Genomic DNA, 57,671 nt, shown 5'->3' with positions numbered 1-57,671 from the left:
TTTAGTTTTAGCTTCGTCTCTGTAATATACTGCAGCTTCACCTTTTGTTGAAACCTCTTCCTTCATATCAATAACATGAGGAAGTTCTTTAATTTCCTTAGCCGTTTTATCCGTTAAACCCTGAAACCCATAAAGGAAACCTCCACTATTTTGTTGAACCTCCTGAACCGGTAAAAATCCATACGCTTTATATAAAGTAGGGATATCTAATTGAGCATCTGTAGTGACAATATATCTGTGCTGTACTTCCTGATCACCTAAAACAGTTTCCGGTTTTCCATTTACAAAAAGTCTTCCGGCTCTCATTTCAAAAGTGTCACCTGCTGCAGCCACACATCTTTTTACATAAGGATCTTTTCTATCAATTGCAGTATGTACAGAATCCTGAGGATAGTTGAAAACTACTACATCATTTTTCTGTGGTTTGTTGAATTGTAAAATTCTTGTGTAAGGAAGTTTTACTCCATCTACATAAGATTTGGGATCATCTTTCGGATTGCCTTTCTGTCCTGTATCCATAATTGTTCCCTGAAGGAAAGGTATAGCTACCGGACGCATCGGAAGTCTGTATCCGTAGCTCCATTTGTTAACAAAAAGGAAGTCACCCACCAGTAATGTTCTTTCCATAGATCCTGTAGGGATTCCGAATGGCTGTGTTACAAAAACGTGGATGATGGTTGCAAAAACTACTGCAAAGGTAATTGAACCAATGAATGTATCTTTCTTTTTATCATTTTTCTCTTCATCTGTAAGAAATAGCTCGTTGGCATTTTCATCTTCTAACTCTACATCTTTAGAATAGTTAATCACTGCCATATAAATAAATGGAAGGATTACGGTAAGAATCTGATCTTTGAAAAGTGTTTTCCCGAATTTTTTCACTAGATAAAGGTGAAAAACAGACATCATAATGGGCCCTACTATCGGAAGGTAAGAAAGAATTGCCCACCATTTCGGGTGTTTTGTTTCTTTCAGAATGATGAAATAGTTGTAAAAAGGGATAAAAGCAAATAAAGGGCTATAGCCCATTTTCTTGAACAGTTTCCAAGATGAAATCCCCATCAATACGGATAGTATGAGGACATATACTGTATAAGTTAAAAAATAATTCATAAATTTTTGTGCCTATTCTTAAGATATAAATGATAAAATGATGAGCAATAAATGATAAAAGCAGTCCGCTGTTTACAATTCACTATTCATCATTTTCTGTTTTATTGGTCTGCAATTTACAGAATTTGTTACAAATTAAAGTCCCAAAACATCTTTCATTGCGAAGTTTCCTTTTTTATCTTTAATCCATTCAGCAGCGACTACAGCTCCCAATGCAAAACCGTTTCTGTTGAAAGCAGTATGTTTGATTTCGATTTCGTCTACTTCGCTTCTGTAATACACGCTGTGAGTTCCCGGTACTTCATCTTCACGTACTGCGAAAATCCCAAGCTGTTTACCTTCTGTTTCTTCCAGTTTCCATGCATCAAATTTCGGGTTGTTTTGGATGATCCCTTCAGCAATAGAAATAGCCGTTCCACTTGGAGCATCTTTTTTATGGATATGGTGAATTTCCTCTAACTGACAAGAGTATTCATCTACATTTTTCATCAGATCGGCAAGCTTTTCGTTTAAGGCAAAAAATAAATTCACTCCTAAACTGAAGTTGGAACCATATAAGAAAGCTGTACCGTTATCTACAGCTAATTTTTCTATTTCATCTTTTTGATCCAGCCATCCTGTAGTTCCGCAAATCACCGGAATTTTATTTTCAAGACAAGCTTTAATGTTTTCAAATGCTACTTCCGGTAATGAGAATTCAATCACAACATCCGGATTATTAAGATTCTCAGCAGTTGGGGTTTCCTTCAGGCGGGCAACAACTTCATGACCTCTCTTCTGTGCGATCTCATCAATGATCTTACCCATTTTACCATAACCCACTAATGCTATTTTCATATGATCTTTTTATTTTTTTACTCCTGCATTCAATCTTCAGATCTTTCTGCAGGTATGTTATATTTTAAAATCTGTAACTTAAACTGAATCCTGTTTTTGGAGCACTATATCCATACTGATCCTGGATTACTGATGGTTTAAAAACCAAATCCGGGTCATGACGGCTTTCGTAAAGGTGAGCATCAACTACGGCATCTACAATATTCAGAATATAGATCAACCCTGTAATGGCGATGGCATAATCCCTTTGTCTTTTGGCTCTGTCCTGAGCATTTCCCAAAGCTTTTTTGTCCAGCCACGGGTGACTGTCTACAAATTCATTAGGCGTACCATTCAGTTTTGCTACGTAATATTCACGATATTTTTTGTATTGGTTATCATTCCATACAGCAATACCGACTCCTGCTCCTACCGCTCCCCATACAATGGGAATTTTCCAGTACTTTTTATTATAAAACTGTCCTAACCCGGGTAAAACTGCAGAATACAATCCTGCTCTGGTAGGATTAAGTTTTATCGTTTTCACCGTGGGGCCATTTGCTTTTTCAAGATCTTCAATAATCTTTGCCTCCGTCTTACTCGGCTTCACTAAACGTGATTCCTCTTTCGGAGGAGTCTGCATCCGAACGGTATCAATAGGTTTTACTTGTGAAGAGGCCAGTGCAGCAATACACAAGAAAAATGTGAAAAATATTTTCTTCATTTATTTAATATGGGATAAAATATATTCCAGCTCTTCTTCGTTTTTGAAGTCCAGAACAATTTTACCTTTTTTACCATTTCCAGAAGCTTTGATTTCCACTTTTACCTCTAAGATATCAGCGATGGTCTTCTGGGCTTTTTTATAGTTATTGGAAAGTTCCACTTTTGCTTTTTTTGCAGCGGGAGACTTTGGGTTCTTCAATGCAGCAGCAGCCTGCTCTGCCTGACGAACGTTTAATTTTTCTTTGATAATCAGATCAAACAGAATCTGCTGATCTTCTTCACTTTCAAGACTGATAATAGCTCTTCCGTGTCCTGCAGAAATTTCACCACTTCTGATGGCATTCTGAATATCCGGGTTCAGCCTTAATAATCTGATGGAATTGGTGATGGTACTTCTGTCCTTCCCTACTCTCTGGCTCAGTGTTTCCTGAGTAAGACCGATCTCTTCTAAAAGCCTATGATAAGTCAAAGCAATTTCGATAGCATCAAGATCTTCTCTCTGGATATTTTCAACAAGAGCCATCTCAAGAAGCTCCTGATCATTGACTAAACGGATATAGGCAGGAATTGTAGTTAACCCTGCAATTTTCGTTGCTCTGTAACGTCTTTCCCCGGAAATAATTTCAAACCTTTCACCGTCTTTTCTCAGAGTAATCGGCTGGATTACACCCAGATTTTTGATCGACTGTGCAAGTTCGTTTAATGCTTTTTCATCAAAATAAGTTCTCGGCTGCGTCGGGTTCGGATAGATATCTTCAAGCGCAACTTCTACAATATTTCCCACAAACTTATCTGCTCCCTCATCAGTAGCGGAGTTGATCGTTGCTTTGGATTCTGCACTTAAAATGGCGCCCAAGCCGCGTCCCATAGCTCTTTTTTTATCCTTCATAGATATAATTGATAAATGATGTTTGATAAGTGATGCCTAGCATTCACCTATTGGCCATTTATTATTAATTTAATTCTTTATTAAGTTTTCATTCTTTAAAAGAACTTCTTCAGCTAACTGAATATACTGAATTGCTCCTTTACTTTCTGCATCATAATTCAGGATACTTTCTCCAAAACTTGGTGCTTCACTCAATCTTACATTTCTGCTGATAATGGTTTCAAAAACCATTTCCGGGAAGTGTAGATTCACTTCTTCCACAACCTGATTGGATAATCTCAATCGGCTGTCATACATTGTTAAAAGAAGACCTTCAATTCCAAGATCTTTATTGTGGATCTTCTGAACATTTTTAACAGTATTCAAAAGTTTCCCCAGTCCTTCTAATGCAAAATATTCACATTGAATCGGAATGATTACAGAATCTGCTGCCGTAAGCGCATTGACTGTAATAAGACCTAAACTCGGTGCACAATCGATGATAATATAGTCATAATCATCTCTTACTGTAGCTAATGCTTTCTTCAGCATATATTCACGGTCTTCCTTGTCTACCAATTCGATTTCCGCAGCTACCAGATCGATATGTGACGGAATAATATCAAGGTTTGGAGTTGCCGTTCTTTTGATACAAACTCTTGTATCTGCACTGTGCTCCAGTAGATTATATGTAGAATACTGAACATCTTCCACACCCAGGCCGGAAGTTGCATTCGCCTGAGGGTCAGCGTCAATGATTAATATTCTTTTTTCCAATACTCCTAATGCTGCTGCTAAATTTACAGCGGTGGTAGTTTTACCCACCCCTCCTTTTTGATTAGCAATACCTATGATTTTTGCCATTATTAGAACTTTAAGTTTCAAAAATACACTTTTTTCTTTGCTCTCGGTAAGTGGGGAAAATCAAAATTGAGTTAAAATATTGTTAATAAGCAATTTAACAATAAAAAAAATTATCCACAAAAAAAATTCTTTGTGGATAACTATTTGAAATTTACTTTTCCGTATTAATTATCAAATTTCATGGAGATGGGAAATTTGAAATAACTTCTTACGTATTCTCCTTTTTTGTTTTTGGCGGGAATCCATTTTCCTTTATTGGAAATCATTTTAATTGTTCTCATTGCCTCATTATTAAAATCGGCGTTGGTTCCGTTAGCTTTTACCCCTGAGATGGTTCCGTCCATTTCTACAATAAAGGTAACTGTCGTTTTTACAACATCTTCTGATTCGACTCCTGAGCCGTCGAAGCTGTTCATTACTTTATTTCTGAAGGAGTCTATTCCTCCTGCAAAGCTAGCTTCTACGCTAGGATCTCTATCAATTACTGAAGGGTCTGTTTTTTCAACTACAGGATCAGCCTTTACTGTAGGCGGCCCATCACCTCCGATAACTCTTGGAACAATCGGAATATAGGCAGTATTTGGAGTTTCCTTACCTTCTGATGTCTGTGTACTTGCTACCGCGTTTATTTTATCCTCTACTTGTTTTTCATTGGTAACTGTTGCTTTAGGTTCCGGCAATGTGTTATCATATGTCTTTACAGCAGGAGCTGGCGGAATGGGTTTTACAATTTGTACAGGTGGATCTTTCGGTCTTTCTACATCCTGAATATCAATCACATGCGGAAGATTATAAATGGTTCCTGTAGGAGTTTCTACAGGTTTGAATGCAGAGATCACAAATGGTGTAATGGATACTGCTGCCATTAAACTTGCTCCTATGAAAAGTGCTTTAGTTAATATTCTATCTGATTCGTTTCTTAATGCATAGGCACCATAGTCCTTATTGCGGTGCTCGAACAGGACTTCGTTAAAACGAAATTCCTGATTTTGGTTATGTTGTTTCATCACTACTACTATTTAAACTGTTAAAAATTGTGATTATTAGTTTTGTTAGCTCTTATCGATAAGCACTGTTGTAATATCAAAACATTTGCCAAAATTTTACCAAAACAACATAATATTAGAAAGTTTTATGACAATGTTTAAATTTTAACATTTATAAATAGAAAATTTATAGAGATAAACCCTACAGTTTTCATAAAAATAAATAAGAACAGAAAAACAGAAATAACAGATTAATAGCCTAGTAAAGAAATCATATAAGCATTAAAAGAAGAGCAAGCGGTATCAGTAATCCAAGCGTATTAATAATAATCAAAATGATAGAGCTGATCTTTGTTTTCGAATAGCTTTTAGCGGCAAAATAGATTGCTCCTATGCTAAAAAGCAAACTGCAGACAATAAAAAAGATCAGCAAAAAATCTGAACTCACATTGAATGGTAATCCTAAATAAACAATAATTAAAACAGAATATACCATTGTAAGATATAAACTGATCACTATATTGTTCAGAAAACGCTGGGGTATTTTATTCTCTTCCATTATTTTTCTTATTTATATTTTTCTACTAAAACAAAAGTATACAAAAATTCAAAACTGGAATCCTCTCTTAATTGATCAGCTCCCTAACATCCTTGTCAAGGTTTAAAACCTTGACAAGGATTGATTAACAAACCGGTAAAGTAAACTTTAAACAAAAAAAGAGACTATCCAATGATAGTCTCTTTGTTATTTTTAGTCTAAAAATATTAGAATAATTCTTTTCTGATGATGTTCTGACTTCTTTCAGGACCTACAGAAACTAAGTATACATTGATTCCTAAATATTTCTCAATAAACTCGATGTATTTCTGAGCAGTATCAGGAAGTTCATCATAGCTTCTTGCTTTTGTAATATCTTCGTTCCAACCTGGTAAATCCTGGTAGATTGGCTCGTAATTGTATAGCTTTTCTGTTGAAGAAGTGAAATAATCAATAATTTTCCCGTCTTCAGTTTTGTAGTGTGTTACCACTTTCAGGTTTTCAATTCCTGTAAGAACGTCAAGCTTAGTGATTACAAGGTTGTTGATACCATTGATCATACAAGCATGCTTTAAAGAAACAAGGTCTAACCAACCTGTTCTTCTTGGTCTACCTGTAGTCGCTCCGAATTCACCACCGATCTGTCTGATTTTTTCACCCAGTTCGTTATCCAATTCAGAAGGGAAAGGTCCGTTTCCTACTCTTGTACAGTATGCTTTTGCCACACCAATTAAGTTCTGAAGTGCAGTTGGCGGAACACCAGCTCCTGAACAAACACCTCCTGTAGATGGAGAAGATGAAGTTACGTATGGATACGTTCCGAAGTCGATATCAAGCATTAATGCCTGTGCTCCTTCGAATAAAACGTTTTTACCATCTCTGATTGCTTCGTTCAGCTCTAATTCAGTATCAACGATTCTATCCTGAAGTTGTTTTCCGATTTCTAAATATTCATTATAGATTTCTTCAACGTCTAAAGTTGGTTTTCCGTAATATTTTTCAAAAAGAGAATTTTTAACTTTTAAGTTTTTCTCGATTTTATCTCTTAAAATTTCAGGATTTAACAGGTCTACCATTCTAATCCCGACTCTTGCAATTTTATCTTCATAACAAGGTCCGATTCCTTTTTTGGTAGTTCCGATTTGTGTTCCTCCGTGTTCCTCTTCACGGTAAGTATCCAAAAGGATGTGGTAAGGCATGATTACATGCGCTCTTCTGCTGATAAAGATATGATCTGTTCTCAAGCCTTTGCTCTCGATCTGACCAACTTCTCTAATAAAAGATTTAGGGTTTACCACTACTCCGTTCGCAATGATACATTTCCCTTTGCATTGAAGAACTCCTGAAGGAAGAAGGTGCAAAACGAATTTTTCTTCACCCACATAAACCGTGTGACCAGCGTTGTCTCCACCCTGGAAACGTACTACATAGTCCGATTTTGCTGATAAAACATCCGTGATCTTTCCTTTGCCTTCATCTCCGTACTGAAGACCTACAACTACATAAGTTGACATATTTTACTTTTGTTTTTAGATTCGTGCAAAATTACTTTTAAAAAATTGGGTGAGCAAATTCTAGGTGGATTTTATTTTGGGGGAGGGTGGAAATCATTATGGTTTCCCATAATTAAATAATAGATTTTTTATATATATTTGATTATTGACAAAAATTAAAAATGATAACCAAATACACTTTTAAAACAATTCTTATCTTATTATTTTTTTCCATAAATAATATTTATTCGCAAGCTAATAATAACTTTCAAAAAGAAATAAATGAAATAAAAAAGGAAAATACTGCTCAAAAAATAGAATATGAAATATTAAAAAAAGATTTTAACAATTTAACTATTCAATATCAGCAAACAAATGACAGGCTAAATAATTATCTCACTTTTACTGGTATAATAGCTTCTATTTTTGGTGTACTTATTGCCTTATCGGGAATTTATATTGGTTTTGAAAGCTTAAAGTCACAAAGAAAAACCAAAGAAGCTATCAAAACTTTAGAAGAAGCAAAAAAATATGTAAATAACAAAAAGACAGATTTTGATTCTGTTATTGAAGACAAGAAAAATTTACTACAAACTGAATATGATAAAATCATACAACTTTTCAAAGACAAACTATTAAATGACATTGAATTAGAAACTTCAAAAGTTAAAGATATTGTATCAAAAAAATCTGAAGAAATACAAAATATTTCAATTGAAGAACAAAATAATAAAACAATTGAAATATTAGAAAAAAGACTTGAGTTCTTTGAAAATGTAAGTATTCCCGATGATCCAGAGATTTTGTTTTCTAAAGCGAAAATATTAGCTGAAAAGAAAATGCATCGGGAAGCAATTCAAATGTTTGAAAAAGTAATTGAGAAAGCTCCTAATCATAACAACGCTTATTGGTATTTAGGTTTTCAATACAATTTAATAAATGACATTGAAAAATCAATTTCAAATTATGAAAAACATCTTGAATTATTCCCTAAAAATTCTTCAGCATTAAATAATGTTGCTCTAAGATATCAAGATAAAGAAAATTATCTAAAAGCTTTAGATTATTTTGATAGAGCAATAGAGATTGATGATAAAAGTGTTCTCTATTTAAACAATAGGATTAAATTACTAATTAAATTGAATAGTATTGAGAAAGTAATTGAAGATTACAAGAAATTAATTTCAATTGATAGTAAAAAAGCATCATATTACACAGAATTAATTAATTTTTTAAAGAACGAAAACAGAGAAGGTGAGGTTCTATTATATTACGATAAAGCAATAAATGAATTTAAAGAAAATAATCCTGAAATTTCAAATTACTTTAACTTATCTAAGGCATATTATCTTGAACATATAAATAGAGAACAAGATTCCATTGATATTTTACAAAAGTTAATTGATGAAAATTACAAAATTGAAGAATGTTATATAAAAACAGCTGAGTTAAAAGATAAAATTGGAAAGACAGAAGAAGCATTAGAAATTTTAGGAAATGGTATTAATACTAATCCTTTATCTTCTTCTCTTTATATTTATAAAGCATTTATTGAGAAACGTTCAAATAAAGGAAATCCTATACAAACTTTGCAAAGCGGATTTTTAAAAATAAATTCAGAAAACTTTTTCTTTTCAAGTGGTCAATTTTTTAATATACGAGAATTTTATGATTTAGCAAAATATTGTTACGAACAATGCTTTGAAATAACAGGTAAAAAAATCACTGAAAATCCGGAAAATGAAGCTGATTTGCTTAATCACTTTGAATCTTTAATTATTTTGCGAAAATCTATTGATGAGTTTAACAATACATATTCTAATAGAATAATCTCTGAAAGAAGTCAATTAATTTATAAACTATTATCTATTATAAATGAAATTCTTAACAATTTAAATGAGTATAATATAGATAATGTAAAAGATAAATTATTGGCTTTAAACATCGAAGCCAAAGATGAAAAATTAAATTGGGATTTTAAGGATATATTAAATGCCATAAAATATTTAAATAATAACAATCTTAATAATTTCATTAAGAACATCATAGATTATGTTGAAGGAAAAGTAAAAATTGACCAACTTTGATTATCTTGTATCTTTGATTAGCATCTAAACAAGTTCTTATGCCAATATCTAAAACATCAGCATACTTACCATCGAAAATAAACAACAACTCCCAGCTTTTCCACACCCTGTTCTCCCCGGAAACAGCAAAAGCCACCTTACTGATCGTTCACGGCATGCAGGAACACAGTGGAAGATACACAGAGATTGCAGAATATTTTGCAGCTCATGGGATTGCTGTATTGACGTATGACCATTTGGGACACGGAAAATCTGTCAATGAGAAAAAAGAGATTGGCTTCTTCCAGCTTGAAAAACCGGATGAAAGGCTTGTTGCAGATGCAGAAATGATGGCAGATCATCTAGCAGAGCAGTTTCCGGAGGTTCCTCATTTTATTATGGGACATTCTATGGGATCTTTTATCACCCGTTGTCTCCTTCAAAAGGCTAGCAATAAGTTTGCAGGAGCTGTCATTATGGGAACCGGCGGGCCTTTACCAGGAATAGATCTATTGAGAGCTTATTTATCATTAACCAATGCCATCGCCCCACGTCACCATACTTTTTTGAATTCTGTTTTTACAAGTGTCAATAACAAGCATTTTAAAAACGATAAAGATTTCAGTGATACCAGCTGGCTCAGTATAAATCCTAACAACAGAAAAGCTTTTGAACAGGATGAGCTTTGCGGGATTCCGTTTACTCATAATGCTTTTTATACTTTATTTACTATTTATAAAAAGGCTACAGCGAGAAACTGGGCATCTTCTATTTCAAAGTCATTTCCTTTTTTATTTGTAAGTGGACAGAATGATCCGATTGGTGATTTTGGAAAAGGGGTAATGCATACCGTCAACAACTTAAAGGCTGACGGTTTTCAGCATGTGGATATGAAGATCTATCCAGAAATGCGTCATGAAATTTTGAATGAGGAAATACGTGAGCAGGTGTTGGATGAAATTGATCATTGGATTTCAAAACATTAAAAATTCCCGCAGATTTTATAAAATTAAAAACCATGAGAATACATATTTTCGGAGCTTCCGGTTCCGGAGTTACAACATTAGGGAAGGCATTGTCTGAGGAACTCCATATTGAATACTTAGACAGTGATGATTTTTTCTGGCTTACCACATCAAGTCCCTTTACAGAAAGACAAGATCCTGAAATAAGAAACGCGGCTGTTTCAGATAAACTTCACTCCACAGACAGCTGGATTTTTGGAGGTTCAATCATTCATTGGGGCGACAATGTATTTCCGGCATTCGATCTGATTATATTTCTCTATCTGCCTTCTGAACTCAGAATGGAAAGACTGAGAGAAAGGGAATACGAAAGATATGGTGATGAAATCATTACCAGTCCGAAAAGAGCCCAAAAATTCCAGGAGTTTATGGATTGGGCTAAAGACTACGATCACAATACCGGTATTGCGAACAGAACTTTAAAATCCCATTTGGAATGGCTGTCCGGGATGAACACTCCTCTGATTGAGCTTTCAGGTGATTATGAACTGCAACAGAAGATGGATATTATTTTGGATAAAATAAAACAGCCTATATAGAGATTGCTTCGCTTTACTCGCAATGACTGGGACTTGAAAAGGAATTGTTAATTTAGGACACTGAAAAAAATCAATACCTGTGACTATAGAAGAACTTATAAAAGAAAAGATTTATCTGGATGCGATTAAGAAAACGAAGAAATAATTCATAAAAATAAAAACCTGGAAATTAATTTCCAGGTTTTTATTTTTATGATAGGTTTTGGCTAAAGCCAATGGATTCTTATTCTATATTTAAAGACGGGCTAAAGCCCGCCCCTATTGAATACCAACTACATTATTCATTCGCAGAAAACAAATAATTAGCCTTTCGCAGAAACCTCATAATATTTAGATTCCTACGGAATGACAAAGTATGAATACAGTTCTTAATCCAACAAAACCTCACTATTCACACCAATCTCTTTCAGGAAAACTTCATCATGCGAAATCACTAGCAGAGTTCCGCGATAATCTTTGATAGAATTAGTGAGAATTTCTACATTTTGCAGATCCAGGTTATTGGTAGGTTCATCAAGAATAATCATATCTGGTGCTTTATTGCTGATGGAAAGTCCGCAAAGAAGTAACCGCAAACGTTCACCTCCACTCAGCATTCCACATTTCTTGTCCCAGGTATCTTTCCAAAACAAAAATCTTGACAATAATGTTTTCACTTCAGATTCCTGTAATGCACTGTCATTGAAGGTCTGAACAAAGTCATAAAGTGTTGAATCATGATCAATCAGAGAATATTCCTGATCGATATAAATACTGTTGAATTCTGCCCTTGTTATTTTCCCTTCCGAAGGCTTACTATTTCCCAGCAGAAGTTTGATCAGCGTAGTTTTTCCGGAGCCATTGGAACCTTTAACTGAGATTCTATCGCCGCTTCGCAACTCAAGGCTGATATTTTCTTTCCAGAGTTTTTCCTTTCCATAATTGAAGTTAATAGCTTCAGCAGCCACAAGTATTTTTCCTGAATGCAGATTGGAATCATTAAAATTCACTTTCATCTGATCCGAATTTTTTAAAGAGTAACGCAGGTCTCTCAAATCATCAGAAATACCACTGATTTTCTCAGCGTGTACACTTTTCAGTTTTGAACTGTTTTTTTCAGCATTATTACGAAGCGTATTCATCATAATCCTCGCTACTCCTGATTTTTCCTGCTTTCCTTTACCTCTTGCATCCAGCTTTTGTTTTCGTTCCAGGGTTTCCCTTTCCTTTTCTTTTGCTTTTTTCAGAGCTCTTTCTTTCGAATGAATATCATTATGCAAAGCTTCCTCCTCCACTTCTTTTTGCTGAGCATAGAAATCGTAGTTCCCTCCATAAGATGCAATTCCCTGATTACTTAACTCAAATATGCCATCTACGAGGTTGAGCAATGTGCGATCGTGGCTTACAATAACAACTGTTGCATCTGTTTTGTCAATAAGATCATACAGGAGCTTCCTTCCCTCAAGATCCAGATGGTTGGTAGGTTCATCCAATATGATACTATCAGGTTGGCTGATCTCAATTCCGGCAAGAAAGACCTTGGTTTTCTGACCGCCACTCAAGCCTTCCAGCTTTTGAGTTAATTCAAAATTATCGAGGTTCCAATGTTCCAATGCCTGCTGGCAACGCTCTTCAATATCCCAATCGTCATTGAGAATTTCAAAATAAATTTCATCCACCTCTCCTTCGGTGATTTTTTGGAGAGCGTGAAGTTTCTGATCAATTTTCAGACATTCAGCAATGCTAAGATGATTAAAGTTCCCGAACATCTGAGGAACATAAAAAATATCACCATGGATATTGATATTCCCGTTTAAAGGCTGTATTTCGCCAGCAATCATTTTCAACAGGGTTGATTTCCCCATGCCGTTGCTTCCCACCAAAGCTGATTTGGTGTGAGACTGTATTGTTAAATTGATATGATTAAATAGAAGATTTCCTCCCGGAAACCCAAAGGATATATTTTGCAGTAAAATCATGATTTCTTTCTTAATAATGGTTGAACACCAGCAACATCTTTGTTACCGTCTTATTGAATCTGAAAGAAATGATATCCTACATGTCTGTATTTTGGGTTTTGAAAGAACAAAGATAGTAATTTTTGAGAACATTCAATTTTCGTCAATAATCAGGACATTTATCATCCCTTCTTACACTCCTTTTTTAAACACTTATTTTTCTGAATCATTTTCAAAATCCTTTTTTTGAAGCTATACCTTTCTATCTCATCAAAAAGCTCACCCTTATTATGATTTAAACAGACTTCATCTCATTATTCAATTCTACAGTCCTGAAACCACCAAACTTTTCAAACTGATAAAAACAGGAAAGTATTTTAATCAAAAATCCGTAACTTTGCCTCCTACTAAAAATTTTATGGAAAGCATTAAAGTTCACGACAAAACTTTCGTTCCTTATTTAAAGGATGCCGAAATTCAGGAAATTGTAAAAGAGACAGCGTTAAGAATTTATGAAGATTACAAAGATGAAGTACCTGTTTTCATTGGTGTTTTAAATGGGGTGGTAATGTTCTTCTCAGATCTTTTAAAATATTACCCGGGGGAATGCGAAATTGCCTTCATTCAAATGAGTTCTTATGTTGGAACTGAATCTACAGGGATTGTTTATCAGAAAATGGAGCTGACTAAAGATGTAAGAGACCGTCACATTATTCTTGTAGAAGACATCGTAGATACAGGAAATACGGTTGAAAGTCTTTTCAAATATTTTAAGGAAACACAACGTCCTAAATCTGTAAAGCTGGCTAGTTTCTTACTGAAACCTGAGATTTACAAAAAGGATTTCAAGCTGGATTATATCGGAATGGAAATTCCAAACAAATTTGTACTTGGATACGGCCTTGATTATGATGAATTGGGAAGAAACCTACCTAATTTATATCAATTGGAAGACGGACAAATCAACCATTAATTATTGTCATTAGCTACTGGCTATTGGCTGTTAGCTTTAAACTTAATCGAAATAAAAGTAAAATATTAACTTAAAAAAGCTAAAAGCCAACAGTGTATCACTAACGGCTGGAAGCGTATCAACATTATGATAAACATTGTTCTGTTCGGCCCTCCAGGAAGTGGAAAAGGAACACAAGCTCAGAATCTAATCGAAAAATTCAATTTAAAACAGGTTTCAACAGGTGATCTTTTCAGATACAATATGAAAAATGACACTGAACTTGGAAAACTGGCTAAGTCATACATCGATAAGGGAGAATTGGTTCCGGATCAGGTAACAACAGATATGCTGATCGACGAGATCAAAAAACCTACTGATACCAATGGTTTTATTTTTGACGGATATCCAAGAACAACTGCTCAGACAGAAGCTTTGGAAACCATCGTTAAAGATGTATTGAATGACGATATTGACATCTGTCTTTCATTGGTAGTAGAGGATAAAATTTTGGTTGAAAGACTTCTTAAAAGAGGAGAAACCAGCGGAAGATCAGACGACAGCAATGTAGAGATCATCGAAAACAGAATTAAAGAATATTATACTAAAACAGCAGAAGTTGCCGAGCTTTATAAGCAGCAGGGTAAATATGTAGAGGTAAACGGTGTTGGAGAAATTGATGAGATTTCCCAAAAACTTTTCGCTGAGGTAGAGAAAATTAAATAATCGGGATACGGGTGCGGGATAGAAAATTTCGTCCCGTAGCCTGCAACTCGCAACACAAACTATATGTCTAACTTTGTAGATTACGTAAAGATCCATTGTAAAAGCGGACACGGAGGTGCTGGTTCTGCCCACCTTCGCCGTGAAAAGTATATTCCTAAAGGTGGTCCTGACGGTGGCGACGGAGGTCGTGGCGGACACGTCATCATGAGAGGAAATGCTAATGAATGGACTTTGCTTCCACTTCGATACACCCGTCACATAAAAGCAGAACGAGGTGAAAACGGAGCAAAAAACCAGCTGACAGGAGCTGACGGTTCTGATATTTATATCGATGTTCCCATTGGGACTATCGCTAAAAATGAAGAAGGTGAAATTATCGGAGAAATCCTTGATGACAAGCAGGAAATAATTCTGATGCAAGGAGGTAAAGGTGGAAGAGGAAATGAATTTTTCAAATCTTCTACCAATCAGACTCCAAGATATGCTCAACCCGGAATGGATGGTGAAGAAGGCTATGTGGTCTTCGAGCTTAAAATTTTGGCCGATGTAGGACTTGTTGGATTTCCAAACGCTGGAAAATCTACACTTTTAGCATCTGTTTCTGCAGCAAAACCAAAAATTGCCAATTACGCCTTTACCACTCTGACTCCTAATCTTGGAATTGTAGATTACAGAAATTACAAATCTTTTGTAATGGCTGATATTCCGGGGATTATTGAAGGAGCAGCAGAAGGAAAAGGATTAGGACACAGATTTCTGAGACATATTGAAAGAAACTCTATCTTGCTATTTTTAATTCCTTCTGATTCTGAAAATCATTTCCAGGAGTTTAAAATTCTGGAGAATGAATTGAAAGAATACAATCCTGAACTTTTGGATAAAGACTTTATTGTTTCTGTTTCAAAATCTGATCTTTTGGATGATGAGCTGAAGAAAGAAATTGCAGCAGAGTTTCCTGAAAACAAGCAGCCTTTGTTCTTCTCAGGAGTTACCGGAGAAGGCCTTATGGAGCTTAAAGATGCTATCTGGAAGCAATTGCACGGATAGAAAAAACATTGATTCATCAGTTTTATTTTACAATGGAACTGCAACATACAAAACAGCCTTAGAAAAATCTGAGGCTGTTTTTTTATACAATTAACTCTATTTCTTTTAGATAATATTTTAAACCATTAAGAAGGATTTAAGAAATAAAGTATAGTTAAGTAAATCATTCTGATTTTTAAGCGTACAGCGAAGCTTATCTTCATATTCTTAACATCTTCATCGTATCTTAATGGTTCAAATAAAAGGTTAGCAGGTTTTCCATTTTATATTTAACATAAAAACAAAAGAAGAGTTTCTCTTTTTGGAACAATTATTGAAACATCCTCTGAAATTGAAAAAAACTATGAAATATTTACTAGCCTTTTGTGCATCTATATTATTATTTTCCTGCACTTCTCAAAAAATAAACTCCAAATATTCTACCATTGAATATGAGGCTACTCCATGTTTTGGATTCTGTCCTGTCTTTAAAATGACCATCAGTGCCGACAGAACAGCCGTTTTTGAAGCGGAACATTTTAATTTCAATGACAAACCTTCAAAAGACGAATTTTCAAAGCCACGTGAGGGAACTTTTAAAGGAACCATCAAGGAAGAAGATTACAATAAACTCATCAGTTTACTGGATGGATTGAATGTAAAAAGCTTAAACGACAAATATGGTGAACGAAATATTACCGATCTTCCAACCTCTTATTTAGGAATCAAATTCGCAGACGGAACTTCAAAAAACATTGAAGACTATGGAAAACACGGAAGTGAAAAGCTTTCAGAAGTCTATCAGTTTTTTGAAAACTTAAGAAAGAACCAACAATGGAATAAAGTGAAATAGTTTCACTAAAAAATATTTAAATTATCTTTGTAACAGTAATTCCTTCATTTGGAGGAATTATTTTTTTGTAAAATTAGTAACCATTTAAAATAAACATGAAGAAAAACATTTTTTTTCTTGCAGCAATGGCTTTCTCAGCACTATTTAATGCCCAAGAAAACACAAAAGACCAGGCATCTATGAGCTTTGGTGTAAAAGGAGGATATTCCTTATCCAACATGAAGTTTTTTGGAACTGGACTGGATTCAAAATCCTATTTCTATGCAGGTATCGTAGCAGAACAACCTTTATCCTCTAAATTTGGTTTGCAGGCTGAATTACTGTATACTCAATTGGGTGGTAAAGATGCTTATCCCTGGTATGAGTTGGTGGGAAATGAAGTGGTAAACATGGGTAATATGAACTTTGATTACAAGTTCAATCAGATACAGGTTCCTATTTCAGTAAAATACTATATTGTTCCGCAACTTTCTGCATCTGCAGGAATCAACTTAGGGTTTAACATATCATCCAAAGTAAAAATGGATAATCTTTTTGATGAGTCAGAAACCCACAATTACGAATCTTTAAAAACTTTGAATTTATTTCCTTTCCTGAGTGCAGAATATAAAATTAATGAAAAGTTTTTTGTGGACGCCAGATACAATTTCAATTTTATAGAAATGAATAAAAGCAATGCAGTTCCTATTAAAATTGGATTTCTGCAGGCTGGTGTAGGATATAAATTTAAATAAACTTCAGATTTTCATATCAATAAAATGGCTTCTCATATTGGGTGGCCATTTCTGTTTTCGCATAGTAAATAAGTCTAAAAAAGTGGAATAAGATACTTAAAAATATTTAGACTACCTTTGCAAAATGTAATTCTTTCAGACTGAAGGAATTTTTATTTAAATTTTAAAATAATTCATTTGAATTTTACAGACTTAAACTTAATAGAACCTATTGCAAAAGCAATCCAGGAACAGGGATACACGACTCCTACTCCTATCCAGGAAAGATCTATTCCTGATATCTTAGAAGGCAGAGACTTTCTAGGTTGTGCGCAGACAGGAACAGGAAAGACAGCTGCTTTTTCCATCCCTATTCTACAGAATTTATCCAAAAATAAAATTCCCAATAAACATATAAAAGCATTAATCCTTACTCCAACCAGAGAACTGGCCATTCAGATTGAGGAAAATATTAATGCTTACGGTAAATATCTTCCATTAAAACAACTTGTTATTTTTGGAGGGGTAAAACAAGGAAACCAGGAAGCTGCTTTGAGAAAAGGAATTGATATTCTGGTAGCAACACCGGGAAGACTTCTTGACTTTATTGCTCAGGGCATCATAAGCTTAAAAAATCTTGAGATCTTTGTTCTTGATGAAGCAGACAGAATGCTGGATATGGGATTTGTACATGATGTAAAAAGAATCATCAAACTTTTACCTCAGAGAAGACAGACTTTATTCTTTTCAGCAACAATGCCGGCTGAAATCCAGAAACTAGCTAATTCTATCTTAAATAATCCTATAAAAGTAGAAGTAACTCCCGTTTCTTCTACAGCGGATACCATTAAACAATCTGTGTATTTTGTAGAAAAAGATAACAAACTGAATTTGCTTTCTCACATTCTGCAAAATGATATTTCAGATTCTGTATTGGTATTTGCAAGAACAAAACATGGTGCAGATAAGATTTCCAGAAAACTTCAGAAAGACGATATTTCTGCTGAAGCCATTCATGGTAATAAATCTCAGAATGCGAGACAAAATGCTTTGAACAACTTCAAATCCGGGAAAACAAGAGTTCTTGTTGCCACGGATATTGCAGCAAGAGGAATTGATATTGATGAATTGAAATTCGTGATCAATTTTGAGCTTTCCGATGTTTCTGAAACCTATGTACACAGAATCGGAAGAACAGGTAGAGCCGGAGCTGAAGGTAATTCTATATCTTTTGTAGACGGACTCGATCTTTTGAACTTAAAGAATACCGAAAAACTGATTGGAAAGAAAATCCCTGTCATCAAAGACCATCCGTTCCATACTGATGATCTGGTTGCCCAGAAAAGAGATTCTAACAACAAACCTTTTAATGCAGGTGGTGAGAAACCTAAAACAGGCAATAGTAATAATTCAAGGCCGAATAATAACCGTAAAAAGCCTTCTGCGGGAGCTTCGGTTGGGTTTAAAAAGCCAAAGAATAAGAATTTCACCAGAAAGAAATAAAAAACAAACCCCTTTTCAACATTGGAAAGGGGTTTTTATTTATCTTAAAACTTAATGTTTTTATTATCTGAAAAGATTTTTTGCATTCTCTGTAGTCATGCGGTCTATTTCAGAAAAATCCTTTCCGTAGACATCTACCAGCTTTCCTGCTACCAAGTCAAGATAGGAACTTTCGTTTCTTTTTCCTCTATGGGGAACCGGAGCCAGATAAGGAGAATCTGTTTCCAGAACAATTTTATCCAGAGGAATTTCGTTCAGAAACTGATCTATTTTCCCATTTTTAAAAGTTACTACTCCACCGATTCCTAAAATGAAATTAAGGTCAACAGCGTGCTGTGCCTGTTCAAGATTTCCTGAGAAACAATGGAAAATCCCTCTTAATTTAGGATGTTTCTTGCTTTCCAGTACTTCAAATGTCTCATCGAAGCTTTCTCTTGTATGAATAACAATGGGAAGGTCTTTTTCTATAGCCCAGTCAATCTGCTGTTCAAAAGCTTTTACCTGGATATCTAACGTTGTTTTATCCCAATACAGATCAATCCCGATCTCTCCTATTGCCGGAAAATGTCTCTGATCAAGGTAATTTTTTACGATTTCAAGTTCTTTTTCCCACGATTCCGGCTTTACATAACAAGGATGTAACCCCATCATTGAAAAGATCTGTCCCGGATATTCTGTTTCCAGTTGCAGCATTTTCTCGTGAGATTCAGAATCGATGGCAGGAAGGTAAAATTCTGTAATTCCTTTATCTAAAGCTCTTTGAATAGCTTCTTTTCTGTCTTCATCAAACTCTTCTGCGTATAGATGTGTATGTGTATCAATCATTTTATTTAAAATTTCAATAGATCTTCATAGGGATTTTCAAGTCCCAGCAATATTCCGAAAGCGGGTTCTGTCTTTATTCCCTGGTTTTTAAGTTCTATTATTTTTTGTTTAAATTCTTCTCCTTTTTCCTGTAATATGTTGTATTCAGCCATCATATGAAGATAAGCGTTTTGCTGTATTGTAAGTTTATTTTGTCCGAAAATTTCGATGGGAAACCCTTCCAGCATAAAATTCAAGGTAATGCATTTTTCACCGTTTATAATCGGATATTCAACGTCTGTGTCTTGAGGAATAAGCTGACAAAATAGTAAATCATCCAGAAAATCTTGTTCATATTGTAAATCCACTTCGAAAATAAGATCAAGATCACTTCCTTTGATGTCAATTTCTATAGGAACAGTTCCCGCTAAAATGGGAGAATAGTCCTTCATTTTCTCAAAAACGTGATACTTTATCAGAATTTCGTAAGCTTTTTTCTGTCTTTCGTTTCCGTCTTTCAGATAATCAATTTTGGTAAAATCACGCATTTAAAATATTTTATGTTTTACCTTTTTACGTTGAATTTCGATTCTTTGATCCAGCTTTTCTCTGAATTCAATAAACTTTGGATCTTTCTTGTCACTCGTCTTATGTTCCAGCGCTTTGATAATCTTAAAATTTTCTTTGATAAAATTCTGAGTTTCTCCTGAAAAATAAGCATTCCCGAATTTTTCAAAAATATAATTAACCGCCTGTGTGCTGGGATGAATCATATCTTCTTTATAAAAACGGTAATCCCTGAGGTCATCCATTAAAATTTCGTAGACAGGCAGGTAATGACAGTCTTCTAGCATCGAAATAGATTCATGGATCGCAGTAATCAGTTTAGACTTACTTAACTGGTTTTCCACCATTCCATCTTTTGTATGCCTTACAGGTGAAACAGTGAACAAAATCTGTACACCTTCTTTACAAATATCTTTAAGATCAAGAATTGTTTGATAAATGGAATTTGTAAGCTCCTGATGGGAAAGCAGTCTTTTTTCAAAAAACTTTTGAGGAATTTTGTGACAATTGGCCACCAGTTTTTTCTTGGGAAGAAATTCATAAATAAATGAAGATCCGTAGGTAATAATAATCCAGTCGGCTTCCTGAAGAAAGGCATTTCCCGCTTCAATGGCTCCATTAATCTTATCTAAGGTCTGATGAATATAACGGGTATCAAAACTGGTGTGATGATCTAGAGAAATATATTCTTCATTATAGGTAATCAACTCCTCTTCTTCATAAAATGCGGAATCATGTAATCTATTGACCGCATAATTGATGGAAAAAGGGTTAAAAATGGTCCCAAAAGGGTTATTTAAAGTCTGAAGTTGCCCGTCTTGCAGTAAATCCGTCATTTCAGAGGCAAAGCACGAACCTATTGAAAATATTTTATCTTCAATTTCAATTTTCTTTTCTGATGCAGGAATATCAACTTCTGTTCTGAATTTCATTGTGTAGGGGTTAGGTTGCAGGAAATAGGTTGCAGGTAAATTGCTGCTACCTGCGACCTACCCTCTACTACCTATATTAACTTTCTCTTCTCAACAAATAATTTGCCAGTTCGATAAAAGGTTTTTTCTTTTCTTCCGGAACATCTATTTTCTGAAGATAGCTTTGTCCAATTTCATTATGTTTTTCAATCAGACGTAACGCTTTTTCATCTACTTTGGTTCTTCTGAAAATCTTTTCTACTCCATACACCTTATCCACATTTTCAGTCTTCTTAGAGTACCAGTAATCCAGTTCTTTTCTTTCTTCATCCGTAGCATGTTCTCTTGCTAATAGATATAGAACAGTTTTCTTATTTTCATAAATATCTCCGGCATGCTTTTTCCCAAACTGAGCCTGATCTCCGAATACATCAAGATAATCATCCATAATCTGGAATGCAATTCCGATATGCTTTCCGAAGTTGAAAATAGCTTTGGCATCTTTAAAATCTGCTCTTGCAATCAGAGCTCCGATCTCAAATGAAGATGCACTTAGAACTCCTGTTTTGTAAGTAATCATTCTGATATAATCATCAAAAGTAACATCCTTCTGAGTTTCAAAATTGATATCATACTGCTGTCCTTCACATAAAAGAAGTCCGGTGTGGGTAAATATTCTGATACATGCTTTGAAAATTTCTGGTTCAAGATCTTCAAAAAACTTATACGCTTTCAGCATCAGTCCGTCTCCGGAAAGAATTCCTACGTTAAGACCATGTAAAGTATGAATGGTAGGTTTATTTCTTCTTAAAGGAGCTTCATCCATAATATCATCATGGATTAAGGTGAAGTTATGGAAGAATTCAATAGCCAATGCCGGTTTGATTGCCTGCTTTAGATCTCCACCGAACATATCACATGCCATTAGCACCATAATGGGACGAAGACGCTTTCCACCATGGGAAATAATATAATTCATCGGATCATAGAGCTCCGAAGGTTTATCTTTAAAAGTATATTTAGTGATGGCATCTGCAACAATCTGCTGGTATCTGTCTAAAAATTCCATAAAATCTTATAATTTGAACAAAAATACGATTTTTCGGGGCTTTATAAAACAAAAATCCTCATCGTTTTGATGAGGATTTTTATCATTATCTACTCTTCTAAAAAATTATTAAACTTATTCTTATTTTCATTAATCCTTTTTCTATATGCAGGAGTATTAATTTTACCTTGAGAAGGATCATTACTATATTCTTTACGTTTTGCCAAGTATTGATCTTTGGTAATTAATAGTCCTTTTTTATAGGATATAGGTAAATTTATTTTAGTTATAGAAAGAAGTTCAAAATTAAAGTATTGACTTTCATCATTGACCTTCAAAATTAATCCTGGAAGACCTTTAAATTTGTAAGGACCATCATTTATGGGTACATCATAAGTAAACCATGCAATATATGTTCTCCTACCCACTTTTGCCACAGCTTTTGTACATTTATATCCTTGAATAATTTTATTTGTCAAGTTATCAATCTTCCAATGAATACCTTCTATATAGATTGTATAAAAATCTCTACCCAAATAATTTGATATATAAAGAGAATCATTATCCTTATAAACAGAATGTCTTACTTTTGATTGTAATAATTTGCCAGGCTCCACAATACTTCCTGTCTTTATTGCAGCATCTAATTGTTTTTTAAAACCATCTGAAAAGGCTTTATCATTTTCACTGTAGTAAAGAGACTTCTTACCATTAGTAAGCAGTATCATGGGCTCTGAAATAAGGTTCTTGGCGTTTAAAGTATCTTCTAAATAGGAGAAGTTATATTTGACTTCTAAGATAGAGAGGTTTTTCTCTTGCTTTGGAGTCTGACTTTTAATAAGAATTAAAAGAAAACAAAAAAATATATTGAAACTTCTTTTCATAAATAATAAGTGTAAAAAGATCTCCTAAACTACTTTAGTTTAGATCATATTAAACAGGTGGATTTTCATAACTAGTATGTCCACAATCCTGCTGATTATACATTTCCCATTCATTATTTACACAATCATATGTATCAAAATCAGTGTCAAGAATAGTTTGATAAGTAGTTCCACAAATAGTCTTTAACGTTATTAAATAACGGGTAAAAGCCTTCACGTTTTCAATATGTTCTTCTACTTTTTTAATTTCTAAGCTTTTGGCATTTACCCATCCAGTAATTCCAAATGCAGCTAATAAAATAATTTTTTTCATTTTGTTTTTTAAGTTTTTAAATTAGTAATATTGTTTAATGTCAAAAAAATTCACAAAACTTTTGTTGAATTTATAAAATAATCAAAACATAAAGCAATGAAAATCATAACAATACGAAATTTATACTAAACAAAATATAAACACATTCATCATAACAATAAATATCTTGTTTTTTAATTAATGATTTAAGTTTCAATAGGATAAAAACAAAAAACTTTGCCCAAACGGACAAAGTTTATATAATTATATGATTTGTTTTTTTAGAACAGGAAGGTTACCGTAAGATAGGTAATTGCTGCTACTATTGCAGAGATTGGAATGGTTAGAACCCAAGCCCAAAGCAGGCTTACTGTAATCCCCCATCTTACTGCTGAAATTCTTTTCGTTAATCCTACCCCGATAATAGAACCTGTGATCGTATGGGTAGTAGATACAGGAATACCGAAGTGGTCTGTGATGAATAAGGTAATAGCACCTGCAGTTTCTGCACTTACTCCTTCTAATGAAGTTACTTTCGTGATCTTCGTACCCATAGTTTTGATGATCTTCCAGCCACCACTCATTGTTCCTAACGCAATGGCAATAAATGATACTAAAGGAACCCAGATATAATGCTGTGCAAAATAATCAAAACGTTCCGCAGAAGGAATATTCAAATATTGTGTATCCTGAAGCATATTAACATGGTAATAAATTACCGCTGCTCCAATGATTCCCATTACTTTCTGAGCATCGTTCAAACCGTGTCCTAAACTAAACAGTGCTGATGAAGCCAGCTGTAGTCTTTTGAAAGATTTGTCTGCTTTGTGAGGGTTTGATCTTTTATAAAGGTGTACAATAATCAATGTGATAATGATGGAGATAATCATCCCTATAATGGGTGCCATGAAAATGAACAGGAAGATAGGAATTACTTTATCAAACTTTACCACACCCTGTTGTGTTACCTGGCTGAAAGCTTCTTTAATGGTTTCCCACATTCCAAGCTCCGGTTGTGCTGCAGCTACATCATGATAATCCATCATGAAAGCGTGCATAAGAGCAGCTCCTAAGAAACCTCCGATCAGCGTATGTGATGATGATGAAGGAATTCCAAACCACCATGTTAAAAGGTTCCAGGCAATAGCAGCTATCAAACCGGAAAATATAACCTCAAGAGTGATAAAATTCTCATTAACTGTTTTGGCAATTGTATTACCAATTTTGAATTCTCCAATGATGTAAGCAGCAATAAAGAACGCTGCAAAGTTCCAAAGTGCCGCCCAAAGTACAGCCTGGAATGGAGTTAAAACTTTTGTAGAAACTATAGTTGCAATTGAGTTGGCAGCATCATGGAAACCATTGATATAATCGAAGATCAGAGCCAGCGCAATAATAACTATAAGTAAAATCGGAAATTCCATTTTTGCTATGTATTAGGCGTATTTAATCATGATGTTCTCGATTGTATTGGCAACATCTTCTGCTTTGTCCGTTACAATTTCAAGGTAGTTCAATACTGATGAAACTTTAATAATGTTGATGGCATCATTGGTTTCAAATAATTCTACCATTGAATTGGAAAGCAAATCGTCAGCAATATTCTCAATAGAGTTCACTTTAATACAAGCTTCTTTCACCTGTTCCATGTTTTTGAACCCTTTAAGGTTTTTCATCGCATTCTGAATTTCCAGACATGCTTTGTGGATCAATAAAGAGAAGTCAGAATATGCCTTCATCTCAGGTGATTTGTACAGGAAAATATATTTTGTGGATGCGTAGATATAATCAGCAATATCATCCAGTCCTGTTGCTAGTGTGTGGATATCCTCACGGTCAAAAGGTGTAATGAAGTTTTTGCCTAGTTCTACGAAGATTTCGTGAGTAAGTTCATCATTCTTGTGTTCGAAGTCGCTCATTTTCTTCAACATTGAATCGTCGTTAAGATCGAAATCCTTGATTCCTGTGTTGAATTCTTCTGACATTGCAACTAGATTTTCAGTTACTTTTTCGAAAAGTACAAAGAAGATTTTATCTTTTGGTTGAAAAGCGTGGAAAATATTACCAATTCCCATTTTTTAGTATTTATAATTCGTGTGCAAATTTCTTAAAAAAGGATTGCACGTGAAACTATATAACATTAAGTTTTGTTAACATTCGCTTACCCGTTGATTATCAAATAAAAAAACCGGCCTTGAGGCCGGTTTTGTATGGTATAAGGAGAGATTAGTTTGCTACTTCAGCTCTCATATCTTTTCCTTTGAACTTCATGGATTGAATATTGCTCAAAACATTGTCTTTGAACGATTTTTCAACTTCGAAGAAAGAGAACTTCTCCAGGATTTCAATATCACCGATTTCAGCTCTTTTCTTGCTTTTTCCGCCAGCAGTTGCTTTATTGATAATATCTAAAACATCAAGCTTCTTCAAATGGTCTTTTTTACCAAGGTTGAAGAAGAATCTTACCATGTTTTCATCTCTTCTTCTTGGCTTTCCACTACGCTCTCTGTCTCTTCCGCGTTCTCCTCTGTCTCTATCACGACCTCTGTCTCTATCTCTGTCTCTATCACGTCCACGGTCTCTTCTTGAGAAATCATCATCTCTGCTGCTTAATTTCTGCTCAGCAAGATCATGCTTATCTTTGTAGTATAAAGCAAGGTCTTTCAACTGGAACTGTAGCAACTGGTGCACCAATTCTTCTTTTGTAAAGTTGCTTAGATCCGGGATTAAGCTATCGTCAAATTCGAAAAGATCTTCGTGCTCTGTCAATAATTTTTCGAATACACCCCCTACCTGAGCTTTGATAATATCTTCACCTGTAGGAATGAATTTTTCGTTAATTTCGATTTTAGTCGCAGATTTGATCTGTTTCAGTTTTCTGCTTTCTTCAGGCTTGATTAACGCCATAGAAATACCATCTTTTCCAGCTCTACCTGTTCTTCCGCTTCTGTGAACGAATACTTCAGGATCATCTGGTAAAGAGAAGTGGATAACGTGAGTAAGGGAGTTTACATCTAATCCTCTTGCTGCCACATCTGTAGCTACAAGAATATCAATGTTTTTCAGTCTGAATTTCTTCATTACCGTATCTCTCTGCGCCTGAGAAAGATCACCATGAAGAGCATCAGCTGCATACCCGTTCTGCATTAAGAAATCTGCCACCTCCTGAGTTTCCATTCTCGTTCTACAGAAGATAATGGAGTACTGATTAGGGTTAGCATCAATTAATCTTTTTAATGCTTCTTTTTTCTGACGGTATCCTACCACATAATATTCGTGAGTAATGTTCTTCTTCACTTCGTTGATAGAACCTACTGAAATACGGTGTGGTTTTGTAAGATAATTTTTGGAAATTCTTTCCACCTCTTTATTCATCGTTGCAGAGAATAAGAAAGTTTGTTTCGTTTCCGGAGTTTCGCTTAGAATGGTTTCCAATTCATCCTTGAATCCCATAGAAAGCATTTCATCAGCTTCGTCTAATACTAACCAATGAATGGCAGAAAAGTCTAATGCCTTTCTGTTAATAAGATCAATTACTCTACCTGGAGTTCCCACAATGATTTGTGGTTTATCCTTTAAAGATCTCATTTGCTCCACGATACTACTTCCACCATAAACCGCAGTAGTTTTGATGTCTTTCATATACTTAGAGTAATTCTTTATGTCCTTCGAAATCTGAAGACATAATTCCCGTGTCGGACAAAGCACCAATAATTGGATTTTGCGACTCGTATCGTCAATCATATCCAAAATCGGAAGCGAAAACGCTGCTGTTTTGCCTGTCCCTGTCTGCGCAAGTGCGATCAAGTCGCGAATATCTGAAAGAATAAAAGGGATAGTCTGTTTTTGGATTTCTGTTGGGCTTTCGTAGCCCAGTTCGCCAATTGCCTTAAGGATATCAGGACTTAAATTGGTTTCCGTAAATAAATTCATTAACTATTTTAAAATTTTTGCAAAGATACAATAAATATTTGATTTGTTTTTGAACAAATTTTTAAATATCCAAACTTAAATTCACAATCCTTTAATATATTTTTAATTTTTGGAAAATTTAATCTAAAAAAACAAGCCTTAGGTTAAAAAGTTGTTAAACATTATTTTTTTTTATTAAATTGGATTAATTTTTTCTGTGTTATTTATGAATTTTCAAAAATAAAACCATGAAAAGCAAATTTTTCTTTTTGATATTCTCATGCATAGTCATTGAAATATTTGCCCAAACGCCCAATTATCCCAATACTTGGACTCTGGAAAATTGCATTGCATATGCAAAGGAGAATAATATTTCTATTCATTCTCTCAGACTTTCAAAAAATTCTACCTACCAGGATCTCCTTCAGGCAAAAGAAGCAAAATACCCCAGCTTAAACGGAACTGTTTCACAAGGACTTTTTGCTCTCAACGGAAGTGACGGCCTTCACATGACGGGAGCACCCTCTCAAAGCATCGGAGCCAATTCTTCTATGACCCTTTATCATGCTGACTACATTAAAAATAACGAAACTTCAAAGAATCTCCTGGTACAGATGGCCGATCTGTCTGTACAGGAATCCGAAAACAATATCACCCTGAATATCACTCAGGCCTATCTGAATATTCTGATGAATCAGGAAAATATCATTTCTCTTGAAAATGTTTTGAAAACAACCCAAACACAATTAAAGCAAGGAGATCAGCTCTACAAAGCAGGAAGCCTTTCCAAATTAAATTATCTTCAGATTCAGTCTCAGGTAGCCCAGGATCAATACAATCTGACAGCAGCTCAAAATAGCCTGCGGACCAATACGGTGAATTTAAAACAAATCCTGCAGCTGCCTTCAAATTATGATTTCCAGATTGTAAAACCCGACAGTATTATCGTAGACAATCAATTGAAAACCCTTGAAGATGTCCAGAATCTGGCACAAAATCAGCGTCCGGAAATAAAATACAGCGAACTGAATGTTGAAAATTCCAATACCAATCTGAAAATGGCTAAGGCATCCATCCAGCCTACTTTAAGCCTGTCAGGAAATATTTCCACCAATTATTCCAACGGAAACGGAAATTATTTTAACCAGCTGGGAAACAATTTTTACATGCCTATTGGTTTAAGCCTTGGAATTCCGATTTACAATAACAGAATCTATAAAACACAGATTGAGAAATCAAAAATTGCTATAGAACAGGCCAATCTTGATTTACAAAATACCAAAACAATTCTTAATCAACAGATAGAACAATCTTATATCAATCTTCAGAATGCCCTTTCACAGTATGACTCTGCTAAAACACAAATGGACATCAGCCAACAGAGTTATGATATTGTAAATGCCCAGATGAAAATCGGAAGCATTGATTATGTGCAGCTTCAGCAACAACGACTGCTTTATATTCAGTCTGTTCAGAATTTTCTTCAGGCGAAATACACCGCAGTTCTCAATAAACAGATCTACGAATTTTACGCAGGTAACCCTATAAATCTAAAGTAAGCTATGAAAACAAAGAATAAAAAATGGTTGTACTGGGTTGTGGGTGGTATTATTACCCTTGGAGCAGTCTGGTTTTTCTTCATCAGAGAAAAAGAAGTAAAAATTCAGCTGGAAACAGTAAACCCTGAAATGGGAGAAATCTCAAATTCAATTACGGCTACCGGAACCATTCAGCCTGTAGATACAGTGGCAGTGGGTACTCAGGTATCGGGAATCATTAAAAATATTTATGTGGATTTCAATTCTACTGTGAAAAAAGGGGAATTACTGGCTACTTTAGATCCGGATTTACTTCAGTACCAGTCACAGCAGATCAAAGCCAATCTGCAAAACGCAAAAAGTAATCTGGCTTATAACGAAATCAATATCAACAGACAGTCACAACTGTACAAAGTGGGTGCAATCAGCAAAGCGGATTATGACGTTGCCACCAATCAATACAATGCTGCAAAGGCGCAGGTAGGTTCCGTAACAGCTCAGCTTTCCACAGCCAACAAAAACCTTTCTCTTACCAATATTTATTCTCCCATTGACGGAACTGTACTCAACCGGAATGTGAGTGAAGGGCAAACAGTAGCTTCAAGCTTCAGTACTCCTACCCTCTTCAGTATTGCCAAGGATCTTACCAAAATGAGGGTGCGTGCCTCAGTAGATGAGGCTGATATCGGAAATGTAAAAGTAGGCCAGAAAGCCACATTTACAGTGGATGCTTTTCCGGATGAGACTTTTGATGGTGAGGTTTCAGAAGTCCGCCTTCATCCTACCGTTTCATCGAATGTTGTGAATTACACCACCATTATCAACGCTGACAACTCCAGTTTAAAGCTAAAGCCGGGAATGACCGCCAATATTACTATTTACACTGAGGTTTTAAATAATGCCATGAAGATTCCTGTAGCTGCTACCAGTTTCAGACCGGACAGCCTGGTCATCAAAAAGTATAAAGTAAATTCTCCGTTTGCCAATGGTAAAAAACATGAAAAAGGACAAGGGAAGAAACAAAATAAAGAAAGTGAGAACAAGAACGAAGCGGCAGTTTGGATCATTGCGAAAGACAGCACAATCTCCCGTAAAAAGATAAAAACAGGAATGGATAATGACACCGAAATACAGGTTGTTTCAGGGTTAAATAAAAATGACAATATCATCACCGGCTACAAAGTTTTGTCCAAAAAATCTTCCGGAGGACAAACCAAAAGCCCATTCATGCCTCAAAGAAGAGGTAGTGGAAACAACAGAAACAGCGGCGGTGGCGGCGGACCGAGATAATTCAAATCAAGCCTAAACAACCAGCAACTAGCAACTAGCAAACCTAAAAACAAAAGTCATGACGGAGAAAATTCTGGAGATTACAGATCTGAAAAGAGAATTCAGGATGGGCGAAGAAATTGTTCATGCTCTGAAAGGTGTAACATTTACGGTAGAGAGAGGAGAATTTGTGACGATTATGGGAAGCAGCGGCTCCGGAAAATCTACGTTACTTAATATCATTGGCTGCCTGGATAAACCTTCTGGCGGAGATTATATTCTGGATGGGGTTAATATTAAAAACCTTGACCGTGATGAACTTGCTGTTCTCAGAAATCAAAAAATAGGTTTTGTGTTTCAGTCTTATAATCTTCTTCCCAGAACTACAGCCAAAGAAAATGTAGAACTGCCGCTTCTCTACAATTCAAAAATATCTACAGAAGAGCGCCACAAAAGAGCAATACAGGCTTTGACATCTGTAAAACTTGAGAGCAGGATTGATCACCTTCCCAATCAGATGTCCGGAGGGCAGCAGCAAAGAGTCGCTATTGCCAGAGCTTTGGTAAATGAACCTGTAATGATTCTGGCTGATGAAGCTACAGGAAATCTGGATACCAGAACTTCTTATGAAATTATGGCTCTGATGCAGGATCTGCACCATCAGGGACGAACGATCGTTTTTGTAACCCACGAACCTGACATTGCCACTTTCAGCAGCAGAACAGTAACCCTTCGGGATGGAAAAGTCATTAAAGATGTTAAAAATGACAATATAAAGTCTGCCAAAGAAGCTCTGGAAAACCTTCCCGTAAATGATGATTATAATTAGTTAACTAAAAACGCAGTACAATGAACCTCTCCAACCTCTTCAGAATTGCCTGGAAAGCCCTTTTACGGAATAAGCTTCGTGCATTTTTAACCATGCTCGGTATTATTATCGGGGTGGCTTCTGTGATTGCAATGACCGCTATTGGAGAAGGTTCAAAAAAAAGTATCAGTGATCAGCTTTCTTCTATGGGCTCAAATATGATCACCATACGTCCGTCCAGTAATATAAATGTTTCCGGTGGAGCAAGAATTGGTGCATCGGGATTACAGACCCTGAGACCTCAGGATGCAGATGCCATTTCAAAAGGAGCTCCGGATGTTTCCTACGTCTCCCCTGCAGTACAAACCAACGGACAGTCTATCAACGGAGCAAACAACTGGCCGACTCAATTACAGGGAGTGAACGAAGAATATTTCAGCATCAGAGACTGGAGCATTGCAGAAGGTAATCTTTTCACCAAAAAGGATGTAACATCTTCCAACAAAGTCTGTCTTTTAGGGCAAACCGTTTATAATAATTTATTTCCCAACGGGGAAGATGCCGTAGGAAGTATCATCAGATTTAATAAAGTTCCTATGAAAGTGATTGGAATTCTGGCTTCAAAAGGTTCCAATGCATTCGGGCAGGATCAGGATGATGTGATCATCGCTCCGTTCAATACCGTTCAGAGAAGATTTTTAGGAATCACGTATGTTCAAACTATTTATGCCGCTTCTTCGAATGAAAACACGTCACAACAGGCTACAGACCAGGTTTCTGAGATTTTAAGAAAACAGCATAAACTTCCTGCTGACGGAAGCAATGATGATTTCAGTGTGAGAACCCAGGCTGAACTTATCTCTACCATGAGTTCTACCAGCCAGCTACTGACCGTACTTTTATCGGCAATCGCAGGCATTTCCCTTATTGTAGGAGGCATCGGAATCATGAATATCATGTATGTCTCAGTAACGGAACGAACCAAAGAAATAGGGCTGAGAATGTCTATTGGCGCAAGAGGAAAAGATATTTTATACCAGTTTCTTATTGAAGCGGTACTCATCAGTATCACTGGAGGAATCCTTGGAGTACTTTTAGGGATATTATCTTCAGAACTGGTCACTTTTTTCCTCTCATGGCCAACTTTTATTACAGAATCTTCAATTATAGTTTCCTTCATTGTCTGTGCGGTGACCGGTGTATTTTTCGGATATAATCCTGCGTTGAAAGCATCAAAACTTGATCCTATTGAAGCATTGAGATATGAATAGTTTTTGTACATTTGATTTGTGAGATACGGGTTGCGAAGTTTCGGGATCCGGGGTTGAGAAGCCTTTATCAATCTCACTTAACAACCAAAAACACCTCACACCATATGTCTGCAAGCATTTCTTCAAAAACATTTGATTTTTTAAAAAAATTAACTGAAAACAATAACCGCGAATGGTTTACTGAAAACAAAAACCTGTACACAGAATCTCAGCAAAATGTGATTTCATTTTTAGATGAACTGATTAAAGAGATGTCCGGTTTTGATGAAGAACTTGCAAAAATAGACAGTAAAAAAGCCCTGTTCAGAATTTATAGAGACACCCGTTTTTCAAAAGACAAATCTCCTTATAAAACCAATTTCGGAGCTTCTCTGGGAATGGGAAAAGGCAATCAGAAAGGAGGCTATTATCTTCACATGGAACCCGGGAAATCCTTTTTAGCAGGAGGAATTTACATGCCCGAATCTTCTGTTCTGAAAGAAGTGCGTAAAGAGATTTCGTTATACGGAGATGATTTTCTTAAAATTCTCAACCATAAAGATTTTAAAAAACATTTTCCTGAGCTTGATCAGGACGATAAGCTGAAGAAAATTCCTCAAGGTTTTGAAAAGGAGGATCCTATGGGAGAATATCTTAAGCTTAAAAATTTCATTGTGGTATATTCATTGAAAGATGAGGAAATACTGGACAAAAATGCAGTGAAAAATATGAGCAAAGTTTTCAAACTCATGAAACCTTTAAATGACTTCCTGAATACTCCTTTTCTTTAATGCACAGGATCAATTTCCCCCACAGATAACATAGATTTTCACAGATGATCTATAATATTCTTTGTGCTCTGCATCTTTATTGGATATTTTAAGATGGCATTCAGCCTGTACAGATGTCTATATGACAAATTTAAAATAATTAAAAATCAACCGGTTACAAAAACAGAAACGAAGGATATTTGTTGAAAATCAGCGCATTATAATTAACATTTTTTTAAGAAAAGTTTTACATTTTTACGTATCTTTGCTGTTCGCCAAAAAGCTTACAATGTCTTTATACCAAAAAATTGCAGAGAAACTACAATACATAAGCCCGAATTTTTACAAAAAAAGATATTTTAAAACTTTAAATAATCTTAATAAAAATAATTTTTCGGAACGTAATGTAGAACCGGAACTGGTATGGATTAAACAATACCTTTCTAAAAATGCTGTAATTCTGGATATTGGTGCGAATGTAGGAACTTTCCTTTATCAGCTGGAAAATACATTGAACCACGATCATATTTATGGTTTTGAACCTAATAAAAAGCTTTACCGACGATTGAAAAGGCTGTTTCCGGCAATGCACATCTTTCCTCTGGCTCTTTCTGATGAAAACAGAATAGCAGAATTCAAAGTACCGATTATTAATGGAAAAACAATTGCTTCCCGCGGTACATTAAACACTTCTTACAAAGAAAAAGGAGAAGAGAAAAGTTATACAGAGAAAGTAAAAGTGATAAAACTGGATGAATGGGCTGCACTGGAACACTTCAACAGATTAGACTTTATCAAAATAGACGTTGAAGGAAACGAAATAAAAACCCTTGTCGGGGCGAGAGAAACCATCAGACAATTTAAGCCTACTTTAATGGTCGAAATGGAACAAAGACACCACCAAACCCCTATATGGAATGAGATTTCTGAAGTGATGAGCTGGGGATATGATCCCAAATATCTGAACAGAAACAGCTTTACCCTGGAAAATCTTACAGAAGATATCATTACACAAAATACAAACGACGAAAAAAATAAAACTCAGTACATCAACAATATTATTTTTATACCTAAAAACAATTAAAACGACTTTATGAGTGTAGTAGCGAGACAAGGCTTCAAATATTCCATTATCGGTTATATTGGTTTTTTGCTGGGCACCGTTTCCGCAATATTCATATTTCCGAATGATTTTGAATTTTACGGAAAGCTGCGCTACATTCTTCCGACGGCTGAGATGCTGGTTCCCTTTGTTGTATTGGGTATTTCCTATTCGAATGTAAAGTTTTTTCACACCGTGGAAAAGGATGGTAAAAAACAGAATATGCTGTCATTGTCACTGCTGACGGTTTTTATCAACTTTCTTATTTTCACCGTTGTATTTTTCATACTTCCTTATTTTTATCCAAAGTTCAGGCATTCTGAGGCATGGAAGATCAAAGAAATGATTCTTCCACTGATTTTAATTCTTTCATTTTGTGCCATTTTCAATAAATATACATCCAATTATAAAAGAATTGTGGTTTCCAATATTTTCGATAATCTGTTTCCGAAAATAGCCAATCTGGGAGCATTTTGTCTCTTTTTCTTTGCTTTATCGCAGAATATTACAGCTGCTACATCACAGACCATTGCATATGCTTTCTTTTTTGGAATCTTCTTTTTAATGCTTTTGGGGTATATCTATTACACGAACAAACTGGAAAAGATTCAGCTGGATTTCAATACAGATTACTTCAAAAAAAATAACTTCTGGAAAGATTTTTTCAATTACAGTTTCTTTGGATTTCTGGGAACTTTTGGAAATTATCTGGCGATCAACAGCTTTATGATTGGAGAATTTATGGGAATGGAAGAAGTAGGAATTTATTCTGTTCTGTATGCTTTGATCTCATTGATTTCTATTCCACAACTTGGATTATTTAATATTTCGGCACCTATCATCAACAAAACGCTGGCAGACGGAGATATGGTAGAGCTGGACAGATTCCACAAAAAAACATCTTTAACCCTGTATTTCCTTGGAGCCGTTTTATTCTCCTGTATCATGGTAGGATTCCCTTACCTGACGCAATTCATGCCAAAGAACGGAATCATGCTGAGAGAATATGAGCCTGTAGTCTGGATCTGGGGTTCTGCAGTATTGATAGACCTTGCAACAGGATTTAACGGGAATATTATTTCGCTTTCAAAATATTACAGATTCAATATTCTGGTCATGCTTTTACTGGCCGGACTTACTATCGGACTTAACTATTACTTCATTAAGAATACAGATCTTAAATTGATTGGAATTGCTTTATCTACAGCGATTTCCCTTACCATTTACAATGTTGTAAAAATCATTTTCAATTATATTGTATTTAAAGTTTCTCCTTTAAGTATTGAAATGATTTTTGTCTCTATTATCTGCACGCTGGCCATTACAGTAGCTATTGTCCTTCCGAACTTCGACAGTAATCTGCTGAATCTCGTTTACAAACCAGCTGTTGTCCTGATACTCATTTATGTAGGAAATTATTTCACAAAAATATTCCCGATTGAAGACTATCTGAATATGAGGTTTATTAAGAGTGTATTTAAGATTAAATAGGGCATTTTAAGGCAAAGAAGATCAGATTAGCCCCTGTAAGAATTGTTCCATTTTCTGTTGAACTTCTTTCTTGCTATAGGTTGTATAAAAATCAAACGGAGTGTCTGAAAGTGTCTTTAACTGCTCAAGAATATTTTCTTTTTCAGGAATAATAAAGTCAGTTTTTGAAGGGTAATTTTTTGGGAAAACAGCCAGTTTTCCATACGCTATGGCATCACCCAGGTTTCCCGTCATTTTAGTCTGCCCATAAGCTTCTTTCATGCTGAAAAACTCTGTATCCTGCTGAATCGGGCACCACAAAACATCTGCTTTCTGCATCCATTTCTCAAAGTCTTCAGAAGAAACTCTTTCAGAAAAATAGGTAATATCAATATTTTCAGGGCATTTTTTAGACAGATTTTCAAGTTGTTTTAATTCATGTCCGCTGGCTTTTCCCAGGAATATAAATTTACAAGATTGATCTGTATGCAGATTCTGAATTGTTTCAAAAATATAAGCATAATCTCTTCTTTTCTGTGAAACGCCACCAGGAATTACCACGACAAGATTTTCATTTTTTGTCTTGTCAAAATCTCTGGTATAGAACAGAGGTAAAAACTGATATCTCTCTGAAATCAGAGCAGCATCCAGTACGAAAAGAGATCTTGATGCCTGATAAACTTTGGTTTTGTAGAATAGTCCTTCTTTCAGCCATAATTTCAGTCTGAAAATAACATCTCCTTTGAAAACACTTTTCATCAGATCCAGCTTTGAAGCTTTTATAAAATTAAGATTATGAGCAATGACTGCCGTGTTGTACTTTCTGGTTATGGCTAAAAATGTATTGAAATAGCGATGAACTGTACCTATTACCACCAGATCATATCCCTTCCCTTTCAGCTGATCAAGAATCATAGAACTGTCTGATAAAAACACCGCTTCATCATTATGACTGATCTGATCTTTGATTCTTTTTGAAAAATAATAGTCTACCGCAAAATCCTGAGCCCCTTTCATAATATTCATGAAAGCCTGAGCAATTTCTGCGTGCGTGTCTATTTCTATGTAAGCTATTTTTTTCACAGGTTGGTGAGAGTTATATCTTAGGTTTTGGCTAAAGCCAATGGAATCTTTATTTTTTTGTTAAACGAGTTAAAAACCGTTTCTATTGATGAGCATTTACAACGTATAAAAAATCATCTTCTACATCTTCAGCCATTTCTTTTTCAACATTTTCCAACGTTGATCATTAACCGCTTTTTGTTCTTCTTTAGTAATTTTAAGCTCCAGCTTCTTTGATCTGCAACTCTCATAAGATTTGATAATATCGAAGAAAAATGAAGCAGATTTGCTTTTCATGGCTTCTTTGGAAGAGGCAATATAAGCCAGAAACCTGTTCAGTCCCAGGAAATAAAAATACCTTCCATAATAATCTGCCGGACGTATGGTGTAATCAGCTCCTTTTACTTTAATCAGTTTCACATGAAGCTCCGGAAGCACCACTTCTTTCCATCCCAGATTATCAAGTAATATGGAATCAATATTATCCCAGCCCAACGTTTCCCTTAAACCACCGATCTGAACAAAACATTCTTTTCGGTAAGCTTTCATAGGACCTCTTACGTGATGTTTATTGGAATTCCCTTCGTACACCCAGTTTCCGTCTTTTTCAATATACAGAAGTCCTCCTACCAGCCCATATTCAGGGTTCTTGGCGAAAGCAGTTTCTACTGCTGTCAGATAATTTTCCGGAAGGATGATATCGGCATCAAATTTACAGATGATATCAAACTCAGCCATAGATTGGGTCTGAAGTCCGTTTTTAAAAGCATGAACCACTTTAGATCCCGGCTGATGTTCAGATTTCTGAAGGTTAACGGTTTCAAAACGGGAATCAGTTTCGGTATATTTCCGGATGATTTCAGGTGTTTTGTCTGTAGAACCATCGTTTACCACCACTACTTTAAAATCTTTACAGCTTTGCTGTTGTAAAGAATCAAGAGTACACGGGAGGTTGTCTTCTTCGTTATGGGCAGGAATTATAATTAAAAACCTCACGGAATTATAAATGATTAATGATGAGTGATCAATGATAAGAAGCTTTTTAGGATATCCGTTATCATTGATCATTCATCGTTGATAGGATTTATTTGTTATGCGGTTTCAGCATGTTTTTCGGATCAAGGATTTCATCCAGTTTTTCCTGAGAAAGAATTCCTTTTTCAAGAACAAGGTTGTAAACGCTTTTTCCGGTTTCCAGTGCTTCTTTTGCAATCTGTGTAGACTGTTTGTACCCGATATAAGGGTTCAATGCTGTTACAATACCGATGCTGTGTTTCACCATATTCAGGCAAATTTCTTTATTGGCAGTAATTCCTACTACACACTTGTCACGAAGGGTATCTAAGGCATTGCAAAGGAAGTTGATATTTTCCATGATGGCATGAGAAAGTACCGGTTCCATTACATTCAGCTGTAATTGTCCTGCTTCTGCAGCGAAAGTTACGGTAAGATCATTTCCGAATACTTTGAAACAAACCTGGTTTACCACTTCCGGAATCACCGGATTTACTTTACCTGGCATGATAGAAGATCCAGGCTGCATTGGTGGAAGATTGATTTCAAAAAGACCTGCTCTTGGACCTGATGAAAGTAATCTTAAATCGTTGCATATTTTTGATAATTTCACGGCAAGACGTTTTGTTGCTGAAGAGTAGATAACATAAGATCCTGTATCAGGAGTAGCTTCTACTAAATCCGGAGCTGAAACAATCGGGAATCCTGTAATCTGAGCTAAGTTTTTAGCACAAAGAGTGGCATATCCTACCGGAGCGTTTAATCCTGTTCCGATAGCCGTTGCTCCCATATTCACTTCTACAAAAAGGTTTGCATTGTTATTGAGCTTGGAAATATCCTCTTCCAAAGTAGCAGCATAGGCTTCAAACTCCTGTCCCAAAGTCATTGGAACGGCATCCTGAAGCTGCGTACGTCCCATTTTGATAACATCATGAAACTCCTGTCCCTTGGCGCGGAAAGCGGTAATAATCCTTTCTAGTTTTTCTACCAGTCCGATATTCATCTGAAGCAATCCCATTTTGATTGCTGTAGGGTAAGCATCATTGGTAGACTGAGAAAGATTGATATGATCATTAGGTGAACAGAATTCGTATTCTCCTTTATTTTTTCCTAATTTTTCCAATACGATATTGGCAATCACTTCATTGGCATTCATGTTGATGGAAGTTCCTGCTCCACCCTGAATCATATCTACCGGAAACTGCTCATGATATTTCCCTTCTACAATTTCATCACATGCTTCTGCTATTTTAAAATACAGGTTTTCGTCTAGAAGCCCTAGTTCATAATTGGTTTTAGCAGCTGCTTTTTTTACAAACGCCAATCCTTTTATGAAATCCGGATAAGAAGACAAAAGCTGTCCTGAAATTTTAAAATTGTTGATAGCTCTTTGTGTCTGAACCCCATAATAAGCATCTAAAGGCACATTCAGTTCGCCTAATAAATCACTTTCTTTTCTGAAATTTTCCATTACAGATATTTTACTGTTTTTGATCGTTTAAAGATAGCAAAAACGCATCTAACCGATGCGCTTTAATTTGAATTATTTTACGGGATATTTTTGATTTAAAGCTTGCAGTGTTGCCCATGTTTCCGCATCCATGATTCCGTCATAATTTTGTGGACGGAAGTGGTACTGGAATGCTTCAATGGTTTTCTTAGTCGCATCATCCCAGGTTCCGTTAGGCTCCAATCCGTATCCAAATTTCTGCAATGAAGTCTGAATAAGGAAAATAAAGCTGGATTCATTATATCTTGCCGTGATGTCTGCCTGTGCTGCCTCAAGATAAGTTTGCTTGGCTGCTTCATCATACCACATCCCAATCTGGTATTCGTCATATAACTTTTTCCATGGGAACATAGGTCCCGGATCCTGTTTTCTTGTAGGAGCAATATCTGAATGAGCAAGTACATAATTAGGCTGAATCTGATATCTCGTTACAATATCTTTAACCAGTGCTGCCACTTTTCTTATCTGTTCATCACTAAAAGGAGCAAAAGTTCTTTTTCCTGTAGCATCTGTAGTATAGCCGGCATTTACAATTTCAATCCCAATAGAAGTATCATTAAGATTTTTGTCATTTCTCCATGAACTTACTCCTGCATGGTATGCTCTTTTGTTTTCATCTACCAACTGATAGATTTCATTATCTCCTGTATTATTTACGAGATAATGAGCGCTCACCGCCTGCTGGGTAAGAACGGTAATAGATTTATCATCCGGAATTGCGGTATAATGTAATATCAGATAACGTTGCCTGAAATTTTGAGCAACCGCAGGAAAATAAGTCTTTACCACTTTATAGCCACCTGGTTTTGCAGATACAATAGAACCATAACTTATCGTATTATCATTTTTTGTTGGGTCTGCTATATTAGTAGTAAAAAAATCTACTCCATGATCAGAAACTACTTTTGGTTTTGGAGCCACCGGAGGGGTTACCTTAACCGTTGGTTTCGCCTGTGTTATTGGGGTTTTCGGTTTGTATGTATTTTTTTTTACATTTTGTTGAGAAGTACAAGAAAAAACGAATGTGCTTAATCCGATGATATATAATGTCTTACGCATCAGTTTGGTTTTTGAATGATTTATTACTTCAAAAATACACAAAATTTTCTTGAATTTTATTTGGTAAATAAAGAAATCTGTTCTATATTTGCACTCGCAATAACGGAACAACGATCATTAAAAAATAAACAAAAAGGAGGGTTGCCAGAGTGGTTAATGGAGCAGTTTGCTAAACTGTCGACGCGAAAGTGTCGCAAGGGTTCGAATCCCTTACCCTCCGCTGTTTTTTATATATTCGGGGCGTAGCGTAGTCCGGTCATCGCGCCTGGTTTGGGACCAGGAGGTCGCAGGTTCGAATCCTGCCGCCCCGACTGTTTTAGTAGTTTTCTCAAAACTACTCAATGGGTGCGTAGCTCAGCTGGATAGAGCATCTGCCTTCTAAGCAGACGGTCAAAGGTTCGAATCCTTTCGCGCTCACTTAAAGACTTACTGGAAACAGTGAGTCTTTTTTTGTGTTTACTCTTAATCAAAAATCTTTTTATAGCTCACAAAATAGAGCATCCCGATTTTTAATCGGGACGGCAAAGGTTCGAATCCTTTCGCGCTCACAAAAAAACCTCACAATTTTTATTGTGAGGTTTTTTGTTTATTGGAGCTATCATAAAATTTATAATTCGAAATATTGCCCCAACCATTCATCAAAATGTTCTTTATGCTTATCCTGAGCAGCTTTAATCAATAAGTCAGGTTCTACAATCTGGCTTAGCCCATAATCTCCTTTCATCCAGGCTAAATATTCACTTAATCCTTCACTCTCTTCATAATCATCTTCCTCTTTATAAAAATAAGCTTCATCAAGCCCTACTGAAATTTCATTGTCAAAAGTGAGCAGATGCAAAAACTGCAGTATATTTTCAGCCACAATGTGAACACCGCCTTCATCCCCAAAAACTACCACAGGCATTTTATTTAAAGGCTGCTCTACTCCGTTATTCCAAATGGCATAGAAGGAACCGGAACCATTCGCCTGTGCAAAAGGCAGTAAATTATTCAGAAAATTTTCGTCCTCACTCCAGCTTTTCAATCCGGATTTATCATCAATTAAAACACCAAAACCTTGTGAATAATTTTCATACGAGGAAATAGTATTCTGAAAGTAGATCAGTTTTTCCAGTTCTACCGGAATTTCCTGCAGATTCAAGTTTTGTTTAAATTTTGTAATTTCTACCATGGTCAATTATATTCGGTTAATAAGATTTGTAAAATAAAAATAAAACAGCAAATTTATTAACTATCTTTAATTTTATGGTCATGTTTTATATTAATTTAACAACACAAACAAGCTGTTCTACTCCCAAAACACAGATTACAACTAAAACATTTTCAATACATTAAATTAAAAAAACTATTGATTACATAAAATATCTTTTTCGTTATTATAAAATACTTATATTTACCACCAAGGAGTTCTTAAAACCTTCTTTATCAACCGAAACTGGTTACACTTAGCTGTGTATTAAAAGGGAATCGTGTGTAAATCACGAACTGTCGCGCAACTGTAAGTAACATACAAAAAGTTTTTATCAATTGATATCCACTGTATATTTTTTATATGGGAAGGATGATAAAAACAGTTACAAGTCAGGAGACCTGCCTATTTCGTATTGACGATGCTTTCGCGATTTGAAGCTTACAGTCAGGTATGATGCGATATGGATATAGTACGATAATTTTTTTATCAAACTGTGTTATTTTTTGAGATGAATATGAGCGTACGTTGTGTACTTCTCATGATTCTGTAGCTCATTCGTATCCCCTTTCCGTAATTTTTCTTTCTTAATAAAGCACCGCGAAGTTTACAGAGAACTTTTTATAGGATTTTAATCAATGTAAAAAGGGATAAGGTGTACCAAAGCAATTTTAATTATTCGTGGAGTTCCAACAGGTTTATTTTACAAACCTGTACAATCAGAGGTTCTCAAAATTCCCGACATCTGCACAATGGGAAGATTCCCCAACTCCTTTCCTACTTTTTACTTTTTACTCAAAAGCGATGTCTTTACAGCTCTTCCGCTTCTTTAATGACAAACAAATTTCAACTCAACAATAAATATTATAATGATCAAAAATGAAAATTGGAAGTCGCCCGGCTTAAAATTCCGGGAGGCTATGGAAAAAGAAAATCCCCTTCAGATTGTTGGAGCCATCAATGCAAACCATGCATTATTGGCACAGCAGGCTGGTTTTAATGCCATCTATCTTTCAGGAGGAGGTGTTGCTGCAGGGTCTTTAGGAATTCCTGATTTAGGAATTACAACTCTGGATGATATACTCATAGATGTTCAGCGTATTACTAATATTTGTGATTTACCACTTTTGGTAGATATTGATACAGGATTTGGACCTTCCGCTTTTAATGTTGCCCGAACGATAAAATCATTAATCAAAGCCGGAGCTGCTGCCATTCACATTGAAGATCAGGTGGGAGCAAAACGTTGCGGACACCGCCCCGGAAAAGAAATCGTAAGCAAAGAGGAAATGGTGGACCGGCTTAAAGCCGCAGCAGATGCCCGTACCGATGAAAATTTTGTGATCGGAGCCAGAACAGATGCTTTTGCCAGTGAAGGACTGGAAAAAACGCTAGAAAGAGCCATCGCTTATAAAGAAGCCGGGGCAGATTTCATTTTTGCTGAAGCAGTTCCTGATTTAAGCTTTTATCAAAAATTTGTTGATGCTACTGGGATTCCTGTACTAGCCAATATCACGGAATTTGGAATGATCAAAATGTACACTGTAGAAGAACTGAAAAATGCAGGTGTAGGACTCGTCCTCTACCCTCTTTCTGCCTTCAGAGCTGCCAATAAAGCTGCACAGAATGTATACCAACATATCCGTAAAGACGGAACACAAGCCAATGTGCTAGATACAATGCAGACAAGAGAAGAACTCTATCAAAGTATTGGCTACCACGATTATGAACAAAAATTAGATAACCTTTTTAAACAAAATACTCATGTCAACGAATAGCGAACCAACATTTAAGCCTAAAAAAAGCGTAGCACTTTCCGGAGTGACAGCAGGTAATACCGCTCTTTGCAGTGTAGGAAAAAGTGGAAATGATCTCCATTACAGAGGTTATGATATATTGGATCTTGCAGAGAGAGCACAATTTGAAGAAGTTGCTTACCTGCTTATTTATGGTCAGCTGCCCACTGAAGCTCAACTCAAAAACTATAAAGCAAAATTAAAATCATTGAGAGGTCTTCCTCATTCTGTTAGAAATATTTTAAAAAGTATTCCGGCAGCTGCACACCCAATGGATGTCATGCGTTCAATGGTTTCAGCAATTGGAAGCATTCAGCCGGAAAAAGATGATCACAATGTAGCCGGAGCAAGAGATATTGCAGATAAATTATTAGCATCATTCAGTTCAGGGCTTTTATACTGGTATCACTATACCCACAATGGTAAAGAAATCAATGTAGAGACTGATGATGATACTATTGGCGGACATTTCCTTCACCTTTTACATGGTAAAAAAGCTCCTGATTCATGGGTGAAAGCAATGGAAATTTCCCTTAATCTGTATGCCGAACATGAGTTTAATGCTTCTACTTTCACCGCACGTGTCATTGCCGGAACCTCATCAGACTTTTATTCCTGTATCACAGGGGCTATCGGAGCTTTGAGAGGCCCTAAACATGGGGGAGCCAATGAAGTGGCTTTTGAGATCCAGAGCCGATACAACTCTCCTGATGAGGCAGAAGAAGATATCAGAAAACGTATTGCCAACAAAGAAGTAATTATAGGATTCGGACATCCTGTTTATACCCTGTCAGATCCAAGAAATGTAGTCATCAAAAAAGTAGCGAAAGAACTTTCCGGGGAAGCCGGAGATATGCTGCTGTACAATATCGCTGAAAGGCTGGAAACTGTGATGTGGGAAGAAAAGAAAATGTTCCCTAATCTGGATTGGTTCTCCGCAGTATCTTACCATCTGATGGGAGTTCCTACCCTGATGTTTACTCCACTATTTGTGATTTCAAGAGTCACAGGATGGAGCGCACACATTATTGAACAAAGACAGGATGGGAAAATTATCCGTCCAAGTGCCAATTATACAGGTCCAGAAAATAAAGACTTTGTATCCATCGAAAACAGAAAATAAAAAAATCAATCATAATTAAACTAAAAAATAAAGATGTCATCACACATTTCAAACGAAAGACCACAGCCGGATCAGGTATTAACAGATATTGCAGATTATGTATTACACTATGAAATCAAAAATGATTTAGCATGGAAAACAGCCCACTACTGTTTATTAGACACAATCGGTTGTGGACTGGAAGCACTTACCTATCCTGCATGTACCAAACTTTTAGGACCCATTGTAAAAGGTACCATAGTTCCGAATGGAGCTAAAGTTCCGGGTACACAATTTCAGCTGGATCCCGTACAGGCTGCTTTCAACATCGGAGCAATTATCCGTTGGCTAGATTTCAATGATACCTGGCTGGCCGCTGAATGGGGACATCCTTCAGATAACCTGGGCGGAATTTTAGCAACAGCAGACTGGCTTTCAAGAACAAATATTGCAGAAGGAAAAGCTCCGCTTAAAATGAAACAGGTTCTGGAAGCGATGATCATTGCCCATGAAATTCAAGGAGTTATCGCATTGGAAAATTCATTCAACAAAGTAGGTTTAGACCATGTATTATTGGTAAAATTAGCCTCTACAGCCGTTGTCGGAAAACTGATCGGCTTAACCCGTGATGAACTGATCAATGCCGTTTCATTAGCATTTGTAGACGGACAGTCTTTAAGAACCTACCGCCATGCTCCCAATACCGGAAGCCGTAAATCCTGGGCTGCCGGAGATGCCACTTCAAGAGCTGTACGTTTAGCCCTTATTGCTAAAACAGGGGAAATGGGTTATCCATCCGTATTAACAGCAAAAACCTGGGGATTCTATGATGTGTCTTTTAAAGGAAATGAATTCAAATTCCAGAGAGAATACGGTTCTTATGTGATGGAAAATGTATTGTTCAAAATTTCATTCCCTGCAGAATTCCACTCTCAAACGGCTGTAGAAGCAGCTATGACCTTACACCATCAGTTAAAAAAATCAGGAAAATCTGCTGAAGATATCAAAAAAATAACAATCCGTACCCACGAAGCATGTATTCGTATCATTGATAAAAAAGGACCACTGAACAACCCTGCTGACCGCGACCACGCTATTCAGTACATGGTAGCAGTTCCACTGATCTTCGGAAGATTGACAGCTGCTGATTATGAAGATAATGTAGCAACAGACCCAAGAATCGACATTCTTCGTGATAAAATTGAATGTGTAGAAGATGTACAGTTCACTACGGATTACCATGATCCTGAAAAACGTTCCATTGCCAATGCTTTAACGGTAGAATTAAACGACGGAACTGTTTTAGACGAAATTGTTGTAGAATATCCAATCGGCCACAAACGTAGAAGAGACGAAGGAATTCCTGAACTGATCAAGAAATATAAAGTAAACCTTGCCAGAATATTCCCGGAAAAACAACAGAGAATTGTATTAGAAAACTCTTTAGAATATGATACTCTTGTCAACTTAGATGTCAACGAATTTGTTGATCTGTTGGTAATATAATGTAATAAAAAGTTGAGAGTGAAATGAATATTTACTCTCAACTTTTCACTCTCAATCTAAACATCATGTCACAAAAAGTAAAAATATTAATCAACGGAAATTTTACAGAAAGTAAAGCGACAGAACATCTTCGCGTAGAAAATCCTGCAACACAGGAAACCCTTGCAGAAGTTCCACTCACGGAACTGGCTGAAATAGATCAAGCCATAGAAGCTGCTCAGGAAGCTTTCAAAACATGGAAAGAAGTAGCTACCCCGGAAAGAGCCAGATTATTCTTAAAATACCAGCAGCTTTTAAAAGAAAACCAAAAAGAAATTGCTGAAATCCTTTCCAGAGAAAACGGAAAAACATTCCCGGATGCCATGGGAGATGTATGGCGCGGAATTGAAGTGGTAGAACATGCCTGCAACATTCCTACCCTCATGATGGGAGAAACAGTAGAAAATGTAGCAAGAGGTGTTGACACCTACAGCTATATCCAGCCACTTGGAGTATGCGCAGGAATTACACCCTTCAATTTCCCTGCAATGATCCCTTTATGGATGTTCCCAATGGCCATTGCCTGTGGAAACACCTTTATTTTAAAACCTTCAGAACAAACTCCCATGACCTCTATGAAAATGGCTGAGCTATTTTTAGAAGCTGGTTTTCCTAAAGGAGTTCTGAACATTGTTCACGGCTCCAAAGATCAGGTGAATCATATTCTGAACCATCCGGAAATCAAAGCCATTTCATTTGTTGGTTCTGTTCCTGTAGCAGAACATGTTTACCGTACAGGAACCGATAATCTGAAAAGAGTTCAGGCTTTTGGCGGAGCAAAAAATCATATGGTAGTCATGCCGGATGCCAATAAAGAACAGGTTGTTAACAATCTTGTAGGTGCTTCCTGCGGAGCGGCCGGTCAGCGTTGTATGGCCATCAGCGTAGCTGTTTTGGTAGGTGAAGCTCAAAACTGGGTGGACGATATCAAAAAAGCTCTAAGCACCATTAAACCCGGAGTATGGTCTGATGAATCTGCTGCCTTCGGGCCTCTGATAAACCAACAATCAAAAGACAAGGTTTTAAGATTGATTAAAAGTGCCTATGATCAGGGAGCTGAGGTATTACTGGATGGCAGCGACTGTAAAGTGGAAGGCTATGAAAACGGATACTTTGTAGGAGCAACGTTATTCAATAACGTATCAACAGATATGGACATTTACAAAGAAGAAATTTTTGGCCCTGCTTTATTATTATTAAAGGCGGAAACATTGGATGAAGCCATTAAAATCATTAATGCCAATCCTTATGGAAACGGAACCTCCATCTTTACCAATTCAGGAGCAGCGGCAAGAAAATTCCAGCATGAAATTGAAGTGGGACAAATCGGTGTAAACATTCCGATTCCCGTTCCATTACCGTTTTTCTCTTTTACAGGATGGAGAAAATCATTCTTTGGCGACCTGCATTCTTACGGAAAACAAGGTATTCGTTTTTACACAGAAACCAAAACGATTACAGCACGTTGGTTTGAAGAAGATATTCCTGCAGGCGATCTGAATATGACGATCAGTTTAAAATAACCTTTCTATGGAATTCAACCTAAATGAAGATCAACGGGCATTTCAGGATGCCGCAAGAAGATTTGCCGAAAAAGAACTGGCTCCTTATGCTTCGGAATGGGATGCTCAGAAGATATTTCCGAGAGAAGCTATCGCAAAAGCCGGAGAACTTGGTTTTTGTGGCGTTTACACCAGTGAAGATGCCGGAGGTCTGGGGCTATCACGGCTGGACGCTGCCATTATATTTGAAGAACTGGCTGCAGCCTGCCCTTCCACTACCGCCTACATTACCATACACAACATGGTCTCCTGGATGATTGATGAATTTGGGAATGATGAAATCAGAAAGCAATTATGTCCGGATTTGTCATCAGGAGTATTATTAGGATCCTATTGTCTTACAGAACCTGGCTCAGGGTCAGATGCAGCAGCCTTAAAAACAACGGCAGTGAAAAAAGACAATAAATACATTATTAACGGAACAAAAGCGTTCATCTCCGGAGCAGGTGAAAGTGATATACTCATCGTAATGGCGCGTACCGGAGATTCTAGCCCAAAAGGAATCAGTGCTTTTATAGTACCGGCTAATTCTGAAGGGATCAGTTTTGGAGAAAAAGAAAAAAAACTCGGTTGGAATACCCAGCCGACCCGATTTGTTTTCTTTGATCATGTAGAAGTAGATGAAAAATATCTTTTAGGTGAGTTGGGACAAGGATTTAAAATAGCATTAAAAGGACTGGATGGCGGACGTATTAATATTGGCACCTGCTCTGTAGGAGCTGCACAGGGAGCTATCAGCCAGGCCCAAAAATATATGCATGAAAGGCTCCAGTTCGGGAAATCATTAGCACAGTTTCAATCGCTTCAGTTTAAAATCGCTGATATGGCAACAGAACTGGTGGCAGCCCGCCAGATGGTACATTTAGCAGCTTTCAAGTTGGATTCAAATGATATAAATGCTACTACTTACTGTGCTATGGCAAAACGTCTGGCAACCGACATGTGTTTTAATATATGCAATGAAGCAATACAAATATTAGGCGGTTATGGATGTACACAAGACTTTCCTGTGGAACGTCTTATGCGTGATGCCAGAGTACATCAGGTGGTGGAAGGAACCAATGAAATTATGAAACTGGTAATTTCAAGAAAGATTTTAGAAGAAGGAGCTATGATACAAATCCGTTAATTCAAAAGAGTAAAAATGAGTTTAATACTAACAGAAATAAAAAATAAAGTCGGGATCATCACCCTGAATTCCGAAAAAACACTCAATTCGCTTTCATTAGAAATGATTGAAGAACTGAAAGCTGTTCTGGAAGACTGGAAGACCTCTGGTGAAGTCGCCTGTATATTTCTTCAGGGAGCAGGTGAAAAAGCGCTCTGTGCCGGAGGAGACGTAAGAAAACTACATGATGCCATTATAGAGCAGCAAAGCATTGACGGTACAAAAGTCCCTCAGCAGTGTTTCGATTTCTTTTCAAAGGAATACCAGGTAGATTACCTCATTCATACCTATCCGAAGCCTGTCATTGTTTGGGGACACGGAATTGTAATGGGTGGCGGAATCGGAATTATGGTGGGAGCCTCTCATCGTATTGTTACTGAAAGAAGCAAACTGGCAATGCCGGAAATTACTATTGGTTTATATCCCGATGTAGGCGGTACCTGGTTTTTAAATAAAATGCCTTCTGCTTATGGAATTTATCTAGGATTAACGGGGGCAAGATTAGATGGTGCTGACTGTAAGTTTTTAGGACTGGCAGATTACTATATTTCTTCCAGTTCAAAAATGGCTCTATTAGATGCTCTCGATCATGCCCAATGGAATGGAAATAACCATCAGACAGTTTCTGCAATTCTGGAAAATATCTCTAAAGAAACCTCCACACCCGAATCACAGGCACAGATACATCATTCATTCATCGCACAGTTTGAAGGGGCAAATTCTTTAGAAGAGTTCAGAGAAATTTTGATACAGCATCCGGATAAGGACGAATGGATCAATACAGGAATAAAAAGCTTTGAAACAGGCTCTCCAAGTTCAGCACACATCATTTTCAGACAATTGAAAGAAGGTGAAAATCTAAGCCTTGAAGAAGTTTTTCAATCTGAATTAAATCTTTCCTGCCAATGCTGCATTCATCCTGATTTCGCAGAAGGTGTAAGAGCATTGCTGGTAGATAAAGACCTTTCCCCAAAATGGCAGCCTGCTACCTTACCTGATATTACCAAAGAATGGGTAGACAGCTATTTTACTCCGCTTTGGGCTCATGAAGAACATCCATTAAAAAACTTAGGAAAAAAAGATTAAATATGTCAAATATAGCATTTATAGGATTAGGAAATATGGGTGGGCCTATGGCCATCAACCTTGTAAAGAAAGGTCATCACGTTATCGGATTTGATCTTTCCCATTCCGCTTCAGAAGCACTGGTTTCTGCAGGCGGACAAACCTCAGACTCAGCTATAACAGCTGCTAAGGACGCTGATGTAGTCATCTCAATGCTTCCATCAGGTAAACATGTTGCAGAACTTTATTCTGAAGAATTCATCAGCCAATTGAAACCTGATACATTAATCATTGACAGCAGTACTATTGATGCAGTAACCGCCCGTTCTGTGGCCCTATTGGCTGCTTCGAAAGGATGTAAAATGATTGATGCTCCCGTTTCCGGCGGTACTGCAGGAGCACAGGCAGGAACATTAACCTTTATTGTAGGCGGCCAAACCAAAGACTATGAAAAAGCAAGACCTATTCTAAAATGTATGGGACAGAATATTTTTCATGCAGGAGACTCCGGTGCGGGACAGGTGGCAAAGATTTGTAACAATATGCTTTTAGCCATCCATATGATCGGTACTTCTGAAGCCATCAATTTAGGAGTCCGTCACGGTTTAGAACCTAAAATATTAAGTGAGATCATGCAGAAAAGTTCCGGCAGAAACTGGTCGTTGGAAGTGTATAATCCCTATCCGGGAGTGATGGAAAACGCTCCTTCATCAAGAGCCTATTCGGGAGGTTTTGCCGTAGACTTAATGACAAAAGATTTGGGATTGGCTGCAGAAGCAGGACTGGAAACCAGAACCTCGACTCCATTGGGAAATGCCGCTTTAAATCTTTATAGAATCTGGAGTGAAGCCGGAAATGGTACCAGCGATTTTTCAAGTATTATTCAATTCTTAAACAAACATCAGTAATCATGAATTTTGAAACATTATTATACCAACAGGAAGGATATATTGGCACCTTAACCATTAACCGCCCTGAAGCTTTAAATGCTTTGAATGAAACTGTTTTAAAAGAACTGAAATCATTTGCAGAACAGATCCGATCTCACAAAGACATTCGTGTTTTAATCATTACCGGATCCGGGGAAAAAGCTTTTGTTGCAGGTGCCGACATCAAAGCAATGCAAGGGATGACACCCCAAGAAGCCACAGATTTTTCTACCATGGCTCAAACCGCGTTCAATTCCATTGAAGCATTACCATTTGCAGTGATCGCAGCGGTCAACGGTTTTGCGTTAGGTGGCGGATGTGAACTGGCTTTGTCCTGTGACCTCATTCTGGCAAGTGAAAAAGCAAAATTCGGATTACCGGAAGTAACGCTTGGATTATTACCCTGTTTTGGAGGAACACAACGCTTACCGAGAGCAATTGGATTGTACAAAGCAAGAGAAATGGTATTTTCCGGCGAATTTTACTCAGCAGAAGCCTGTAAAGAATTAGGTTTTGTAAACCGTGTGATTGCTCCTGCAGAATTATGGAATGAAGCCCGGAAATTAGCGGCAACAATAGCCTCAAGAGGTCCGGTAGCCATAGCGAAAGCAAAACAATCGTTGAACACAGGTGTAGATTTACCTATTACAGAAGGTTTGCAACAGGAGGCTGCTTTATTCGGGGAATTATTCGATACGAAAGATCATCAGGAAGGTATTGGCGCATTTATAGAAAAAAGAAACCCTGATTTTAAAGGAGAATAAAAGATAAAATAATTTTAAAAGATATATTTGATTTTTAGGAGGCTGGTCTGTTTTTGTTACCGGTCTCCTTTTTTTACTTTCCAAAAATCCTTGTCATACAATCAAATTGTCATAATTTTGTTCTTCCTATTCAAATTCAATGAAAAATTTAAATCTCATTATCGCAAGCTGTTTGTTGGCTTCAGTTATATCGTGTACAACGGCAGCTCCGGTTGCAAAGAATTCCATCCAGGATACACCTTATCAAAACCTTGGACGTGACGGAAAAATATATGCAGCTTTTTACCAGCAAAGAGCTGCTGAATATGAAGCATTATGTCTTCAGGCTTATAATATTGCGACCCTCCGTTTGGATGAAGCTTTAGCGCAGAAATCCGACAAACCGTTAGCCATCGTTTCTGATATTGATGAGACCTTTTTAGACAATTCTTATTACGCTGTGGAGCGCTCAAAAATGGGAAAGAATTATGACCAGAAAACATGGGAAGAATGGACTGCAAAAGGTATTGCTACCCCACTTACAGGTTCTCAAAAATTTTATCAGTATGCAGCCAGTAAGGGAATTCAGGTTTTTTATGTGACCAACCGTGCCGAAGCGGAGCGCGAAGGAACTTTGAAGAATTTAAAAAAATATAATTTCCCGCTTCAAAGCGATGCCAGCCTTATTTTAAGATCAAAAGAAAACAGTAAAGAAAACCGAAGAAAAGATATTGCTAAAAATTACAATATTGTTTTGCTGCTAGGCGATAACCTTGCTGATTTCTCAGATATATTTGATAAAAAATCAGAAACAGATCGTTCTGCTGCCGTGAAAAATTCAGCTGATGATTTTGGTAAAAAATTCATTATTATTCCCAATGTAGGGTATGGAGACTGGGAATCCTCATTCTACCATTACAAATACGATTATACTGATCAGCAGAAAAACTCTATGATGTATGATGCAGTGAAATCTAATCCTTAAATAAAATCTAAACCTTAGATATAAATTTAAAAACCTCACAACAAAATTGTGAGGTTTTTGGTTTCATGTATTATGATCTTTTTTCCTGTTTACTTCAAGACTTTCTCGTAGATTTCATTCAACAGGTTTTGTCTCATTTTAGAGTCTCTTTTATTCAGAAGGATGATAAATCCCCAATTTTTAGCTCTGTTGTAGCAGATGATTGAAGATTCTCCCATGGAATCGCCAGACTTTAAATAGATTGTATTCTGGTCATCCGTACTGATGTTAAGCCCTAAGCCCATTTCTCTTTTTTCATCTTTATAATAGATGTTTTCTGTGATTAACGCGGCATTTGAAACTGGATTTCCTTTCGTAAGAATCGCTCTCAGATACGTAACCATATCAGAAGCATTGGATTTAACCAATCCGGCGGATGCAGTAACATTCCATTTGAAAAACTCCTGAGCTCCACCGTTGGGATTGTAACCTGTTGTTTTATTTTTCACATTGAACTCTTTTGTGAAGGTATTCGTCATTTTCAAAGGACCGATTATTTTTTTATGAATGATTTCATCATAGCTTTTGCCATAAACCTTTTCCAATATCTGCCCCAGTAATGTATAGCCCATTGTAGAATAACGGTACTTGCCATAGTCAATAAGCTCATTACAATTATTGATGATGGAGATTAATGATTCTTCGGTAACACTACTTACCGGCTGCTGAGGATTCAGTTCGATCAACTTTCCAAAATCTATATCAGGTAAGCCTGACTGATGAGAAGCCAGATCCGAAATTTTAATTTTATTCTTAAGATTTTCATGGAGATGATACCCTTTTGGCAGGTAACCGTCAATATAATCCTCCAGTTTTAATTTCTTATCGATAACAGCTTGTGCTATTAAATTTGAAGTCAGAATTTTTGTAATAGAAGCAATTTCGAATAAGGAATTCTTATCAATATTCATTGAACTTTCTTTGCTCAGTTTACCATATGCTGTATAATATTCTTTATTATTACTGATGAAACCAACACTGATTCCCACCTCCGGATTTTTCTGATAATTATCCTTTATAATAGAATCTATCTTTTGCGAAAAATTCTGTCCGAAAGAAAAGGTACTGATGAATAATAATAGAACCGCTAAAAATGTGAATGAGTTTTTCATTGTATCGTTGTTTAATGTTTAACAATTATCTTGATACAAATTTGAAAAAGTAAAAAATCCTATGCGACCGAATAAACGTATTCTGTCTTATTGGTTTTAAAAAATGAGTACGGATTATTATTAAAAGAAGTACGAGTAATTACAAAACGCTATAATACAAATAATTACAACACCCAAATAATGTTTTTCCTCTATGTTTTTTTAAGCTGAACGGAAGGAATATTTTGAATTAAAATCCTTTTCATATCAAATTTCAAGAACGGTTACTTTACTTTTTGTGTTGTCTTTTAAAAAAAACAAAGCATATTCAACTCGACAAGTTTTCACAAAATCATCCTTATCTTCCACTGAATAACTTCCAGCTTCATGACCGAATATTTACGCCACAGCTTTTGCTTTTGTTCCGGTTTTAGCAGCCTCAATTTTCTTATTATTCCTAAGCTCACGTTTCATTTTACGGTAATCCCATGGAGCAACGGCATTAATATCCTGCCAAAGACCCATCTTTTTACTTTTGGCATTTTCCTGAATTTTCCCCAATGAAGCATCTTTTGAATAAGAAAAATACCACCATCCCATCCCTGCTTTGATAAGCTCTTTGGAAAGGTATTTTCCGTCATCATAATACACTTTTGCAATGGATCTTCCATAGCGGTCCGTATTCGTTTCCACAAAACTTACCGTTTTTCCAAATACCTGAGCTGAAGTGAATTGTTTCGCATTTTTCCCGAAGGCCTGCCCACTTTCCGGACAATCAACTTCGGCCAGTCTGAGCTTTTTTTGCTGGTTTCCTTTTAACAATAAAGTAATGGTATCTCCGTCTGAAATTTTGATCACTTTTCCGGTAGTCTGTGAGAATAGAAATACAGGGAAAAGTACATACAGCAACATTAATCTTTTCATGCGGCAAAGATAGGAATTAGCGGTTCTTGTTAATACAAAAACCTCACATTTTGCGAGGTTTTAGCTTTAAAAGCTTTTTGTTTTATTTTTTCCGCAAAGAGCAAGACCCTGCAGCATTATTCAACATCCATGATTTTATGAACATCGCCAAAGTTATACCACCTTTCTATTTTACCGGGATAATAATAGTATAACTCATCCAAATATGTTTCCTCTTTAAGAAAAGCCGTTCCTTTATTCATTGGGATGGCATAATTATCTAAATTATTAATGAAACTAACGTATTCACTATAGTTATATTTAGTTTGTGAAGAAATGGTTTCACATAGTATATTTTTATGATCAATTCTATTCACATCATCACTCATACGTCCTCTACTTGAAGCATATTCATTGATCAATTTACGATTAAAAAATGAGGCTAGTTTTTGAACATCAATGGCTACAAAGAATAAATACCCTTCTTTTTTTAACGGTTGAAATAATTCATATAAATCTTTAGTTGAATTATTAGATTTTTTTCCCAATCTAAGCTCATCAAGAGTCAAAAAATTCTCTCTGCAAAAACACTTTTTAGCAATTAAAAACTGTTGAAATGCTAAACTATCTTTTTTTAAAAAGGTTTGTAATTTTTCATATTGAGTATTTCCAATAGCCGCTTGTCCAAAAACTATTGTAATACCTAACAAAAAAAACAAAACAATAAATACTTTTTTCATCACTTACTTAGAATTAGTCATAAATATAGCTCTTATCAAATGATGATGAACATTTTTAAAGTACAAAATATTGTAAGATCAAATACTTATATAAGAAAAACTTTACCTTCACCAATTAAATGGCATCGCAACATAAGTATTTTCAAAGATAGGTAAAGGTAAAATCTCTGCTGTTTCCAAACACACTTCATCATTTTTAACAATACAAACTTTAAGCAATTCTCCACGGTGATGATAGCCATTTAAGATTAATGCGCAGATACCATTTATGTCTAAAATCCTGATTAAAGCTTTAAACTTATCCACTTTATCAGACAATTCCAGAAAACTTAAGTCGAAATCTTCAAAAGAAATATCTTCATCTGTCACAATTTGAACAAAGCGTTGTCCGATATCATACGCTGTAATGTCATTAAATTTTTCATCAGCAGTGATAAAATCGGTTTCCAGGCAGTCCAGATATACCTTTTGTCCAGATGATAAGTAGTTCCGGCTATGAAGCTTAGATTCCTGTAAAATTTCAATATTATTTCTCCTGAAAGCTCTTTTCCATTCATCAATTTTCATTAAAATATCCGCATCCCCATATTCCCATAAAAAAGAATAAACTTTTTTTTGATCATGAAAAAAATCACCCAGCTGAAATCTGTCTCCACGATTATAAAACAACCAAAGATTTTCATAATGTACCTCATCGCTGCTTAAAAAATTTGACAGGTAGTAGGTATTGGTATCTGTATATTTTTTCATAAAAATTTAGTGGAATTTTCGATAAATGCTTATATACTTTGGCTTTTTATATCTTCCAACGGCTAATGTGTATAGGCAATGATAAATGGGTCTTCACAAAATCATCATATTCAAAAGAGTGAAAATAATAATCTTCAATATTAATTTCAATTTTACTGATCTCAATTTTAAGATTGATGAAAAATGTAACAAACTCTTTTATAAAATCATTAATAGTAATCATCACATTCTCATCAGTATATAGACTTCCGTTTATTTGATTATCAGAACCGCCTCCACCCCAATACACCGAACGCTCTTCAAGAAAAACAATAAATTTTTCGATAATAAAAGTATCCGGCAGATTTTCATGAATCACAATTTTAAACTCAAATATATCCTTCATTATTATTTTGCTGTAGTATGTAAAGTTGAAATATCAAAAGGAAGCTTAATAGATCTGATATCCGTTTTTTTTATTTTCTTAAAAATAATATCAGAGCCAATGGATAATGATTCTGTTTTCAGTAAAAAAACATGGTCATTTTTATTATTCTTTTCAAAAATCAAATTGATAATATTCCAATCACTTGTAGTAAGTTTCTTTTTCTCTATTACATCCCGAATTTGCTGAGATGATATTTCATCTATTTTTACACAGTAATATGTTTTCTCTCCATTATTAAAATCTTTTTGAATGCAATTAAAAACATACACATCATTTTCAAATAAAGTAACTGATGTTATAATATCATCGTACCAGTCTAGTATATGTAATTGAGTAATGATCACTTTGTATTTTATTTTTTTATCAACATTAATGCTGAGCAGAATTGATTTTAATACTTTTAAAGACCTTTAAAAACAGTTCTTTATTTTCTTCACTCAAATCATTCACAATAATTGCCATTTTATTTTTGTAAATATCTACGCTGTCAAAATGGATCCCGATAAGTCCTTTATTTGCTTTTTTCGGCATCATAATTTGTGCTCTGTATTTATTGATTGTATCGTAGTAATAATAATTAACATTAAAAATACCATTTTTACTATCTCTTTCAGTATTTTTTGAGAAATAAGCTTTTAACTCTCTGTTTTTATATTTTTCATATAATTCTTTATCATCAGTAATGAAAAAAGAATCTTCCTCAAATGGCTTATAATCACCATAATAAATATAACCTATACGCTTATTATTTCCGGTATTGATACTAAATACTTTTGAGTCTTCGGCCGGTTCTTTCTTAATGATAAATGATTCAGGCAAGCTCATTGACACATTAGCAATTTCATGCTTAATAAGTTTTTGATTTTCACAGCAGGAAGATAATATGACCAAAAGGCAAACCAACAGCAAAAAATTATATTCAACTTTTACATATATATTTTTATATTTCATGATAATAGGATTCTGTTTCAATGAATCAAAAACTTTTTTTAATCTTTACCATTTCATCTACCAGGTCAGCTTTATATAAATCAATTTTAACTCCTTGCACAGAAGGAAAGTTGTGAGATTTTGCATCAAAATAATAAGCAACTTTTTCAAGAAATGTATCTTCATGCTCTTCTAAGTATTGTTCAACTTTACCAGCAAGTTCATCATCCAGATAATTTTCTGGAGATTTCACATAAAAACCCAAATTAATGGAATCATTTTGAAAAGCCTTTTCCAATACGGGGATATAAATTTGATAAAATTCTTCTTTTTTCATTTCCTGTTATCTTAAAAACGAACTCCCATAAACAAACGGTTCAGGTCTTAAAAATGAAATAAAGGAGAAAAAAAATGAAAATTTTTTCATCATTTTTAAAACAAGATAAGTCAATGGTTATTAGTCTGGTAAAGGTAACAAAAAAGTTTTCACGAAAAATTAATTTAAAATTATTCTTCATTTTATTTTTTTATTTGAAAAAGTATTGTACCTTTGCAACCGCAAAAACGAAGTAAATATCGTTACTGATGACACCCTCGGGGCGTAGCGTAGTCCGGTCATCGCGCCTGGTTTGGGACCAGGAGGTCGCAGGTTCGAATCCTGCCGCCCCGACTGTTTTAGTAGTTTTCTCAAAA

Annotated in this window: 55 protein-coding genes, 4 tRNA genes and 1 riboswitch (1 of these 60 running past the window's edge); of the genes, 29 read left to right on the top strand and 30 right to left on the bottom strand. The window is 35.8% G+C overall.

Features of this window, described 5'->3' with window-relative positions; all coding sequences use genetic code 11:
• The 7 genes from lepB to ODR02_RS23005 all read right to left on the bottom strand — a co-directional run.
• A protein-coding gene (lepB, locus tag ODR02_RS23035) for a signal peptidase I (RefSeq protein WP_105683822.1) crosses the window boundary here: on the bottom strand, window positions 1-1,113 show its 5' portion. 534 nt of this gene lie to the left of the window's left edge; 1,113 of the gene's 1,647 nt are visible here — the first part of the coding sequence; its start codon is at window positions 1,111-1,113; its stop codon lies off the left edge, out of view.
• Window positions 1,114-1,248: 135 nt separating this feature from the next.
• On the bottom strand, window positions 1,249-1,950 hold the full coding sequence (gene dapB, locus ODR02_RS23030; RefSeq protein ID WP_209785663.1) for a 4-hydroxy-tetrahydrodipicolinate reductase: 702 nt from the start codon (window positions 1,948-1,950) through the stop codon (window positions 1,249-1,251).
• Window positions 1,951-2,014: 64 nt separating this feature from the next.
• Window positions 2,015-2,653 (bottom strand): DUF5683 domain-containing protein, encoded by a 639-nt coding sequence (locus ODR02_RS23025; RefSeq protein WP_105683820.1) that lies wholly within the window; start codon window positions 2,651-2,653, stop codon window positions 2,015-2,017.
• Entirely contained in the window at window positions 2,654-3,544 is an 891-nt protein-coding gene (locus tag ODR02_RS23020; protein ID WP_209785665.1) for a ParB/RepB/Spo0J family partition protein, read from the bottom strand.
• A 69-nt stretch (window positions 3,545-3,613) separates the two neighbouring features.
• On the bottom strand, window positions 3,614-4,387 hold the full coding sequence (locus tag ODR02_RS23015; protein ID WP_209785666.1) for a ParA family protein: 774 nt from the start codon (window positions 4,385-4,387) through the stop codon (window positions 3,614-3,616).
• Window positions 4,388-4,551: 164 nt separating this feature from the next.
• Window positions 4,552-5,394: an energy transducer TonB gene (locus tag ODR02_RS23010; RefSeq protein ID WP_309513667.1), complete on the bottom strand. Its 843-nt coding sequence runs from the start codon at window positions 5,392-5,394 to the stop codon at window positions 4,552-4,554.
• Between the two features lie 744 nt (window positions 5,395-6,138).
• Entirely contained in the window at window positions 6,139-7,425 is a 1,287-nt protein-coding gene (locus ODR02_RS23005; RefSeq protein ID WP_309513666.1) for an adenylosuccinate synthase, read from the bottom strand.
• A 161-nt stretch (window positions 7,426-7,586) separates the two neighbouring features.
• Here ODR02_RS23005 and ODR02_RS23000 point away from each other — a divergent pair, with 161 nt between their 5' ends.
• Genes ODR02_RS23000 through ODR02_RS22990 form a run of 3 tightly spaced genes read left to right on the top strand, consistent with a single transcriptional unit; the run spans window position 7,587 to window position 11,034 of the window.
• Window positions 7,587-9,491, top strand: coding sequence for a tetratricopeptide repeat protein (locus tag ODR02_RS23000; protein WP_309513665.1), 1,905 nt, complete (start codon window positions 7,587-7,589; stop codon window positions 9,489-9,491).
• 38 nt (window positions 9,492-9,529) lie between these two features.
• Entirely contained in the window at window positions 9,530-10,456 is a 927-nt protein-coding gene (locus tag ODR02_RS22995) for an alpha/beta fold hydrolase (RefSeq protein ID WP_309513664.1), read from the top strand.
• 32 nt (window positions 10,457-10,488) lie between these two features.
• Window positions 10,489-11,034 (top strand): AAA family ATPase, encoded by a 546-nt coding sequence (locus ODR02_RS22990; protein ID WP_309513663.1) that lies wholly within the window; start codon window positions 10,489-10,491, stop codon window positions 11,032-11,034.
• Between the two features lie 368 nt (window positions 11,035-11,402).
• On the opposite strand, the gene ODR02_RS22985 is transcribed toward ODR02_RS22990, so the two are convergent.
• Window positions 11,403-12,992, bottom strand: coding sequence for an ABC-F family ATP-binding cassette domain-containing protein (locus tag ODR02_RS22985; protein WP_309513662.1), 1,590 nt, complete (start codon window positions 12,990-12,992; stop codon window positions 11,403-11,405).
• Window positions 12,993-13,389: 397 nt separating this feature from the next.
• On the opposite strand from ODR02_RS22985, the gene hpt reads away from it, so the two are divergent.
• The 6 genes from hpt (at window position 13,390) to ODR02_RS22955 (ending at window position 18,744) form a co-directional block, all read left to right on the top strand.
• Window positions 13,390-13,944, top strand: coding sequence for a hypoxanthine phosphoribosyltransferase (hpt, locus tag ODR02_RS22980; RefSeq protein WP_047380929.1), 555 nt, complete (start codon window positions 13,390-13,392; stop codon window positions 13,942-13,944).
• 126 nt (window positions 13,945-14,070) lie between these two features.
• Window positions 14,071-14,649, top strand: coding sequence for an adenylate kinase (locus ODR02_RS22975; RefSeq protein ID WP_209785673.1), 579 nt, complete (start codon window positions 14,071-14,073; stop codon window positions 14,647-14,649).
• 63 nt (window positions 14,650-14,712) lie between these two features.
• The gene (obgE, locus tag ODR02_RS22970) at window positions 14,713-15,696 is read left to right on the top strand and encodes a GTPase ObgE (protein ID WP_209785674.1); all 984 of its coding nucleotides are present in this window, start codon (window positions 14,713-14,715) and stop codon (window positions 15,694-15,696) included.
• A gap of 343 nt (window positions 15,697-16,039) precedes the next feature.
• Complete coding sequence (locus ODR02_RS22965; protein WP_309513661.1) at window positions 16,040-16,528, top strand: DUF6438 domain-containing protein; 489 nt, start codon at window positions 16,040-16,042, stop codon at window positions 16,526-16,528.
• Window positions 16,529-16,623: 95 nt separating this feature from the next.
• A complete protein-coding gene (locus ODR02_RS22960) occupies window positions 16,624-17,262 on the top strand; it encodes a porin family protein (RefSeq protein WP_309513660.1) in 639 nt (212 codons plus the stop codon).
• Between the two features lie 177 nt (window positions 17,263-17,439).
• A complete protein-coding gene (locus ODR02_RS22955) occupies window positions 17,440-18,744 on the top strand; it encodes a DEAD/DEAH box helicase (RefSeq protein ID WP_209785677.1) in 1,305 nt (434 codons plus the stop codon).
• Between the two features lie 63 nt (window positions 18,745-18,807).
• On the opposite strand, the gene ODR02_RS22950 is transcribed toward ODR02_RS22955, so the two are convergent.
• The 9 genes from ODR02_RS22950 to ODR02_RS22910 all read right to left on the bottom strand — a co-directional run bounded on the left by ODR02_RS22950 (window position 18,808) and on the right by ODR02_RS22910 (window position 27,183).
• A complete protein-coding gene (locus ODR02_RS22950; protein WP_209785678.1) occupies window positions 18,808-19,569 on the bottom strand; it encodes a TatD family hydrolase in 762 nt (253 codons plus the stop codon).
• Between the two features lie 5 nt (window positions 19,570-19,574).
• Window positions 19,575-20,096 (bottom strand): DUF4269 domain-containing protein, encoded by a 522-nt coding sequence (locus tag ODR02_RS22945; protein WP_309513659.1) that lies wholly within the window; start codon window positions 20,094-20,096, stop codon window positions 19,575-19,577.
• Window positions 20,097-21,047 carry a GSCFA domain-containing protein gene (locus ODR02_RS22940; RefSeq protein ID WP_209785680.1) on the bottom strand — a complete coding sequence of 317 codons (951 nt, stop codon included), beginning with the start codon at window positions 21,045-21,047 and terminating at the stop codon, window positions 20,097-20,099.
• Between the two features lie 76 nt (window positions 21,048-21,123).
• The gene (locus ODR02_RS22935) at window positions 21,124-22,095 is read right to left on the bottom strand and encodes a polyprenyl synthetase family protein (RefSeq protein ID WP_034697588.1); all 972 of its coding nucleotides are present in this window, start codon (window positions 22,093-22,095) and stop codon (window positions 21,124-21,126) included.
• Between the two features lie 89 nt (window positions 22,096-22,184).
• Window positions 22,185-22,958, bottom strand: coding sequence for a GLPGLI family protein (locus tag ODR02_RS22930; RefSeq protein WP_309513658.1), 774 nt, complete (start codon window positions 22,956-22,958; stop codon window positions 22,185-22,187).
• A gap of 49 nt (window positions 22,959-23,007) precedes the next feature.
• The gene (locus ODR02_RS22925; RefSeq protein WP_309513657.1) at window positions 23,008-23,271 is read right to left on the bottom strand and encodes a hypothetical protein; all 264 of its coding nucleotides are present in this window, start codon (window positions 23,269-23,271) and stop codon (window positions 23,008-23,010) included.
• 260 nt (window positions 23,272-23,531) lie between these two features.
• Window positions 23,532-24,674 (bottom strand): inorganic phosphate transporter, encoded by a 1,143-nt coding sequence (locus tag ODR02_RS22920; protein WP_309513656.1) that lies wholly within the window; start codon window positions 24,672-24,674, stop codon window positions 23,532-23,534.
• 12 nt (window positions 24,675-24,686) lie between these two features.
• Complete coding sequence (locus ODR02_RS22915) at window positions 24,687-25,325, bottom strand: DUF47 domain-containing protein (RefSeq protein ID WP_027374906.1); 639 nt, start codon at window positions 25,323-25,325, stop codon at window positions 24,687-24,689.
• 151 nt (window positions 25,326-25,476) lie between these two features.
• Window positions 25,477-27,183 carry a DEAD/DEAH box helicase gene (locus ODR02_RS22910; protein WP_209785684.1) on the bottom strand — a complete coding sequence of 569 codons (1,707 nt, stop codon included), beginning with the start codon at window positions 27,181-27,183 and terminating at the stop codon, window positions 25,477-25,479.
• Between the two features lie 227 nt (window positions 27,184-27,410).
• Here ODR02_RS22910 and ODR02_RS22905 point away from each other — a divergent pair, with 227 nt between their 5' ends.
• From ODR02_RS22905 to ODR02_RS22875, 7 genes are all read left to right on the top strand, one after another.
• Window positions 27,411-28,721, top strand: a complete 1,311-nt coding sequence (locus ODR02_RS22905; RefSeq protein ID WP_309513655.1) for a TolC family protein — start codon at window positions 27,411-27,413, stop codon at window positions 28,719-28,721.
• A 3-nt stretch (window positions 28,722-28,724) separates the two neighbouring features.
• Window positions 28,725-29,990, top strand: a complete 1,266-nt coding sequence (locus tag ODR02_RS22900) for an efflux RND transporter periplasmic adaptor subunit (RefSeq protein ID WP_309513654.1) — start codon at window positions 28,725-28,727, stop codon at window positions 29,988-29,990.
• Between the two features lie 58 nt (window positions 29,991-30,048).
• Complete coding sequence (locus tag ODR02_RS22895) at window positions 30,049-30,798, top strand: ABC transporter ATP-binding protein (RefSeq protein WP_309513653.1); 750 nt, start codon at window positions 30,049-30,051, stop codon at window positions 30,796-30,798.
• Window positions 30,799-30,818: 20 nt separating this feature from the next.
• On the top strand, window positions 30,819-32,048 hold the full coding sequence (locus tag ODR02_RS22890; RefSeq protein ID WP_309513652.1) for an ABC transporter permease: 1,230 nt from the start codon (window positions 30,819-30,821) through the stop codon (window positions 32,046-32,048).
• Between the two features lie 104 nt (window positions 32,049-32,152).
• Window positions 32,153-32,818 (top strand): DUF2461 domain-containing protein, encoded by a 666-nt coding sequence (locus ODR02_RS22885; protein WP_209785689.1) that lies wholly within the window; start codon window positions 32,153-32,155, stop codon window positions 32,816-32,818.
• 268 nt (window positions 32,819-33,086) lie between these two features.
• Complete coding sequence (locus ODR02_RS22880; protein ID WP_209785690.1) at window positions 33,087-33,881, top strand: FkbM family methyltransferase; 795 nt, start codon at window positions 33,087-33,089, stop codon at window positions 33,879-33,881.
• 9 nt (window positions 33,882-33,890) lie between these two features.
• Window positions 33,891-35,390: a lipopolysaccharide biosynthesis protein gene (locus ODR02_RS22875; RefSeq protein WP_209785691.1), complete on the top strand. Its 1,500-nt coding sequence runs from the start codon at window positions 33,891-33,893 to the stop codon at window positions 35,388-35,390.
• A 21-nt stretch (window positions 35,391-35,411) separates the two neighbouring features.
• On the opposite strand, the gene ODR02_RS22870 is transcribed toward ODR02_RS22875, so the two are convergent.
• The 4 genes from ODR02_RS22870 to ODR02_RS22855 all read right to left on the bottom strand — a co-directional run bounded on the left by ODR02_RS22870 (window position 35,412) and on the right by ODR02_RS22855 (window position 40,014).
• Entirely contained in the window at window positions 35,412-36,452 is a 1,041-nt protein-coding gene (locus tag ODR02_RS22870) for a hypothetical protein (RefSeq protein ID WP_309513651.1), read from the bottom strand.
• 120 nt (window positions 36,453-36,572) lie between these two features.
• Window positions 36,573-37,499, bottom strand: a complete 927-nt coding sequence (locus tag ODR02_RS22865; protein ID WP_245169763.1) for a glycosyltransferase family 2 protein — start codon at window positions 37,497-37,499, stop codon at window positions 36,573-36,575.
• 16 nt (window positions 37,500-37,515) lie between these two features.
• On the bottom strand, window positions 37,516-38,916 hold the full coding sequence (gene aspA, locus ODR02_RS22860) for an aspartate ammonia-lyase (RefSeq protein ID WP_034700201.1): 1,401 nt from the start codon (window positions 38,914-38,916) through the stop codon (window positions 37,516-37,518).
• Window positions 38,917-38,988: 72 nt separating this feature from the next.
• Window positions 38,989-40,014 (bottom strand): N-acetylmuramoyl-L-alanine amidase, encoded by a 1,026-nt coding sequence (locus ODR02_RS22855; RefSeq protein ID WP_209785693.1) that lies wholly within the window; start codon window positions 40,012-40,014, stop codon window positions 38,989-38,991.
• A gap of 135 nt (window positions 40,015-40,149) precedes the next feature.
• On the opposite strand from ODR02_RS22855, the gene ODR02_RS22850 reads away from it, so the two are divergent.
• The 3 genes from ODR02_RS22850 (at window position 40,150) to ODR02_RS22840 (ending at window position 40,431) form a co-directional block, all read left to right on the top strand.
• Window positions 40,150-40,234, top strand: a tRNA-Ser gene (locus ODR02_RS22850).
• 16 nt (window positions 40,235-40,250) lie between these two features.
• Window positions 40,251-40,325: transfer RNA gene (locus tag ODR02_RS22845), tRNA-Pro, on the top strand.
• A 32-nt stretch (window positions 40,326-40,357) separates the two neighbouring features.
• Window positions 40,358-40,431, top strand: a tRNA-Arg gene (locus ODR02_RS22840).
• A gap of 190 nt (window positions 40,432-40,621) precedes the next feature.
• Here ODR02_RS22840 and ODR02_RS22835 read toward each other — a convergent pair.
• Window positions 40,622-41,185 (bottom strand): hypothetical protein, encoded by a 564-nt coding sequence (locus ODR02_RS22835; RefSeq protein WP_309513650.1) that lies wholly within the window; start codon window positions 41,183-41,185, stop codon window positions 40,622-40,624.
• 248 nt (window positions 41,186-41,433) lie between these two features.
• Window positions 41,434-41,626, top strand: a riboswitch (cobalamin riboswitch).
• A 446-nt stretch (window positions 41,627-42,072) separates the two neighbouring features.
• On the opposite strand from ODR02_RS22835, the gene prpB reads away from it, so the two are divergent.
• The 9 genes from prpB (at window position 42,073) to ODR02_RS22790 (ending at window position 52,098) form a co-directional block, all read left to right on the top strand.
• Window positions 42,073-42,981, top strand: a complete 909-nt coding sequence (gene prpB / locus ODR02_RS22830) for a methylisocitrate lyase (RefSeq protein ID WP_309513649.1) — start codon at window positions 42,073-42,075, stop codon at window positions 42,979-42,981.
• Window positions 42,968-44,122: a bifunctional 2-methylcitrate synthase/citrate synthase gene (prpC, locus tag ODR02_RS22825; RefSeq protein WP_309513648.1), complete on the top strand. Its 1,155-nt coding sequence runs from the start codon at window positions 42,968-42,970 to the stop codon at window positions 44,120-44,122. The genes prpB and prpC overlap by 14 nt, the downstream gene beginning before the upstream one ends.
• Window positions 44,123-44,155: 33 nt before the next feature.
• Window positions 44,156-45,607, top strand: a complete 1,452-nt coding sequence (locus ODR02_RS22820; protein WP_309513647.1) for a bifunctional 2-methylcitrate dehydratase/aconitate hydratase — start codon at window positions 44,156-44,158, stop codon at window positions 45,605-45,607.
• A gap of 65 nt (window positions 45,608-45,672) precedes the next feature.
• Entirely contained in the window at window positions 45,673-47,169 is a 1,497-nt protein-coding gene (locus ODR02_RS22815) for a CoA-acylating methylmalonate-semialdehyde dehydrogenase (protein WP_309513646.1), read from the top strand.
• Between the two features lie 7 nt (window positions 47,170-47,176).
• A complete protein-coding gene (locus ODR02_RS22810) occupies window positions 47,177-48,337 on the top strand; it encodes an acyl-CoA dehydrogenase family protein (protein WP_309513645.1) in 1,161 nt (386 codons plus the stop codon).
• A gap of 15 nt (window positions 48,338-48,352) precedes the next feature.
• A complete protein-coding gene (locus ODR02_RS22805) occupies window positions 48,353-49,462 on the top strand; it encodes an enoyl-CoA hydratase/isomerase family protein (protein WP_309513644.1) in 1,110 nt (369 codons plus the stop codon).
• A 2-nt stretch (window positions 49,463-49,464) separates the two neighbouring features.
• Complete coding sequence (gene mmsB / locus ODR02_RS22800; RefSeq protein ID WP_309513643.1) at window positions 49,465-50,349, top strand: 3-hydroxyisobutyrate dehydrogenase; 885 nt, start codon at window positions 49,465-49,467, stop codon at window positions 50,347-50,349.
• Window positions 50,350-50,351: 2 nt separating this feature from the next.
• Window positions 50,352-51,134, top strand: a complete 783-nt coding sequence (locus ODR02_RS22795; protein WP_309513642.1) for an enoyl-CoA hydratase/isomerase family protein — start codon at window positions 50,352-50,354, stop codon at window positions 51,132-51,134.
• 139 nt (window positions 51,135-51,273) lie between these two features.
• Window positions 51,274-52,098 (top strand): 5'-nucleotidase, lipoprotein e(P4) family, encoded by an 825-nt coding sequence (locus ODR02_RS22790; RefSeq protein WP_309513641.1) that lies wholly within the window; start codon window positions 51,274-51,276, stop codon window positions 52,096-52,098.
• An 89-nt stretch (window positions 52,099-52,187) separates the two neighbouring features.
• Here ODR02_RS22790 and ODR02_RS22785 read toward each other — a convergent pair whose 3' ends face one another.
• The 8 genes from ODR02_RS22785 to ODR02_RS22750 all read right to left on the bottom strand — a co-directional run bounded on the left by ODR02_RS22785 (window position 52,188) and on the right by ODR02_RS22750 (window position 57,315).
• Window positions 52,188-53,249 (bottom strand): serine hydrolase domain-containing protein, encoded by a 1,062-nt coding sequence (locus ODR02_RS22785; protein ID WP_309513640.1) that lies wholly within the window; start codon window positions 53,247-53,249, stop codon window positions 52,188-52,190.
• A gap of 378 nt (window positions 53,250-53,627) precedes the next feature.
• Window positions 53,628-54,152 carry a thermonuclease family protein gene (locus ODR02_RS22780; RefSeq protein ID WP_309513639.1) on the bottom strand — a complete coding sequence of 175 codons (525 nt, stop codon included), beginning with the start codon at window positions 54,150-54,152 and terminating at the stop codon, window positions 53,628-53,630.
• Between the two features lie 116 nt (window positions 54,153-54,268).
• Entirely contained in the window at window positions 54,269-54,871 is a 603-nt protein-coding gene (locus ODR02_RS22775) for a hypothetical protein (RefSeq protein WP_309513638.1), read from the bottom strand.
• A 108-nt stretch (window positions 54,872-54,979) separates the two neighbouring features.
• Window positions 54,980-55,621, bottom strand: a complete 642-nt coding sequence (locus ODR02_RS22770; protein WP_309513637.1) for a hypothetical protein — start codon at window positions 55,619-55,621, stop codon at window positions 54,980-54,982.
• A gap of 46 nt (window positions 55,622-55,667) precedes the next feature.
• On the bottom strand, window positions 55,668-56,006 hold the full coding sequence (locus tag ODR02_RS22765) for a hypothetical protein (protein ID WP_209785707.1): 339 nt from the start codon (window positions 56,004-56,006) through the stop codon (window positions 55,668-55,670).
• Window positions 56,007-56,008: 2 nt separating this feature from the next.
• Window positions 56,009-56,392, bottom strand: a complete 384-nt coding sequence (locus ODR02_RS22760; RefSeq protein ID WP_209785708.1) for a hypothetical protein — start codon at window positions 56,390-56,392, stop codon at window positions 56,009-56,011.
• Between the two features lie 25 nt (window positions 56,393-56,417).
• Window positions 56,418-56,999, bottom strand: coding sequence for a hypothetical protein (locus ODR02_RS22755; RefSeq protein ID WP_209785709.1), 582 nt, complete (start codon window positions 56,997-56,999; stop codon window positions 56,418-56,420).
• A 25-nt stretch (window positions 57,000-57,024) separates the two neighbouring features.
• Window positions 57,025-57,315, bottom strand: coding sequence for a hypothetical protein (locus ODR02_RS22750; protein WP_209785710.1), 291 nt, complete (start codon window positions 57,313-57,315; stop codon window positions 57,025-57,027).
• 258 nt (window positions 57,316-57,573) lie between these two features.
• Here ODR02_RS22750 and ODR02_RS22745 point away from each other — a divergent pair.
• Window positions 57,574-57,648 (top strand) — tRNA-Pro (locus tag ODR02_RS22745).
• Window positions 57,649-57,671 lie beyond the last annotated feature (23 nt).

It is taken from the genome of Chryseobacterium sp. CFS2 (assembly GCF_036543225.1).
Classification (GTDB): Bacteria; Bacteroidota; Bacteroidia; order Flavobacteriales; family Weeksellaceae; genus Chryseobacterium; species Chryseobacterium culicis_A.
This window is presented reverse-complemented; position numbering and strand designations above follow the sequence as displayed.

What these genes read in the sequence shown, in the direction of transcription:
- ODR02_RS22855 (WP_209785693.1), bottom strand. Translation starts at nt 40,014, where the DNA reads ATGCGTAAGACATTATATATCATCGGATTAAGCACATTCGTTTTTTCT.
- ODR02_RS22905 (WP_309513655.1), top strand. Translation starts at nt 27,411, where the DNA reads ATGAAAAGCAAATTTTTCTTTTTGATATTCTCATGCATAGTCATTGAA.
- ODR02_RS22890 (WP_309513652.1), top strand. Translation starts at nt 30,819, where the DNA reads ATGAACCTCTCCAACCTCTTCAGAATTGCCTGGAAAGCCCTTTTACGG.
- ODR02_RS22965 (WP_309513661.1), top strand. Translation starts at nt 16,040, where the DNA reads ATGAAATATTTACTAGCCTTTTGTGCATCTATATTATTATTTTCCTGC.
- ODR02_RS22995 (WP_309513664.1), top strand. Translation starts at nt 9,530, where the DNA reads ATGCCAATATCTAAAACATCAGCATACTTACCATCGAAAATAAACAAC.
- ODR02_RS22960 (WP_309513660.1), top strand. Translation starts at nt 16,624, where the DNA reads ATGAAGAAAAACATTTTTTTTCTTGCAGCAATGGCTTTCTCAGCACTA.
- ODR02_RS22930 (WP_309513658.1), bottom strand. Translation starts at nt 22,958, where the DNA reads ATGAAAAGAAGTTTCAATATATTTTTTTGTTTTCTTTTAATTCTTATT.
- mmsB (WP_309513643.1), top strand. Translation starts at nt 49,465, where the DNA reads ATGTCAAATATAGCATTTATAGGATTAGGAAATATGGGTGGGCCTATG.
- prpC (WP_309513648.1), top strand. Translation starts at nt 42,968, where the DNA reads ATGTCAACGAATAGCGAACCAACATTTAAGCCTAAAAAAAGCGTAGCA.
- ODR02_RS23015 (WP_209785666.1), bottom strand. Translation starts at nt 4,387, where the DNA reads ATGGCAAAAATCATAGGTATTGCTAATCAAAAAGGAGGGGTGGGTAAA.
- ODR02_RS22785 (WP_309513640.1), bottom strand. Translation starts at nt 53,249, where the DNA reads ATGAAAAACTCATTCACATTTTTAGCGGTTCTATTATTATTCATCAGT.
- ODR02_RS22835 (WP_309513650.1), bottom strand. Translation starts at nt 41,185, where the DNA reads ATGGTAGAAATTACAAAATTTAAACAAAACTTGAATCTGCAGGAAATT.
- ODR02_RS22940 (WP_209785680.1), bottom strand. Translation starts at nt 21,047, where the DNA reads ATGAAATTCAGAACAGAAGTTGATATTCCTGCATCAGAAAAGAAAATT.
- ODR02_RS22780 (WP_309513639.1), bottom strand. Translation starts at nt 54,152, where the DNA reads ATGAAAAGATTAATGTTGCTGTATGTACTTTTCCCTGTATTTCTATTC.
- ODR02_RS23020 (WP_209785665.1), bottom strand. Translation starts at nt 3,544, where the DNA reads ATGAAGGATAAAAAAAGAGCTATGGGACGCGGCTTGGGCGCCATTTTA.
- ODR02_RS22990 (WP_309513663.1), top strand. Translation starts at nt 10,489, where the DNA reads ATGAGAATACATATTTTCGGAGCTTCCGGTTCCGGAGTTACAACATTA.
- aspA (WP_034700201.1), bottom strand. Translation starts at nt 38,916, where the DNA reads ATGGAAAATTTCAGAAAAGAAAGTGATTTATTAGGCGAACTGAATGTG.
- ODR02_RS22915 (WP_027374906.1), bottom strand. Translation starts at nt 25,325, where the DNA reads ATGGGAATTGGTAATATTTTCCACGCTTTTCAACCAAAAGATAAAATC.
- ODR02_RS22935 (WP_034697588.1), bottom strand. Translation starts at nt 22,095, where the DNA reads ATGGAATTTTTAGACAGATACCAGCAGATTGTTGCAGATGCCATCACT.
- ODR02_RS22750 (WP_209785710.1), bottom strand. Translation starts at nt 57,315, where the DNA reads ATGAAAAAAGAAGAATTTTATCAAATTTATATCCCCGTATTGGAAAAG.
- ODR02_RS22765 (WP_209785707.1), bottom strand. Translation starts at nt 56,006, where the DNA reads ATGAAGGATATATTTGAGTTTAAAATTGTGATTCATGAAAATCTGCCG.
- ODR02_RS22950 (WP_209785678.1), bottom strand. Translation starts at nt 19,569, where the DNA reads ATGATTGATACACATACACATCTATACGCAGAAGAGTTTGATGAAGAC.
- hpt (WP_047380929.1), top strand. Translation starts at nt 13,390, where the DNA reads ATGGAAAGCATTAAAGTTCACGACAAAACTTTCGTTCCTTATTTAAAG.
- ODR02_RS22985 (WP_309513662.1), bottom strand. Translation starts at nt 12,992, where the DNA reads ATGATTTTACTGCAAAATATATCCTTTGGGTTTCCGGGAGGAAATCTT.
- ODR02_RS22885 (WP_209785689.1), top strand. Translation starts at nt 32,153, where the DNA reads ATGTCTGCAAGCATTTCTTCAAAAACATTTGATTTTTTAAAAAAATTA.
- ODR02_RS23000 (WP_309513665.1), top strand. Translation starts at nt 7,587, where the DNA reads ATGATAACCAAATACACTTTTAAAACAATTCTTATCTTATTATTTTTT.
- ODR02_RS22900 (WP_309513654.1), top strand. Translation starts at nt 28,725, where the DNA reads ATGAAAACAAAGAATAAAAAATGGTTGTACTGGGTTGTGGGTGGTATT.
- ODR02_RS22880 (WP_209785690.1), top strand. Translation starts at nt 33,087, where the DNA reads ATGTCTTTATACCAAAAAATTGCAGAGAAACTACAATACATAAGCCCG.
- ODR02_RS22945 (WP_309513659.1), bottom strand. Translation starts at nt 20,096, where the DNA reads ATGCGTGATTTTACCAAAATTGATTATCTGAAAGACGGAAACGAAAGA.
- ODR02_RS22815 (WP_309513646.1), top strand. Translation starts at nt 45,673, where the DNA reads ATGTCACAAAAAGTAAAAATATTAATCAACGGAAATTTTACAGAAAGT.
- ODR02_RS22790 (WP_309513641.1), top strand. Translation starts at nt 51,274, where the DNA reads ATGAAAAATTTAAATCTCATTATCGCAAGCTGTTTGTTGGCTTCAGTT.
- ODR02_RS22975 (WP_209785673.1), top strand. Translation starts at nt 14,071, where the DNA reads ATGATAAACATTGTTCTGTTCGGCCCTCCAGGAAGTGGAAAAGGAACA.
- ODR02_RS22865 (WP_245169763.1), bottom strand. Translation starts at nt 37,499, where the DNA reads ATGATCAATGATAACGGATATCCTAAAAAGCTTCTTATCATTGATCAC.
- ODR02_RS22920 (WP_309513656.1), bottom strand. Translation starts at nt 24,674, where the DNA reads ATGGAATTTCCGATTTTACTTATAGTTATTATTGCGCTGGCTCTGATC.
- ODR02_RS22805 (WP_309513644.1), top strand. Translation starts at nt 48,353, where the DNA reads ATGAGTTTAATACTAACAGAAATAAAAAATAAAGTCGGGATCATCACC.
- prpB (WP_309513649.1), top strand. Translation starts at nt 42,073, where the DNA reads ATGATCAAAAATGAAAATTGGAAGTCGCCCGGCTTAAAATTCCGGGAG.
- obgE (WP_209785674.1), top strand. Translation starts at nt 14,713, where the DNA reads ATGTCTAACTTTGTAGATTACGTAAAGATCCATTGTAAAAGCGGACAC.
- ODR02_RS23010 (WP_309513667.1), bottom strand. Translation starts at nt 5,394, where the DNA reads ATGAAACAACATAACCAAAATCAGGAATTTCGTTTTAACGAAGTCCTG.
- ODR02_RS22795 (WP_309513642.1), top strand. Translation starts at nt 50,352, where the DNA reads ATGAATTTTGAAACATTATTATACCAACAGGAAGGATATATTGGCACC.
- ODR02_RS22755 (WP_209785709.1), bottom strand. Translation starts at nt 56,999, where the DNA reads ATGAAATATAAAAATATATATGTAAAAGTTGAATATAATTTTTTGCTG.
- ODR02_RS22875 (WP_209785691.1), top strand. Translation starts at nt 33,891, where the DNA reads ATGAGTGTAGTAGCGAGACAAGGCTTCAAATATTCCATTATCGGTTAT.
- ODR02_RS22910 (WP_209785684.1), bottom strand. Translation starts at nt 27,183, where the DNA reads ATGAATTTATTTACGGAAACCAATTTAAGTCCTGATATCCTTAAGGCA.
- ODR02_RS22925 (WP_309513657.1), bottom strand. Translation starts at nt 23,271, where the DNA reads ATGAAAAAAATTATTTTATTAGCTGCATTTGGAATTACTGGATGGGTA.
- dapB (WP_209785663.1), bottom strand. Translation starts at nt 1,950, where the DNA reads ATGAAAATAGCATTAGTGGGTTATGGTAAAATGGGTAAGATCATTGAT.
- ODR02_RS22895 (WP_309513653.1), top strand. Translation starts at nt 30,049, where the DNA reads ATGACGGAGAAAATTCTGGAGATTACAGATCTGAAAAGAGAATTCAGG.
- ODR02_RS22810 (WP_309513645.1), top strand. Translation starts at nt 47,177, where the DNA reads ATGGAATTCAACCTAAATGAAGATCAACGGGCATTTCAGGATGCCGCA.
- ODR02_RS23005 (WP_309513666.1), bottom strand. Translation starts at nt 7,425, where the DNA reads ATGTCAACTTATGTAGTTGTAGGTCTTCAGTACGGAGATGAAGGCAAA.
- ODR02_RS22820 (WP_309513647.1), top strand. Translation starts at nt 44,156, where the DNA reads ATGTCATCACACATTTCAAACGAAAGACCACAGCCGGATCAGGTATTA.
- ODR02_RS23025 (WP_105683820.1), bottom strand. Translation starts at nt 2,653, where the DNA reads ATGAAGAAAATATTTTTCACATTTTTCTTGTGTATTGCTGCACTGGCC.
- ODR02_RS22775 (WP_309513638.1), bottom strand. Translation starts at nt 54,871, where the DNA reads ATGAAAAAAGTATTTATTGTTTTGTTTTTTTTGTTAGGTATTACAATA.
- ODR02_RS22770 (WP_309513637.1), bottom strand. Translation starts at nt 55,621, where the DNA reads ATGAAAAAATATACAGATACCAATACCTACTACCTGTCAAATTTTTTA.